The organism is Paenibacillus campinasensis, assembly GCF_002272015.1.
In the GTDB taxonomy this organism is placed as follows: domain Bacteria; phylum Bacillota; class Bacilli; order Paenibacillales; family Paenibacillaceae; genus Paenibacillus_AQ; species Paenibacillus_AQ campinasensis.
Genome location: NZ_NPBY01000098.1, coordinates 1 through 43,880 on the forward strand (window position 1 = coordinate 1; position 43,880 = coordinate 43,880).

General features: G+C 51.7%; 43 protein-coding genes, 2 tRNA genes and 1 riboswitch. Of the genes, 43 read left to right on the plus strand and 2 right to left on the minus strand.

All coding sequences use genetic code 11. From position 1 onward, the window contains the following. The first annotated feature begins 53 nt into the window (after positions 1–53). The 18 genes from CHH67_RS24110 to CHH67_RS24200 all read left to right on the plus strand — a co-directional run bounded on the left by CHH67_RS24110 (position 54) and on the right by CHH67_RS24200 (position 17,177). A tRNA-Pro gene (locus CHH67_RS24110) sits at positions 54–127 on the plus strand. An 11-nt stretch (positions 128–138) separates the two neighbouring features. Then, positions 139–212 (plus strand) — tRNA-Gly (locus CHH67_RS24115). Positions 213–479: 267 nt separating this feature from the next. After that, positions 480–3,263 (plus strand): phosphoenolpyruvate carboxylase, encoded by a 2,784-nt coding sequence (ppc, locus tag CHH67_RS24120; protein ID WP_095267913.1) that lies wholly within the window; start codon positions 480–482, stop codon positions 3,261–3,263. 250 nt (positions 3,264–3,513) lie between these two features. Next, positions 3,514–4,083, plus strand: a complete 570-nt coding sequence (gene sigW / locus CHH67_RS24125; RefSeq protein WP_095267914.1) for an RNA polymerase sigma factor SigW — start codon at positions 3,514–3,516, stop codon at positions 4,081–4,083. Between the two features lie 131 nt (positions 4,084–4,214). Further along, positions 4,215–4,829, plus strand: a complete 615-nt coding sequence (locus CHH67_RS24130) for a zf-HC2 domain-containing protein (protein WP_095267915.1) — start codon at positions 4,215–4,217, stop codon at positions 4,827–4,829. Between the two features lie 202 nt (positions 4,830–5,031). Continuing rightward, entirely contained in the window at positions 5,032–5,865 is an 834-nt protein-coding gene (gene cdaA / locus CHH67_RS24135) for a diadenylate cyclase CdaA (RefSeq protein ID WP_095267916.1), read from the plus strand. Next, positions 5,858–7,312, plus strand: coding sequence for a CdaR family protein (locus tag CHH67_RS24140; RefSeq protein WP_095267917.1), 1,455 nt, complete (start codon positions 5,858–5,860; stop codon positions 7,310–7,312). The genes cdaA and CHH67_RS24140 overlap by 8 nt, the downstream gene beginning before the upstream one ends. A 51-nt stretch (positions 7,313–7,363) precedes the next feature. Continuing rightward, on the plus strand, positions 7,364–8,704 hold the full coding sequence (glmM, locus tag CHH67_RS24145) for a phosphoglucosamine mutase (RefSeq protein WP_095267918.1): 1,341 nt from the start codon (positions 7,364–7,366) through the stop codon (positions 8,702–8,704). 348 nt (positions 8,705–9,052) lie between these two features. After that, positions 9,053–9,247, plus strand: coding sequence for a hypothetical protein (locus CHH67_RS26615; RefSeq protein ID WP_218832083.1), 195 nt, complete (start codon positions 9,053–9,055; stop codon positions 9,245–9,247). Positions 9,248–9,458: 211 nt separating this feature from the next. After that, the gene (gene glmS / locus CHH67_RS24155) at positions 9,459–11,291 is read left to right on the plus strand and encodes a glutamine--fructose-6-phosphate transaminase (isomerizing) (protein ID WP_095267920.1); all 1,833 of its coding nucleotides are present in this window, start codon (positions 9,459–9,461) and stop codon (positions 11,289–11,291) included. 326 nt (positions 11,292–11,617) lie between these two features. Then, a complete protein-coding gene (locus CHH67_RS24160) occupies positions 11,618–12,421 on the plus strand; it encodes an alpha/beta fold hydrolase (protein ID WP_095398659.1) in 804 nt (267 codons plus the stop codon). A gap of 30 nt (positions 12,422–12,451) precedes the next feature. Beyond that, positions 12,452–12,925, plus strand: a complete 474-nt coding sequence (locus CHH67_RS24165) for a GbsR/MarR family transcriptional regulator (protein ID WP_095267921.1) — start codon at positions 12,452–12,454, stop codon at positions 12,923–12,925. Positions 12,926–13,121: 196 nt separating this feature from the next. Beyond that, the gene (locus tag CHH67_RS24170; protein WP_095267922.1) at positions 13,122–13,763 is read left to right on the plus strand and encodes a hypothetical protein; all 642 of its coding nucleotides are present in this window, start codon (positions 13,122–13,124) and stop codon (positions 13,761–13,763) included. Between the two features lie 568 nt (positions 13,764–14,331). Continuing rightward, on the plus strand, positions 14,332–14,637 hold the full coding sequence (locus tag CHH67_RS24180; protein ID WP_095267924.1) for a YfzA family protein: 306 nt from the start codon (positions 14,332–14,334) through the stop codon (positions 14,635–14,637). 15 nt (positions 14,638–14,652) lie between these two features. Continuing rightward, positions 14,653–15,024, plus strand: a complete 372-nt coding sequence (locus CHH67_RS24185; RefSeq protein ID WP_095267925.1) for a GntR family transcriptional regulator — start codon at positions 14,653–14,655, stop codon at positions 15,022–15,024. A gap of 6 nt (positions 15,025–15,030) precedes the next feature. Beyond that, the gene (locus CHH67_RS24190) at positions 15,031–15,897 is read left to right on the plus strand and encodes an ABC transporter ATP-binding protein (RefSeq protein WP_095267926.1); all 867 of its coding nucleotides are present in this window, start codon (positions 15,031–15,033) and stop codon (positions 15,895–15,897) included. Continuing rightward, positions 15,890–16,495, plus strand: a complete 606-nt coding sequence (locus tag CHH67_RS24195) for an ABC-2 transporter permease (RefSeq protein WP_095267927.1) — start codon at positions 15,890–15,892, stop codon at positions 16,493–16,495. The genes CHH67_RS24190 and CHH67_RS24195 overlap by 8 nt, the downstream gene beginning before the upstream one ends. Positions 16,496–16,625: 130 nt before the next feature. Next, positions 16,626–17,177 (plus strand): NADPH-dependent FMN reductase, encoded by a 552-nt coding sequence (locus CHH67_RS24200; protein WP_095267928.1) that lies wholly within the window; start codon positions 16,626–16,628, stop codon positions 17,175–17,177. Positions 17,178–17,320: 143 nt separating this feature from the next. Here CHH67_RS24200 and CHH67_RS24205 read toward each other — a convergent pair whose 3' ends face one another. Together CHH67_RS24205 and cls are read right to left on the minus strand one after the other, a co-directional pair. Continuing rightward, on the minus strand, positions 17,321–18,217 hold the full coding sequence (locus CHH67_RS24205) for a glycine betaine ABC transporter substrate-binding protein (RefSeq protein ID WP_095267954.1): 897 nt from the start codon (positions 18,215–18,217) through the stop codon (positions 17,321–17,323). Positions 18,218–18,671: 454 nt separating this feature from the next. After that, positions 18,672–20,120, minus strand: coding sequence for a cardiolipin synthase (gene cls / locus CHH67_RS24210; RefSeq protein WP_095267929.1), 1,449 nt, complete (start codon positions 20,118–20,120; stop codon positions 18,672–18,674). A gap of 219 nt (positions 20,121–20,339) precedes the next feature. Here cls and CHH67_RS24215 point away from each other — a divergent pair, with 219 nt between their 5' ends. From CHH67_RS24215 to CHH67_RS24330, 25 genes are all read left to right on the plus strand, one after another. Further along, positions 20,340–21,419 carry an AI-2E family transporter gene (locus CHH67_RS24215; RefSeq protein ID WP_095267930.1) on the plus strand — a complete coding sequence of 360 codons (1,080 nt, stop codon included), beginning with the start codon at positions 20,340–20,342 and terminating at the stop codon, positions 21,417–21,419. A 126-nt stretch (positions 21,420–21,545) separates the two neighbouring features. Beyond that, a riboswitch (cyclic di-AMP (ydaO/yuaA leader) is annotated at positions 21,546–21,691 on the plus strand. Between the two features lie 373 nt (positions 21,692–22,064). Beyond that, positions 22,065–22,919, plus strand: a complete 855-nt coding sequence (gene ehuB, locus CHH67_RS24220) for an ectoine/hydroxyectoine ABC transporter substrate-binding protein EhuB (RefSeq protein ID WP_230875734.1) — start codon at positions 22,065–22,067, stop codon at positions 22,917–22,919. A gap of 1 nt (position 22,920) precedes the next feature. Further along, positions 22,921–23,574 carry an ectoine/hydroxyectoine ABC transporter permease subunit EhuC gene (gene ehuC, locus CHH67_RS24225; RefSeq protein ID WP_095267932.1) on the plus strand — a complete coding sequence of 218 codons (654 nt, stop codon included), beginning with the start codon at positions 22,921–22,923 and terminating at the stop codon, positions 23,572–23,574. 2 nt (positions 23,575–23,576) lie between these two features. After that, positions 23,577–24,239: an ectoine/hydroxyectoine ABC transporter permease subunit EhuD gene (ehuD, locus tag CHH67_RS24230; RefSeq protein WP_095267933.1), complete on the plus strand. Its 663-nt coding sequence runs from the start codon at positions 23,577–23,579 to the stop codon at positions 24,237–24,239. Positions 24,240–24,250: 11 nt separating this feature from the next. After that, a complete protein-coding gene (ehuA, locus tag CHH67_RS24235; RefSeq protein ID WP_095267934.1) occupies positions 24,251–25,105 on the plus strand; it encodes an ectoine/hydroxyectoine ABC transporter ATP-binding protein EhuA in 855 nt (284 codons plus the stop codon). 25 nt (positions 25,106–25,130) lie between these two features. Continuing rightward, positions 25,131–25,643, plus strand: coding sequence for a diaminobutyrate acetyltransferase (gene ectA, locus CHH67_RS24240; protein ID WP_095267935.1), 513 nt, complete (start codon positions 25,131–25,133; stop codon positions 25,641–25,643). 22 nt (positions 25,644–25,665) lie between these two features. Beyond that, a complete protein-coding gene (ectB, locus tag CHH67_RS24245) occupies positions 25,666–26,958 on the plus strand; it encodes a diaminobutyrate--2-oxoglutarate transaminase (protein ID WP_095267936.1) in 1,293 nt (430 codons plus the stop codon). After that, positions 26,955–27,347: an ectoine synthase gene (locus CHH67_RS24250; RefSeq protein ID WP_095267937.1), complete on the plus strand. Its 393-nt coding sequence runs from the start codon at positions 26,955–26,957 to the stop codon at positions 27,345–27,347. Before ectB ends, CHH67_RS24250 begins: the two co-directional genes overlap by 4 nt. A gap of 136 nt (positions 27,348–27,483) precedes the next feature. Beyond that, entirely contained in the window at positions 27,484–28,395 is a 912-nt protein-coding gene (gene thpD, locus CHH67_RS24255; RefSeq protein WP_095267938.1) for an ectoine hydroxylase, read from the plus strand. Then, the gene (locus tag CHH67_RS24260) at positions 28,392–28,922 is read left to right on the plus strand and encodes a DUF2179 domain-containing protein (RefSeq protein WP_095267939.1); all 531 of its coding nucleotides are present in this window, start codon (positions 28,392–28,394) and stop codon (positions 28,920–28,922) included. The genes thpD and CHH67_RS24260 overlap by 4 nt, the downstream gene beginning before the upstream one ends. Before the next feature lie 58 nt (positions 28,923–28,980). Further along, positions 28,981–29,268, plus strand: a complete 288-nt coding sequence (locus CHH67_RS26620; protein WP_144029318.1) for a hypothetical protein — start codon at positions 28,981–28,983, stop codon at positions 29,266–29,268. 49 nt (positions 29,269–29,317) lie between these two features. Next, positions 29,318–30,010 (plus strand): ribonuclease H, encoded by a 693-nt coding sequence (gene rnhA, locus CHH67_RS24265; RefSeq protein ID WP_095267940.1) that lies wholly within the window; start codon positions 29,318–29,320, stop codon positions 30,008–30,010. A 120-nt stretch (positions 30,011–30,130) separates the two neighbouring features. Continuing rightward, positions 30,131–31,075, plus strand: coding sequence for a DNA-binding transcriptional repressor DeoR (locus tag CHH67_RS24270; protein ID WP_095267941.1), 945 nt, complete (start codon positions 30,131–30,133; stop codon positions 31,073–31,075). A 291-nt stretch (positions 31,076–31,366) separates the two neighbouring features. Next, the gene (deoC, locus tag CHH67_RS24275) at positions 31,367–32,032 is read left to right on the plus strand and encodes a deoxyribose-phosphate aldolase (protein ID WP_095267942.1); all 666 of its coding nucleotides are present in this window, start codon (positions 31,367–31,369) and stop codon (positions 32,030–32,032) included. 94 nt (positions 32,033–32,126) lie between these two features. Next, entirely contained in the window at positions 32,127–33,305 is a 1,179-nt protein-coding gene (locus CHH67_RS24280; protein ID WP_095267943.1) for a NupC/NupG family nucleoside CNT transporter, read from the plus strand. A gap of 47 nt (positions 33,306–33,352) precedes the next feature. After that, positions 33,353–34,531 (plus strand): phosphopentomutase, encoded by a 1,179-nt coding sequence (gene deoB, locus CHH67_RS24285; RefSeq protein WP_095267944.1) that lies wholly within the window; start codon positions 33,353–33,355, stop codon positions 34,529–34,531. 21 nt (positions 34,532–34,552) lie between these two features. Then, the gene (gene deoD / locus CHH67_RS24290) at positions 34,553–35,260 is read left to right on the plus strand and encodes a purine-nucleoside phosphorylase (RefSeq protein WP_095267945.1); all 708 of its coding nucleotides are present in this window, start codon (positions 34,553–34,555) and stop codon (positions 35,258–35,260) included. A gap of 58 nt (positions 35,261–35,318) precedes the next feature. Next, the gene (locus CHH67_RS24295) at positions 35,319–36,620 is read left to right on the plus strand and encodes a pyrimidine-nucleoside phosphorylase (RefSeq protein ID WP_095267946.1); all 1,302 of its coding nucleotides are present in this window, start codon (positions 35,319–35,321) and stop codon (positions 36,618–36,620) included. Between the two features lie 393 nt (positions 36,621–37,013). Next, complete coding sequence (locus CHH67_RS24300; RefSeq protein WP_095267947.1) at positions 37,014–37,979, plus strand: MraY family glycosyltransferase; 966 nt, start codon at positions 37,014–37,016, stop codon at positions 37,977–37,979. Positions 37,980–38,102: 123 nt separating this feature from the next. Then, positions 38,103–38,966, plus strand: a complete 864-nt coding sequence (locus CHH67_RS24305; protein WP_095267955.1) for an SDR family oxidoreductase — start codon at positions 38,103–38,105, stop codon at positions 38,964–38,966. Positions 38,967–39,098: 132 nt separating this feature from the next. Further along, the gene (locus CHH67_RS24310) at positions 39,099–39,755 is read left to right on the plus strand and encodes a hypothetical protein (RefSeq protein ID WP_095267948.1); all 657 of its coding nucleotides are present in this window, start codon (positions 39,099–39,101) and stop codon (positions 39,753–39,755) included. Between the two features lie 486 nt (positions 39,756–40,241). Further along, complete coding sequence (locus CHH67_RS24315) at positions 40,242–41,030, plus strand: TerC family protein (RefSeq protein WP_095267949.1); 789 nt, start codon at positions 40,242–40,244, stop codon at positions 41,028–41,030. A 244-nt stretch (positions 41,031–41,274) separates the two neighbouring features. Next, the gene (map, locus tag CHH67_RS24320; RefSeq protein ID WP_095267950.1) at positions 41,275–42,021 is read left to right on the plus strand and encodes a type I methionyl aminopeptidase; all 747 of its coding nucleotides are present in this window, start codon (positions 41,275–41,277) and stop codon (positions 42,019–42,021) included. A gap of 99 nt (positions 42,022–42,120) precedes the next feature. Continuing rightward, positions 42,121–42,924, plus strand: a complete 804-nt coding sequence (locus CHH67_RS24325) for a bifunctional hydroxymethylpyrimidine kinase/phosphomethylpyrimidine kinase (RefSeq protein WP_095267951.1) — start codon at positions 42,121–42,123, stop codon at positions 42,922–42,924. A 241-nt stretch (positions 42,925–43,165) separates the two neighbouring features. Then, positions 43,166–43,846, plus strand: a complete 681-nt coding sequence (locus tag CHH67_RS24330) for a YqaA family protein (RefSeq protein WP_095267952.1) — start codon at positions 43,166–43,168, stop codon at positions 43,844–43,846. The last annotated feature ends 34 nt before the right edge of the window (positions 43,847–43,880 follow it).

Consider the following 43,880-nt stretch of genomic DNA (forward strand, 5'->3'; position numbering starts at 1 on the left):
TTTATGCTTCGAACATGAGCTGAATGGATCAAGGTTTTCAAGTTTATATTTATCGGGATGTAGCTCAGCTTGGTAGAGCACCTGGTTTGGGACCAGGGGGTCGCATGTTCAAATCGTGTCATCCCGATCTTTACATCTGCGGGTGTAGTTCAATGGTAGAACTCCAGCCTTCCAAGCTGGTAGCGTGGGTTCGATTCCCATCACCCGCTCCATACATAGACAGACATCACTTTACCGTGGTGTTTTTTTTACATCTTGATGCCATTGTTCTGCAAAGTATTAATGTAATAAAGGAAGGCCCGTCGTATAAGGGCTGAAGGCGCAACTTGATGAGGCTTTTGTGGTGTTTTGGTTAATTTTTCGCGGGGAAATCGCGGGAAAAATGGAGATTTTCGTCCGTTTTTATTGTATGATGTTAGGAAGGCGTTAAGTCTGGATTCTACAGATAAACTGATTCGGGTTTAGATGGGAGGAGAAGTATGACTGAACTCACAGTAACCGCAAAGAGCAATTCCAACAACCTACTGCGGCGAGATGTACGGTTTCTGGGGAACATTCTCGGGGAGGTTCTTGTCCATCAAGGGGGCAATGAGCTGTTAGATATCGTGGAGAAAATACGTGAGACGAGTAAATCGTTACGATCGGTCTTCTTGCCTGAATTGTTTGCTGATTTCAAGAACATGATCAGCACGCTGGAGCCGGATATCCGCCACCAGGTGATTCGGGCCTTCGCTATATACTTTCAGCTTGTCAACATTGCGGAGCAGAACCACCGTATTCGCCGGAAACGGGATTATGAACGTTCAGCGGGCGAAAGCGTGCAACCAGGCTCAATTGAAAGTGCTGTGCAGGACCTGAAGGAACGCAACATTCCTTATGAAGAGGTTCAAGAAATTCTCGAAGGGCTGTCTCTGGAGTTGGTAATGACAGCTCACCCGACCGAAGCGATGCGTCGAGCGATTCTGGATATCCACAAACGGATTGCAGAAGATGTGATGCTGCTCGACAATCCGACACTCACATTCCGTGAAAGAGAACAGCTTCGGGAAAAACTGCTGAATGAAGTGATCACGCTATGGCAAACCGACGAGCTGCGCGACCGCAAGCCGACGGTTTTGGATGAAGTACGAAACGGAATGTATTATTTTCACGAAACACTGTTTCACGTTTTGCCAGAGGTTTATCAAGAACTGGAGCGCTGTTTGAACAAATACTACCCAGGGCACCGTTGGCATGTTCCTACGTACCTACGTTTTGGCTCCTGGATCGGAGGGGACCGCGACGGCAACCCTTCGGTTACGGCTGACGTTACGTGGAAGACGCTTGAAATGCAGCGTAAGCTGGCCATCCGGGAGTATCAGCGCATTCTGGTAGAGCTGATGAAGTATCTCAGCTTCAGCTCATCGATGGTCTCCGTATCTGACGAACTGCTTCAATCGATCGAGAAGGATCGCAGTCAGGTGACCCTGAAGAAGATGGAAATCTGGCACAACGAGAAAGAGCCGTATCGGATTAAACTTACTTATATGCTGGCCAAAATGATGCATATTCTCGACGAGAATATGACCGGCACCGAATGTTATCAGAGTCCGGAAGAGTTTATCGAGGACCTGAAAGTCATCGACCGAAGCTTGCGCTTCCACTTTGCTGACTATGTCGCAGATACTTATATTCAAAAGCTGATTCGCCAGGTAGAGTTGTTTGGCTTCCATACCGCCACCCTGGACATCAGGCAGCATAGCCAGGAGCATGAGAATGCCATGGCTGAAATTTTGCAGAAAATGAACGTGGTGCAGGACTACGCCTCCCTTACGGAGGATGAGAAGGTGGAACTGCTGAATAACCTGCTGAATGATCCGCGTCCTTTGACAACGCCTTATCAGGAGTACAGCGACAGTACAGAGGAATGCCTTGAGGTATATCGGACGGTGTTCCGTGCACAGCAGGAGTTTGGCCGCAACTGTATCTCGAGCTATCTCATCAGTATGTCCGAAGGAGCAAGCGATATTCTGGAGGTTATGGTATTTGCCAAGGAGGTTGGCCTCTTCCGTAAAGATCCGGACGGTCATGTCACCGCTACCCTGCAGGCAGCTCCTCTGTTTGAGACGATTGAGGATTTGCATGCTGCGCCTGACATTATGCGCAGGCTGTTCAACCTTCCGATTTACCGGGAAGCTGTTCTGGCCATGGGGGATCTGCAGGAGATTATGCTTGGCTACTCCGACAGCAACAAGGATGGCGGAGCCGTCACAGCGAACTGGGAGCTGCAGGTGGCGCTCAAGGAAATTACCGCGGTTGCCAATGATTTTGGCATCAAGGTGAAATATTTCCACGGCCGCGGCGGATCGCTCGGTCGCGGAGGAATGCCGCTTAACCGCAGCATTATGGCGCAGCCGCCTTCAACGATTGCCGGTGGCATCAAGATTACGGAGCAAGGCGAAGTCATCTCTTCTCGTTATTCCCTGAAAGGGATTGCTTACCGCAGTCTGGAGCAGGCAACATCGGCCTTGATTACGGCTTCGGTGCAGGCCCGCTATCCGCAGGCTGAAACGAATGAGGAGTGGTTGCGAATCTCTGCTAGCATCTCGGAAGTGGCTCAGAAGAAATATCAGGACCTCATCTTCCGTGATCCGGATTTCCTGAGTTTCTTCAAAGAATCAACGCCACTGCCTGAGGTCGGCGAACTCAATATCGGTTCACGTCCTTCCAAGCGCAAGAACAGTGACCGTTTTGAGGACCTGCGTGCCATTCCTTGGGTGTTTGCATGGACGCAGAGCCGTTACCTCCTTCCTGCATGGTATGCGGCCGGTACAGGCCTGCAGAGCTTCTATCAGGGCAAGGAAGAGAATCTGAAGGTGCTTCAGCAGATGTATAAGAACTTTCCGTTCTTCACATCGCTGATCGACACGCTGCAGATGGCGATGGCCAAGGCGGATCTGATCATTGCCAAAGAATATTCGAACATGGTGAAAAACACGGACGCGCGTGAGCGCATCTTTGGACAAATTCAGGAAGAGTTTAACCTGACCAAAGATCTTGTCCTCAAAATTACGGGCCAACAGGAGATTCTAGATAATCAGCCTGTTCTGCAGGAATCCATTCGTCTGCGCAATCCGTACGTGGACCCGCTCAGTTACTTGCAGGTGCAGCTGCTGAATGAGCTTCGCACGCTCAGGGAACAGAGTCAGGACGATCCTGAACTGCTGCGAGAAGTATTGCTGACCATTAACGGAATCGCTGCAGGTCTTCGGAATACGGGCTAATCGCTTTCCTGCTTGATTAGGATCATGCAAGATGAAGTGAACCACTTCCGGTTAATTACAGGCGGGACTCCTCATATGTAGGGGTCTCGCTTTTTATTTATCATATCGTTGCGATGAAGGTTGATGTAGGATGTATCTCGATCACACAGGATGATGGATTTTGAAAATTTGTTGCATTTTAGAAACAGTTGAATTACCATTTTGAATGATGCTTGTTATACGTTACCCATCAGACCATTCTGGGGGAGTTATGGTGGACAATTTAGATGTTAGATTGGCAAAGCTCGCCCGGAAAGGGGATCAAAGAGCGTTTGCCGAGATCGTGGAGTTATATAAGGATAAAATATTTCATTTGGCTTATCGAATGCTGAGCAATCGGCATGAGGCCGAGGACGTGGTACAGGAGACTTTCCTGCGAGTCTACAAAAATCTCGACCGCTACGACGATAATCAGAAGTTCTCGACGTGGATTTACCGGATTGGCACCAACCTTAGCATTGATAGGCTGCGCAAGCGCAAGCCTTCCTTTTCTTTGGACGCCGAGGTGAGCGACAACGAAGGGACCGACGGATACGCCTTTATACCTAGCGATAACCGCACGCCGGAGAGCGAGACGCTTCTGTCGGAGACCCAGCGGATTATTCACCAGGCGATTGATGGACTGCCTGCCAAGTACAAGACGATCATGATTCTGAGATACATACAGGACATGTCGTTGCAGGAGATCAGTGAGGTTATGGACTTGCCGGTGACAACGATCAAAACAAGAGTGCATCGTGGTCGGGAATTTTTACGTAAGAAACTGGAATACAAATTGTAAGTAATTAGAATTATTGGATAGAAAAAAGATGAAACATCCTCGATTCCGGCGCGTATGAACATTAAGCAAGTCTTATGCCCTTACGAGGGAGTAGACCCAGCAAAGAGATTTAATGAAAGGATTGGCTCATAATGGAATGCAAATTAGCCGTCTCTTTGATGCATGATTATCTGGATAATGACTTGTCCGAGCCGCAGCAGCTGGAATTGAAGAAACATTTGTTGGAATGTGCTGACTGTCGGAATTATTTTGAGAAGCTCCAGCAGACGGATATGCTGCTGTTTTCTTTAACACATCATGATACGAGGCCGTCCGATGATTTAACCGATCGGATTATGGCTATGATTCCAAAGCCGAAGACGCAGAAGCGATGGGTCAACTGGGTGAGGAATCATCCTGCAATTACAGCGGCCGCTTTGTTCCTGCTTGTCATGTTCTGCAGCACGCTTAGCCTGTGGAATCAAGGCAATCAGCTGGTTGTGAAGACCGATGAGCTGGAGAAGCTGGTGATCGAAGGTAAAACAGTGATTATACCCGAGGGTCAGACGATTACCGGCGACATTACGATCGAGAACGGAAAAACCAAAGTATACGGTCAGGTGGACGGCAATCTGACGGTTATCGATGGTGAGCTTTTCCAGGCATCGACGGCTCATATATCAGGTCAAGTTAAAGATATTGATAAGGCAATGGATTGGATATGGTACAAAATCACCAGTCTGTTCACGGATGTCGCTTACCGCTAACGAATCGTAAGATTCCTAATGATGAACGGCGCCTCTTTTCAATGAAAAGACGGCGCTTGTTTTGTTGTTTAATGGCAGGAATCGGCCGTTGACAGGGGCATTCGCTTGCATCGTGAGGTCTAACGTTATAACCTAGATAGTATAGAGTACATACTATATATATGTTTGCCAGCACGACTAAAGGAATGACGGGGGTTGCTGTATGGGGTATTTTGCGGATATGACGTGGAAAGAATCCATTAAAGATATCATCGATATACTTATCGTTACCTATATTATATATCAGTTGATTTTACTCGTTCGGGGTACCAGGGCAGTTCAGCTGTTGAAAGGTATCCTTGTACTGGTTGTAATCTGGGCTTTAAGTACATGGTTTGATTTGTACACGCTGAAATGGCTGATGAATCAAATCTTTACCTTTGGTGTGCTTGCGATCTTCATTATATTCCAGCCGGAGCTCAGACGAGGTCTGGAGCAGCTGGGAAGAGGAAAGATGTTCGGCCGGACGGCGGACATGGATGAGGAAACGAATAAAGTAATCAGCGAAACGATTAAGGCTGTAAACTATTTATCCCGTCGAAAAATTGGCGCATTAATTGTGTTCGAGCGAAAGACGGGTTTGAATGAATATGTGGAGTCTGGAATCCAGATGCGTTCGATCATCAGCTCAGAGCTGCTGATCAATATTTTCATTCCGAATACGCCCCTTCATGATGGCGCGGTGATTATTCAGGGCGGACAGATTGCAGCAGCAGGCTGCTATCTGCCGCTGTCAGAGAACCCGTTCATCAGCAAGGAGCTGGGAACCCGCCACCGGGCGGCTATCGGGATTAGTGAGACCGGCGATGCGATATCGGTCGTAGTATCCGAGGAAACCGGACAAATCTCCCTTGCGCTTAACGGGCAGGTGGTGCGCGATATCAAGGAGGAATCGCTTATTTCCAAACTGTATGAGGAACTGAAGCCGGCAGCCTCGATTAAAGAAAAGCGTTCGTTTTTCTTCTGGAAACGGAAGGGGGAAGACCGCAATGGATAAATGGATCAATAACAACAACGTCAGCAAACTGATCGCGCTGGCAGTCAGTGTATTGTTATGGGCCATGGTTCATATGGATAACGGGACCCCCGCGCCGCCGACAACTTTCATTGATACGCGCCTCATAGAGGGCGTCCAGATTCAGACGTTCGGTTTTGATGACAGCCACTATGCGCTCACAGGCATCGACAAGGATCGTGTGGATCTTGAGGTGAGAGGAAAGCTGTCGCAAATCCGGCTGGTGAAGGACGAATACAAAGTCAGACTTGACCTCAGCGGGGTCAAAGAGCCGGGAACGCATACGTTGCCTCTCACGTACTCCGTCCCGAGCGGGGTAGAGCTGGTCTCGATGGAGCCGTCACAGGTGACGGTGACTGTCGAGAAGCGGGTCACGCGCTCGGTAACGGTAAGTATTGGCACGACAGGGGAGCCTGCGAAGGACTATCGGGCCGGAACGCCTATGCTCATAGAACCACGCCAGGTCACGGTCACCTTGCCTGAATCGGAGATGGAGCAGCTTGGTGAAGTGAAAGGATTCATCAACCTGGACGGGGCCGACGAGACGGTGACGGAGAAACGAATCCGACTAACGGCATATGATAAACTAGGCAACCCAATGGAGGACGCGGTCATTGAGCCATCCACCGTTGCGGCGGAAGTGCCCGTTGAACCAGCATTTGTATCGGTTCCGCTGGATGTGGATTACACTGGCCGGCTGCCGGACCATCTCGTATTGTCGAAAGTGGAGAGCAAGGTGAAAGAGGTTCGTCTCTTCGGCAATCAGGAGGCGCTGGCAGGAGCGGAGGACTACTTCCGGGTCACGATCGATTTGGGGAAAATCACCAATTCGGGAACAACAGTGCTTACGACTGACTTGACGCCGCCTGTAGGTTTTGAGAAAATCGAGCCGAGCTCTGTCGATGTCGAAGTGACCGTTGTCGCTCATGAAGAAAAAGTCATAGACGGCATTCCGATCGTATTAAACGGCGTACCGGCTGGCCTGGAGGCTGCCATTCGGGAGCCCAGGAGTCAATCGATATCGCTGGAGGTTGCCGGAGCTCCGGATATTTTAAGGGGACTCGGGCCTGCGGACATTCAGGCTGAAGCCGATTTATCCGGCATGAGCGCAGGGGTTCATGAGGTGCCCCTGCAAATTTCACTTCCAGATTTTGTTATGCGAACCGATCAGGAGCGGGTCACGGTTCAGGTCGAGCTCAAGGAGAAATCGACACCCGCGTCAACCAAGCCCGATCAACAGGGGGCCGAAGCGGATCAAACCGAGGCAGAGAAGCAGGACCCGCCGGCCGTGCCGGAAGGGCCGCCGCAGGCACCTCCGGCTGACAGCGGTGAAGGCAGCGGTTCAGATGAGGGAACCGTCCGGCCACCGGCAGAAGGCACTGAGGAGCCAGAGACGAAGCCTGGCGACGGCACGGGCGAAGGACAATAACTGAACAGATAACAAAGATATATAACCGTTAAGGGACAAAGGAGTATACAAATGGGGAAATATTTTGGTACAGACGGAGTTAGAGGCATTGCCAACAAGGAGCTTACCGCGGAGCTTGCATACAGCATCGGCCGCTGCGGCGGATATGTGCTGACTGGAGATAAGGAGAAACCGACGGTTGTGATCGGTATGGACACCCGGGTATCGGGTGCCATGCTGGAATCCGCACTGATCGCAGGCCTGCTGTCGATCGGTGCGCATGTGATCCGCCTCGGTGTTGTAACGACACCGGCGGTTGCTTATATTACAAGATTGCTGAAGGCGGACGCCGGAGTGATGATCTCAGCCTCGCATAATCCGGTGGAGGATAACGGCATTAAGTTTTTTGGCGGGGATGGCTTCAAGCTGTCCGATGAAACCGAGCTGAAGATCGAGGAACTGATGGATGCCGAGACCGATACGCTTCCTCGCCCAATTGGCGGCGAGCTGGGCGAGCTTCGGGTCGATAATGAATCGAAATTTAAATACCTTGATTATTTAAAAACGACGATTGCGAACCGTTTCGACGGGTTGAAAATCGTGCTGGATTGCGCGAACGGCGCAGCCTATGAACTGGCACCTAAATTGTTCCGTGAGCTGGGCGCCGAGGTCATTGCGATTGGTGCAGAGCCTAACGGGCTGAACATTAACGACAACTGCGGGTCGACTCATCCCGAGAAGCTCGTTGAAGCGGTGCTGGCACATGGTGCAGATGTTGGGCTTGCCTTTGACGGTGATGCAGACCGGCTGATTGCGATCGACCATAAGGGTGAAGAAGTCGATGGCGACTATATTCTGTGCATTTGCGGAGAGGCGATGAACCGGGCCGGCAAGCTGAAGGAAGGCACAATTGTCTCAACGGTCATGAGCAATATCGGCTTTTACAAGGCGTGTGACAGTCTGAAACTGAAAACCGCCAAGACCGCTGTAGGTGATCGTTATGTCATGGAAGAGATGCGTCGCGGCGGGTATAATCTGGGTGGCGAGCAGTCTGGCCATGTCATTTTCCTAGATTACAATACGACAGGGGACGGCATTCTGACAGGCATTCAGCTGGTGGATACCATCGTGGCATCCGGGAAGAAGCTTCATGAGCTGAAAGGAAGCATGCGCAAATATCCGCAGGTTCTCGTTAACGTGCGTGTCGGGGACAAGAGCAAGTATCAAGGCAATGCCGTGATCGAAGCGGCCATTTCGGAAGTCGAGCAGAAGCTTGGCGATAATGGCCGGGTACTCGTGCGGCCGTCTGGGACCGAGTCTTTGATTCGGGTGATGGCAGAAGGACCGGATAAGGACGAACTGGACCGTTATGTGACCCAGATCGCTGATGTTGTGAAGCGGGAGCTTGCCTGATTCCTGAGTCGTGTTTTTTCAGGGGGCGGGTGTTGGAACACAGGGTCGGTGGAGCTACAGCTGCTTGCTTCATCGGCTCTGCGTTCGGGTATAGATAGGAAGGATCTGAGGAGGCAAACCGCATAGCTGCTAGCGCCGTAGGCGTGTGGCAGGGGATTGCCCGACAGAACTAGTTAATCTCTGTTTGAAATCGTACGGCGAGTGGACTCGTGTCGGGATAAGTCGAACGCGAGTTGCCAAACGAGATCCATGTGAATATAATATAGAATGTCATTCAGGAATGGAAAGCGAGGGTAGTGAGGTAGATCACGAGTTATACAAGCGCCAGAGCTTGACGACCGCAGGTGCTTGGCATATCGTTTCTTGATCATCGGTTCAGGATGCGAAGACGGCCAGGGGGCGGATCAGCAAGCTGACGAGGTGGAGGTGTTCGGAATGTTCGGCGGGGACCTCCCGGTATTGCACCATAGCCGTAAGTCGGATACGGAAAATGAATGGGCGACCGTTCACACAATGTTCCGGCAGGGTGCCAATCAATCATAAAACCATGGGTGTACGAACCAGAGCATGCGTAAAGACGGTGAAAGAAGAGTGCATTCATGTATATTCAATAACTGACTGAGCCCGAGGGGTTTGGATTGTACGTTGACAATTGAATAATTCATCATTCTTCTTTCGACATACCGCACTTGGCGTCATGTTCAGGGGATCCACACCTCATCATATACGGAAACCCGAACGGAGGAATTATACAATGTGTGGTATTGTTGGATATATTGGAACGCAGAAAACGCAATCGGTGTTGCTTGAAGGTCTGAAGAAGCTGGAGTATCGTGGTTATGACTCTGCCGGAATTGCAGTCTTTACGAGTGAAGGGCTTCGTATTGCCAAGGCGAAGGGACGTCTGGCGAACCTAGAGCAAAGACTGGAAGAGGCGCCGCTGGTCGGAACAGCTGGAATTGGTCATACGCGCTGGGCTACGCATGGCAAGCCATCGGACGTTAACTCTCACCCGCATACGGACGAAAGTCAGAAGTTTTCGGTCGTTCATAACGGCATTATTGAAAATTATCTGGAGCTCAAGGAAGAGTTGATTAGCCAGGGGCATGAGTTTGTGTCCGAGACGGATACTGAAGTGATCTCTCACCTGATCGCTAGAGAATACGATGGAGACATTGTAAAAGCGGTTCAGAAGGCGATTACCCATATGAGAGGGGCTTTTGCGCTTGGTGTGCTGACAGAGTACGAGCCGGACAGACTGGTGGCTGTTCGACAAGCGAGCCCGCTTATTATCGGTATTGGCGAAGGGGAGAACTTTATCGGTTCCGATATCCCGGCCATTCTGAAATATACGCGCAATGTCTACATTCTGAACGATGGCGAGATGGCCTTGCTGACAGCCGATGCTGTCGAACTGATGACGATCGAGGGGAATTTTATTTCTCGGGAAATGATCCGTGTCGATTGGGATGCCGTCACAGCGGAAAAAGGCGGTTTCGATCACTTCATGCTTAAGGAAATCCACGAACAGCCGAAGGCTTATCGGGATACGATGCTCGGACGCATTGATGCCAGCGGCAAAAAAGTAGTATTGCCGGAGCTGAAGCTGACGGAGGACCAGATCAAGAACATTCGCAACATCCAGATTGTCGCCTGTGGTACAGCGTACCATGCAGGGCTAGTGGGCCGCACGATCATCGAGCAGCTGGTTCGCATTCCGGTGGAGACGGATGTAGCTTCCGAGTATCGCTATCGTTCGCCGATCGTGAACAAGGATACACTCGTGATCGTAGTCAGCCAATCCGGTGAGACAGCAGATACGCTGGCCGCTCTCCGTGAAGCTCAGGCCAACGGCGCACACGTGCTGGCCATCACCAACGTGGTGGGAAGCTCCATTGCCCGTGATGCAGACGATGTGATCGCGACGCTGGCGGGTCCTGAAATCGCGGTAGCCTCGACCAAAGCGTATACTTCCCAGCTCATTGCTTTCAACCTGCTGGGCTTGTATCTGGCTCAGGTGCGCGGCACCCAGACACCGGAGCAGATCGCACACACGATCGCAGCGATGCAGGCGCTGCCGGAGCAGGTCGAATCGATGCTGAAGCAGGCGGACGCCATCAAGAATTATGCCGAGCAGATCTCCAAGCATGAGCATCTGTTCTTCATCGGTCGTGGCCTGGATTATGCTGTGGCTCAGGAGGGCTCTCTGAAGCTGAAGGAGATTTCCTATATTCATTCCGAAGCATATGCTGCGGGTGAGCTGAAGCATGGTACCTTGGCGCTGATTGAGGACGGCATTCCGGTCATTGCCCTGGCGACACAGGAAAGTGTGCTGGAGAAGACCGTTAGCAACATCAAGGAAGTGAAGGCACGCGGTGCTGACGTACTGGCCATCACGTATGAAGAGCATGTTGCAAGCCTGCTGAAGTCTGTCGACCAAGCGTTTGCGATTCCGAAAACATTGCCGCTGCTCAGCCCGGCCTTGTCGGTTGTTGTACTGCAGCTGCTGGCTTACTACGCTTCCTTGGCGCTCGGCCACGACGTGGATAAACCACGAAATCTGGCGAAGAGCGTGACGGTGGAGTAAGTAGGGGTTACGGGGTACGAAGGGGTTTGTCTTCATTAACGACTCCTGCATAGATAAAGTTAAGGTTCTTAAATAAAAAATCCGAAGGTTTTTCCGGTACTTTTCCGGGAGGCCTTCGGTTTTTTTATTGTCAAAAACGGAAACAATCCTAGCGATCCGTACCAGTGCACTCACAAATTCAATGAGAAATATCCATACGATGAGAGGTACTAAAGGAATGTTATAATGCTTCATCCGTTTCAGCAGTTTCAGTATTTACTAAAATAATTAAAAAGGGTAACATGGACTTGTAAGCGATCGGAGTTTCATAAAGGGAGGGAATCTCTGTGAATAATGATTTGTTAGAAAAAGTAATGAGTAAGGACGGCTGTAATATCCATTATTGGATTTCAAATCAGGGGAAAGATTCATGGCTAATATGGTTACATGGTGCCGGTGCTGATCACAAGATGTTTAATGAACAAATACCCGTGGTTGATAAGGCGTTCAATCTTTTGCTTTGGGATGCGAGGGGGCACGGTTTATCCAGACCCATGGGTGATAAATTTAGCATAAAATTATTGATGGAAGATCTAATAGAGATCATGAAGATAGAAGGAATAGAGAAGGCGACGTTTGTAGGTCAATCGATGGGTGGCAATACAGCACAAGAGATGGCATTTTATCATCCCCACAAAGTAGAGAAACTTGTACTGATTGATTGTACCTGCAATACAATGAAATTGACCGCGATGGAGAGGTTTTATTTATATTTAACACCGCTTATAACTCGGATGTATCCATGGAGCAACTTGGTTCATGCAAGTGTGAAGGCCAGTGCGTTACAACCGCATGTACAGGATTATTTACAGCAGACATTTAATCTTATAGGAAAAAAGGATTTTGTTAAAATATTTTTAGCCACTGCAGCCTGTCTTCATTACGAAGAGGGATATACAATAAATAAGCCTATTTTGCTTGTTTATGGCGAACATGATCAAACAGGGAATATTAAAAAAATTGCCCCTTCCTGGGCATCTAGCGAACCCAATTGTAGGCTGGTTGAAATAGCCAATGCAAGTCATTGTGCGAATCAGGATAATCCTTCGCAATTTAATACGAGCTTATGGGAATTTTTGAATGATCAATAGATAAGTGTAGACAGGGAGGCAGATTCAGTCATGGACGTTAAAGAACTGGAGTATGATGAAGAAAAACGAGCCTTTGTCGAAAAGCTGGGTGTTTATTATGAGGACCATGGGATTCCACGAATTGGTGGAAGAATTTTAGGATTATTATTAGTTTCGAATCAGCCTGTATCTGCGGAGCAAATGGCTAATCTTTTAAAGGTAAGCAGAGGGAGTGTATCGACTAACGTGAGACTCCTCGTCTCTATGGGGCTGTTAGAGAAAGTATCCGTTGTAGGTGATCGAACAGACTATTATTCCGTCAGTGAATCCATATGGGATAATGCCATAAGAACGAGGATTGACGGTTTTAAAAACTTGCGAAAGATTGTAGAACAAGGTTTAAAGGCAGTCGAAGGGCAATCTAATGCGAATAAGAATTTTGCTGAAATGCTCCTTTGGGTCGATGGTATGATCTCTAGTCATGAAAAGTTGCTGTTTGTGTGGAGGCAGGAAATCAAGGATTGAAGTAGGTAATAGGTTTACAATTAACCCCAATACCTTCGGTATTTTTGCTTTTTTATGCTTTAGTCCGTAACCCTTTATCATTTCTGTGCGTTTAGTTATATAGGTAACATGGAGAGCTGGTGCCCAGGAGTTACGTGGCGTTAATGTCCCGATAGTCCAGTCTGGGCTTACACCCTGGTAATGGAGGCATAAACCAATGAAAAAAACGATGGTTGCTTTAGGACTTTTACTGACAGGAGCTCTTACATTTGGTGTAGTATCGTCTTCTGCAATTGATCCACTTACATCAGAACTGAGCCGTATCAAAAGCAATACAGACCGTAATGAAAAGGTGGAGAAGAAGGTACTGGTCCAAGTCGGCCCCAAAGAAATTACCAATACGGATGTATTAAACTACAAGGAGCTCAATAGTATTTCCCAATCAGTATCAAACGTTACCGACTCTGACATTCTTAAACATATGATTAAAGAAGAGTTATTCTTACAATTAGCCGAACAAGAAGGTGTATCCGCAACGTTAGAGGAAGGCAGACAAGAAGCAAACAAAATGAGGGACTTATTAAGTGAACAGCCCAAAGAAGTACAGGATACACACAAAATGTTAATTGAAGCATCGGGAGTCACCGAGGAAGAGCATTGGGAGAAAATTGCCCCAGGCCAGTATCAGAAGATCTTATCGAGTCAAAATTTAGCTGAAAAGATATGGAATGAACATGCTTCTGCTCAAAAGGAACCAGCCGATCCCGCTACAGTTCTTCAAGAATTTAAAGACCAACTGTTACAATCTTCAATTTCCAACGGTACCGTTAAATTTATTGACAAAAGCATCAGCCTTTAACGATGTAGAAGAATAAGAGTTTATACGGCGATTTGTTTCCGGAGTCTATCGGGAATAAATCGCCTATTTTGTTTTCAGGTTGTGCTGATCCACAATCCCTTTCCGGGTGCTTAGCGCCATGATCCCTTTTAATCAGGGAACTCAGAAACATGCTTTGACCCGTCCCTTGTTCCTCTTCCTCTAATCGCTCGCTAATCGCTCGTGAACCGCCCGCGAATGGCCCGCGAAATCGCTTGCTCATGTCGCACTCTCCGCTGGCTTTGCCTCCTGAACGAAAGGGATAATCATGCAAGGAGGACAGGGGCCCTTCGATACGAACTTGCACTTATCAGACGATATATGCATACTGTTCGGCCGACTGAACGGATATGCTCCCTTACAATTGACAGTGAAATAATTAAGCCTGGTGCTTTATGAGGAGTTTTATTTTCGTTATCATCAACAAAAATGGTTGCACATCGCCTTTCACTGTGTATATAATGTGTATATAGTATATATACATTATATAAGATCGAAAAGAAGGATATTCTAACATCATGAAAGTGAAAGGTGAGGGGAGAGCGAGCCAATGTCAGGAACAGAACAATCCGTTCAAGCCAGTCAAGTGAAGAAATGGCTGAGCATCATCGCTGTATTTATCGTTTTTCAACTGATCTTTTTTGCCGTGGATGGTACATTCCTGGAGCCAAGGATCAATGATAGCAACAATTGGTTTGCCCAGTTGGGGCGGTGGATTCTGGACTCAAAACTGTTCACAGAATGGATTACGCCTTATAGCTATCCGTTTTTTAATATGTTCATGACCGTGCAAGTGATATCGATACTGGTTGTGGCTGTGCAGGACATAAAATCCGCTTGGATTTCCAAAACTTAAAGAAGAGGGATGGGCATGCAAATTGTTATATCGAACAGTTCCAAGGAGCCGATCTATGAGCAGATTACGAATCAGATGAAGGCGCTCATTCTGGGAGGCGAATTGCAGGAAGGGACAGCCTTGCCCTCCATACGCCAGCTCGCGAAAGACTTGCAGATCAGTGTGATCACAACCAAACGGGCCTATGAGGAATTGGAGAAGGCAGGCTTCATCTACTCCATTGTCGGAAAGGGTTCCTTTGTCGCTGAACAGAACCTGGAGGTGATCCGGGAGAAGAAGCTGAAGGTTATTGAGGAGCAGCTGAGCGCGGTGATCACGAACAGCAGGGAGATCGGCTTGTCTCTGGATGAGCTGCAGCAATTATTGAAGCTTTTATATGAGGAGTGAGACGGGATGGAGCATGTTATTGAATTGATCAATGTAAGCAAAACGTTTAAAGGATTTTCCGTTCATAATATGAATCTCGAAGTGAAGCAAGGGTATGTGACGGGATTTATCGGAGCCAATGGCGCCGGCAAATCGACCACGATCAAAATGATCATGAACCTGCTCAGGCCTGATGCTGGAGAGATCCGGATATTCGGTCTGGACTACAAGACGCATGAGAAGGCGATCAAGGAGCGCATCGGGTTTGTATATGATGGCAATGTATTTTTTGAAGGGCTGAACTTGAAAGATATCAAGCGGATCGTGGGCCCTGCGTACAAGCGCTGGGACGATACGCTCTTCGAACGCTATGTGGAACAATTCGAATTGCCGCTGGGCAAAGCGATCAAGACCTTCTCCAAAGGGATGCAAATGAAGGCGTCGCTTGCGATCGCGTTGTCCCATCATGCGGAGCTGATCATTATGGATGAGCCGACAGCAGGGCTTGACCCCATTTTTCGCCGGGAACTGCTCGACTTGTTGCAAGAATTAATGCTGGATGGCAACCGAACGATCTTCTTTTCGACGCATATTACAACAGATCTGGATCGGATTGCGGATTACATCGCTTTGATCCAGAAGGGGAAGCTTGTCTTCAATCAAACGATTCACGACGTTGCTGAGAACTATGCGCTCGTGAAAGGAACAACGGATCTGCTGGACAAGGATACGGAGCGGGCGTTTGTTCACATACATCGTGCGCCGACAGGCTTTGTGGCATTAACGGATAACGTTAAGGAAGTGGAGCATATTTTCGGGGGAGCGGTTGTGACGGAACGGGCGTCTTTGGAGGACATTATGTACTATATGAAAGGAAGAGAAAGCTATGTTTAATTTGATTCGGCGCGATGTGATTTTGCAGAAGAGGCATCTTTTAATCTTCTTACCTTTTATTATCTTTTTTATCCTTATGAGCAAGGACCCCTTCTTCATTTTTCTCGTTGCCAGCGTCTTCATTCCCTTTAATACGTATGCCTATGATGAAAGGGCAGAGACGAATATCCTGCTGAATTCCTTGCCTTACACCCGCACGGAAATTATCGCAGCGCGTTATCTGGGTGCGATTGTGTATATGCTGCTTTCCATCGTTCTGACCAGCTTGGCATTATTCATATTCAACAAACCGTTTACACTGACGGATATCGCGATTGGCGCAGGGCTGTTTATCGTGTTTGCGGCCTTTACCTTCCCGCTGTTCTATATCTTTAAACCGGGGCATATTACATCGGCGGTTCTTATTGGTTTTATCGTTCTGGTAGGGGTGGGCCCTTATGTTGCAAACCTTATCGCCGAGCATGTAACGGCGGTCACTGATTTTCTCCTTAGCTTGTCTATGCCGGCTTTATATACGGGAGCGACGATCGTGATCATCGGCATTTATGCCGTATCTTGGGCCATTACGACGACGATTTACCAGCGAAAAGCATTCTAAGAACGATGCTGTTTTTCCTTAATCTTAATATTGAGATTTTTAAGACTTTAAGGTATGATAGAAGTAGCAGTTGGAATGGACTATATTTTGGACGAGTTGGTAAGTAATATAGAAAAGGGAGGAAAGTACAATGGCAAATGAGAAATTGAACGTAGGCATTATTCTAGGGAGCACAAGACAAGGACGGGTAAGTCCGCAAGTAGGCGAGTGGGTTAAGGGGATTGCAGATCAGCGTGGCGACGCCAATTATGAGATTGTGGATATTGCAGACTACAATTTGCCGCTGCTTGGCACGACAGACGGATCCGAGCCGGGTATCGCAGCTTGGAATGAAAAGCTGAACAGCCTGGACGGTTTTGTGTTCATCGTGCAAGAATACAACCACAGCATTACCGGAGCCTTGAAAAATGCGCTTGACTTAGCTCGTGAACCTTGGAATAACAAGGCAGCAGGCATTGTCAGCTATGGTTCGACCGGAGGCGCACGCGCCGCTGAGCATTTGCGCGGTATTCTCGGCGAATTGATGATTGCAGATGTACGGGTTCATCCGACATTGTCATTGTTCACGGACTTTGAGAATTTCGCAACCTTTAAACCGGCTGAATTGCATCTGGACAATGTCAATGCCATGCTCGACCAAGTGGTTGCTTGGAGCGGGGCGCTAAAGACGCTGCGAGTTTAAAGTATCGTTCAAATAAAGGCATAGATAACGCGAATATCAGATACGGCTTACAGGCCGTGTCTGATTTCTTTTTAAATAGCTAGAAAAGGAAGGCCCCCATGATAAATCCTAAAGGTGCCTTCCCACATCGTGTACAATTCAGTTTAGGACTTCAAATCTTCGATGGAATTTACGTCTTCCATATAGGCCGGAACAGCCAATCCGGATTTCACATTTACCATGTTAGCTCCAAGATCGTCGAGCTGGTCGGCATATCGCTCCCAATAATCCGCATGAGTCACCGGCAGCCAGGCAGCTACCATGGCGTCTACGTCACCGTTGGCAACACCAATCCACATCGGTCCGATCTCCACCTGCAAGGCCTCCGCCTTGTAACCGAGCTTCTCTTCAAGCACATAGCGGACAACGCTGGTGCTCGCAAGCTCGGAATCCCACATGACAAAACTGAGGGTGAACGGATCGCCGTTTACGGGCTCCAAGCCTTCGATCCATTCCTGAACTTTAGCCTCGTTCTCCTCCACCCATTTGGAAGCAGCGGATTCCGCATCCATTCCGTTCTGGATATCAATCATCACTTCACCCATATCGTCGGCCGTCCAGTGAAAGCGGTCCAGAAATTCATAGGCTACCGGATGATCATCCTTCAGTCCAAGACGGGCAATCGTGTGAATCTCTTCAGGCTCTCCGTAAGTCAGTTTGGGATCATCGAGATATTTCAGATCATAGGTGTTAAACATCCAGTGCGGGGACCAGGCTACAAAAACAATCGGCTGTTTATTGTTATAAGCTGCATCGAGCTGGGCGGTCATGCCCGCTGCCGAACTTTCCGTCAAGGTCCAATTCGACAAATCATAATCTTCCATGGCTTGGGCTGTCAGCCTCATAAGGCCTGAGCCTGGATCCGTACCCGTAATCGTATATTTAACCTGCTCTCCGGCGGTCACTTGTTCCGCACCCGAGGCAGAATTGGAAGAACAGGCTCCTAATATGAGTACCATAGCTAAACTAAGAAACATCATCCATTTCCGTGTATTCTTCATCATGCGTTTCCCCCATCTGTAATCGTCGTTTCTATGCCGGCGTTACATTCTGCAGAAGTAGACAACGTTTGACGAATTGCGACAGTCGCTTGTCGTAACAACACCGTCATGATAACAAACAATGAAATTTTTCACAAATGAAAACGGCTGTTTATTAAGAATATACAGAAAAAACTGTATAAACCGAACGTGAGTATAATGCCGATTACGCTTGGATGCTCGCTATTTCTCAAAAATCATCGCCGTATACATTTCGTATAAAAAAATATTATTTTTTTTTTGTGGATGAGTAGGATTTCAGGGGAAACACACCGAGTTAGCAACAGGAATATTTATGCTCGTTTCATTCGTAAGCCAATAAAAATCACCCCACTCAAGACAATGTCTGAATGAGGTGATTCATTGGCTTTGCTTCCTCGGCGGTCGAAACTGCCGGCTTTCTGTCACTTCGACCCTACAGAATCGGCGACAGCAATCGGGAAATCGACTCCTTGGTCCGAATCCAGCGCGACCGCTTCTCATAATCCTCCAGCGTGAGCAGCCGCGATACCCGCATATCCTGATGGAATGTCTCGGTCAGAGACCTTGAGATGAAATCGTCGTACAGGAAGGCGTTGACCTCGAAGTTCAGCTTGAAGCTGCGAACATCGATGTTGGCCGTTCCGACAGAGGCGATCTCTTCATCGACAATGATCGTTTTGGCATGGATGAAGCCATTGTTGTACAGGTACACGCTCGCTCCCGTCTTCAGCATCTCCCCGATATAGGAGAGGGTGGCCCAGTACACAAAGAGATGATCCGGCTTGTCCGGAATCATGATGTGTACCTTCACGCCGGAGAGCGAAGCGATCCGAAGCGCATCGAGCAGGCTGGCGTCCGGGATAAAGTAAGGTGTCTGAATGTAAATGGATTTTTTGGCCGCCGAGATCATTTTGATATACCCGTTTTTGATATGCTCATACTCCGAGTCGGGACCGCTCGTCACGATCTGGATGCCCACATTGCCGGGCGAATTGATCTTGGGAAACAAGTTCGGCTCATAGGAGATGTCATGATGATGGGACGCCTGATTCCAGTCCAGAATGAACCGGACCTGCATCGCATATACCGCTTGTCCCTGGATTCTTAGGTGAGTATCCCGCCAGTAGCCGAATTTGGAGTTGAGTCCGAGATACTCGTCTCCGACGTTGAAGCCTCCGACATACCCGATGTCGCCGTCGATGATGACCAGCTTGCGGTGATTCCGATAGTTCAGACGCAGATTGACAAAGCGCAGTTTGGACGGAAAGAACGCCTCGGCCTCTCCGCCAGCTTCCCGGAACTTTTTGAAAAAGCCTTTGGTCAGCTTTCTGGAGCCCAGCTCGTCGTACAGCACGCGGACTTTCACGCCTTCCTTGGCCTTGCGGGTCAGGGCGGCGATTAGTTGCTTGCCCAGCTGGTCTCTACGAATGATGTAATATTGGAGATGAATATACTCTTTGGCTTCCTCAATGTCCTGGAACAACCGATCGAATTTCTCTTTACCGTCGGTGAAAATCTCCACATGGTTATCATCGGTCAGGATCGCCTGATTCTCGTTGATGTGCATATGGATCAAATCGCTGTTGCAGGCCGCAACCCGGTTGCGGAACGAAAACTGCCCGCTGTTAATGTCGCTCATCTGGGCAAGCAGCACCTTCTCAATACCGGTCTTCTGGAGATCATCCCAGTGGAACAGGCGGATATGCCGCAAATTCTGAGCAAACAGCAGGTACAGCACGAATCCGAGTACCGGAATGAAGAATAGAACGAGCAGCCAGGCCCATGTCGAGCCGACATCCCGCCTCTCCTGAAACACAACGATCACGGCCAATGCGATATTAAGGACGAAGATGAAGCTAATGATGATGGACGTAACATCCATGAAAAAAGTTCCCCCTACCTTTCAGCCTTGTCCGGATAACGCTTCATATTATACTGGAGCTGTTACAAGAAGTATATATCCGGCACCCAAATGGGCCGTGAGATTGAGCGTCAATTGAGGCGGCAAGAAGGATGTGTATCCCGCTTCTTCGCTGCCGTTTGAAAAGCCGGTCTTCTGCATGATACGATAATTGAAACATAAGGAGATGGGGAGTCGCTATTGCTGAAGATGAACAAGTTTTTTAAGTTCTGTTTTGCCGTTATTCTCGTTCTGATTATCATTTACCTTTGCTCGTTAGTCAGCTTCATATTCAACCCTCTATTATCCTTTATTTCGGTGATCATCGTTCCGCTGATGCTGAGTGGTTTTTTCTATTATCTGCTGAGACCGCTGGTGGCTCTAATGGAGAGGAAGAAGATGAACCGGACGCTGGCGATTCTGCTGCTTTACGTTGTGTTTGGGGGGATCCTGGTCGGCTTTCTCATCGGGGTCTGGCCCTCTCTTAAAGCGCAGATCATTGCCCTGGTGGACAATGCGCCGGCGATTTTCGCGGCCTTGAACAAGAAGATGCTGGAGCTGGAGCAAAGCGGCTTCCTGGAAGGTGTGTTTCCGGAAGGCTTCAATCCGTTAACGACGCTGACAGAATATTTGAACCGAGGCTTTACGTTCCTGACGGAATATGTCGTGAATTTGGTGGGAATTATATCGGAATTTGCGATCATTATGTTCATCTTCCCGATCCTGCTGTACTACATGCTGAAGGAGGGCGGCAAATTCGGCGAGCTGATCGTCCGCTTTCTGCCGAACCGTTTCAAGGAAGTCGGCACGTCGGTGCTTGGTGAAATCGACAGTGCGCTCAAAGGCTTCATCGTAGGTAGGGTGATTGTCAATTTTGCACTGGGAATCTTGATGTATGTGGGCTTCATCATTATTGGGCTTCCGTATGCGCTGCTGCTGACGGTCGTTGCAGTCATTGCGAACTTCATCCCGTTTATCGGGGCTATCGTGTCCTCGATCCCGATCATTATCATTGGTTTGATCCAGTCGCCATCCACCGCGATCTGGTCGCTTGTCATTATTTTGGCGGCTCAGCAGATCCAAGACAATCTGATCGGCCCGTATATTTTTGGCAAGCAGCTGGACATTCATCCAATCACCATCATTGTGCTTGTCCTGGTCGGACAGGACCTGGCTGGCATTATCGGAGTCTTGCTGGTCGTTCCGGTTTACATGATTCTCAAAATTCTGATCAGCCGGATTTACGAGCTGTTCTTCAAGGAGAGATGGGAGCAGTTATAGGGGGGATGAACACCCCGTCAATGAATTCTTTAAGTTTGCGGAATGCCTTGTGTGATGCGGTTTTCAGCCGATCCTTCACCGCTTAAAGGGCTGGATCGGTTTGACATTTCCTAGCATTCCCTGTATTATGAACACACGCTTAGTTTCCGGTTGCTTAAGTCCGGAAAGCGGGGGAACCAGTTTTTTAGGGGCGAGTCACTTGATTGTCAAGTGTAGGGTACCATCTTACCCGAGTCCGTCAGCTAACCTCGTCAGCAGTGGATGGGTCTTATTACATAATTGAGATTGATACCAAGGCCCTTAATTCTATGGAACAGGGGCCTTTTCTCTTTTCATTGACCCCATGCTGGCGGAGCTATGTTCGGATCCCCCTGCAAGAGGTCTTTTTTCGTTGGTTAAGAAGAGGAGGTGGCAATCCAACCGGGCGTAGAGTAAGCGCCAAGCAAGTCCATATGCATATCCACAGGCGGTACAAGTGACGTGGAGTATAAGGAAAAGTCGATTATTAACGCTGGATAATGGGAGCGTTGAAACGGATTTTGACCCTATGAAAACCTAGTTAAAATATGAGTTTACTAGGTTTATTTATTCATGCCCAAAACAGGCATTCACAGATTTCAAGAAAGGTTGTGGGAAGGTTTGAAATTGCAAAAAGTGGCTCTGTTGTTGCTTAGTTTGGTGCTGGTTAGCGTGCTTGCAGCATGCGGGGATCAAGGCAGCACGCTGGAGAAGGCGATCGAGAGAGGGTATGTTACGGTCGGCTTCGCGAACGAGAAGCCTTACGCCTATCAGACGGCCGATGGCGAGCTGACAGGGGAGGCGGTCGAGATCGCCCGAGTCATTCTCGAGCGGCTTGGCGTTGGGGAAATGCGGGGGGAGCTTACCGAATTCGGCTCGCTGATCGCCGGGCTGCAGGCGAACCGCTTTGACATGATCACGGCCGGGATGTTCATCACGCCCGACCGCTGCTCGGCTGTCCTGTTCGCTGATCCGGAGTACAGCATCGGCGAAGCGCTGGCCGTGAAGCAGGGGAACCCGCTGAACCTTGGCAGCTACGAGGATATCGCTGCGAACGAGGAAGCGAGGGTTGCCGTCATGACCGGTGCTGTGGAGATCGGCTACATGGAGAAATCGGGGATTCCATCCGAGCGCATCATCCAGGTTCCGGACCAGGCGTCCGCGATCAGCGCACTGCAGGCCGACCGGGTTCAAGCGATTACGATGACGGGTCCATCGCTGCAGGCGATGCTGGATTCGGCTAGTGATGATCAGATTGAGCGGGTCGCCGATTTCGAGCAGCCGGTCATCGACGGGGAGAGCGTACGCGGATACGGTGCCACGGCATTCCGTCAGGCCGACACGGAATTCCAACAGGCTTACAATGCGGAGCTGCAGAAGATGAAGGAGTCTGGCGAGCTGCTGGAGATTTTGCAGGAATTCGGATTTACCGAGGATGAGCTTCCTGGCGATATGACGGCAGTCGCAGCGTGCGGGGAATAAGATGCCATCGTCTTGGATTGAATTTTTGCCTACCCTGCTGAAGGGCGCGGAGATCACCGTCATCGTGGCGCTGCTATCCGCGGTGCTGGCGATTGTCGCAGCCTTTATTGCCGGTCTGGGGCGCCTGTCCAAACTGTGGATCGTGCGGACGGTGATGGCGGTGTACGTGGAAGTATTCCGGGGAACGTCGCTGCTGGTGCAGCTGTTCTGGCTGTACTTTGCATTGCCGTTTATCGGGATCGAGCTGCCGAAGATGGCAGCGGCCGTGCTGGCGATCGGACTCAACTTCGGCGCTTACGGCTCCGAGATTGTCCGCAGTGCGATTCTTGCGGTGCCGAAGGGACAGTGGGAGGCGGCGGTGGCGCTCAATATGAAGCCGTGGCAGCGAATGTGGAACATCATACTTCCCCAAGCCTCCCTGCGCATGCTGCCGCCATTTGGCAATCAGCTGGTGGAGCTGATCAAGTCGACGTCGCTGGTGTATTTCATCACGATGGCAGATCTTACGTACCAGGCGATGGTGCTCCGCAACAACTACATCTCCTGGACGACGGAAATATTGGTTTTGCTGCTGCTGATGTATTTTGTCATGGCAACACTGGTCTCCGTGGGTGTGAAGCTGCTTGAGCGGAAATTGACAGCGGGGAGGCTATAGAGATGTGGGATTGGAATTATGTGCTTGATGTGCTGCCGCAGCTGTTAAGCGCGCTGAAAATGACCGTGTGGATCACACTGTGCTCATTTGTCGTATCGCTGATCGTCGGTTTGCTGCTGGCGCTTGCGGCAAGAAGCCGATTCAAGCCGCTGGCTTATGTCACCAAAGGCATTATTGAATTTATTCGAAATACGCCGCTGCTCGTTCAGGTGTTCTTCTTGTATTACAGCCTGCCGCTATTGATGGGCGTTTCCATCCCGGCCTTCTATGCCGGGGTCATCGGTCTGGGTCTTCATTACAGCACGTATCTGTCCGAGGTGTACCGCTCAGGCATTGAGGCTGTGCCGAAAGGGCAATGGGAGGCGGCAACGGCACTGAACTATACGAAGGGGCAGACCTGGCGGATCGTGATTCTGCCGCAGGCGATCCCGCCGATCATCCCGGTGCTCGGCAATTATCTGATTGTGATGTTCAAGGAGACGCCGATTCTGTCTGCGATTACGCTGGTGGAGATGATGCTGACGGCCAAAAATGTGGTGTCCCAGTCGTTCCGGGCATTCGAGCCGTATACGCTGGTCGGGATTCTGTTCCTGGCGATCAGCTACATCGCTTCCCTGCTGGTGCAGAGACTGGAGAAACGCATGAATCTGTTAAGAGGAAAGTAGGAGGGGATACGATGTCGACAACCGTCATTGAGAGTGGAGAGGAAGCATCCAGGGAAAATGCATCCCTGCGGGATAAGCCGGGCACAGGCAATACGCCGATTGTCAGATATCAAGGCGTGACCAAATCGTTCGGGGATGTGCAGGTGCTCAAAGGCATTGATTTGGAGATGATGCCAGGGGAGAAGGTGGCGGTCATCGGCCCAAGCGGCTCCGGCAAAACGACGATGGGGCGCATGCTCATGACGCTGGAGGAGCCGACGGAGGGCACAATTGAGCTTGACGGCGAGCTGCTGTGGCATATGCGGGTCAAGGACCGGCTCGTGCGCGCCGACGAGAAGCATCTGCACCGGATGCGAGGCCATGTTGGCATGGTGTTTCAGCATTTCAATCTGTTTCCGCACATGAATGTGCTGCGCAACGTAACCGAAGCGCCGCGCAAAGTGCTGGGCCTGTCCAAGGAGGAGGCCGAGGAGAGGGCCGTGTCCATGCTCGGGAAGGTGGGGCTGGCCGACAAGCTGAAGATGTACCCGTCCCATCTGTCCGGCGGACAGAAGCAGCGGGTGGCCATCGCCCGCGCCCTTGTCATGAAGCCGAAGGTGATGGTGTTTGACGAGGTGACCTCGGCGCTCGACCCCGAGCTGGTGGGCGAGGTACTGGAGGTGATTCGGGAGATTGCCGAGGAAGGCGAGATGGCCATGATGCTGATTACGCATGAGATGGACTTTGCGAAGGAGATCGCTGACCGGGTGATTTTCGGCGCGGATGGAAGAATCGTGGAACAGGGGACGCCGGAGGAGATCTTCGAGAACCCGCAGAGCGAGCGGCTGCAAAGCTTCTTGCAGCGTTTCCGCGCACAAGGAATTTGATCTGCCGAGAGGAGCGAACACGAGGATGAGTATCGAGACAAAGCAAGCGATCAAATACCGCAAGCCGTCGGCGGAAGACGGCTCGCGTATATGGAAGCTTGTGCAGGACACCGGGTCGCTGGACCTGAATTCACCTTATTGCTATATGCTGCTGGGACATTATTTTAACGACACCTGCCTGGTAGCGGAGGACAGGGGCCGAATGATCGGCTTCATCTCCGGCTTTCGGCCGCCCCGGAATCCGGAGACGCTGTTTGTGTGGCAGATCGCAGTCGCCCGGTCGCACCGGCGGCGAGGCATCGCGAAGGCGATGCTGACCGAGCTGCTGGCTCAGGATGGCTGCCGCGGCGTCCGGTTTATCGAGACGACGGTATCGCCTAGCAACATCGCCTCCCGGCGGCTGTTTCTCGGCTTCGCCGAGGAGAAATCCATCCCGAGCACCGTAACGGTGGGATATGGGGCGGATATGTTTCCTGAGGAGACTCCCCATGATGATGAGCCTTTGTTTGTGATCGGCCCGTTTTTTAATGACATTTAAAAACGAATATATGGAGGGAATTATGAACAACCAAGTAATGGAAAAGCCGAAGCTGGACGTATTTGACCAACTGGAATCAGAAGTCAGAAGTTACTGCAGGAGCTTTAAGACGGTTTTTCATAAAGCCCGAAATGCCAAGCTGTGGGATACGCGCGGCAATGAGTACATCGACTTTTTTGCCGGGGCGGGCGCGCTCAACTATGGCCATAACAATGCGAAAATCCGCAAGAAGCTGGTCGATTATTTGCTGGAGGACGGCGTGACCCACAGTCTCGACATGGCCACCGAAGCGAAGGAGACATTCCTGACCCGCTTTCGGGAGGTGATCCTGAAGCCGCGCGGCTGGGATCACAAGGTCATGTTCCCCGGTCCGACCGGGACCAACGCGGTGGAAGCGGCGCTGAAAATTGCGCGCAAGGCGACGGGGCGCACCTCGATCCTCTGCTTCACGAATGCCTTTCATGGCATGTCGCTCGGATCCTTGTCTGTGACGGGCAATGCCTTTAAACGCAAGGGCGCGGGCGTGGAGCTCAGCCACTCTGTATTTATGCCGTATGATGGTTACTTTGGCGATAACGTGGATACGATGGCATATATAGAGAAGCTGCTGGATGACCCGGGCAGCGGGGTGCCGCTGCCGGCGGCTGTCATCGTCGAAGCCGTTCAAGGCGAAGGCGGGTTGAACGCGGCCAGCCGCAAATGGCTGCGCCGGCTGGAGCGGCTGTGCCGAAGCAAGGGCATGCTGCTGATCCTGGATGATATCCAGATGGGCTGCGGCCGCACCGGATCGTTCTTCAGCTTCGATGATGCGGGGATTGAACCGGACATTATCTGTTTGTCTAAATCGATCGGAGGCTACGGGCTGCCGATGGCGCTGACGCTGCTGAAGCCGGGGATCGACATCTGGGAGCCGGGTGAGCATAACGGCACTTTCCGCGGCAACAACCTCGGATTCATCGCGGCCACCGAAGCGCTCGCTTATTGGGAGAACGATCAGTTCCGCCGGGATATTCACAGCCGTGAGCGGCGGATGCGGCTCACGCTGGAGCGGGTCAGCGAAAAGTACGGCTCCATGTGCGGCGAGGTTCGCGGCCGCGGCATGATCCAAGGGATCGCCTTCAGGAAGCCGGAGCTTGCGGGCCGGCTGTCCGAACTGGCTTTTGAGTCGGGCCTCATTCTGGAAACGTCAGGCCCCCGCGGCGAGGTTGCCAAATTGATGCCGCCGCTCACCATCGAGATGAACACACTAGAGCAGGGATTGGTGATATTCGAGAACAGTGTTGATAAACTGGCGGCAGAGGAGGTCAAATCATGATTGTAAAACATCTGGAAGACATCGTCCATACGAAGGACGACATCGATACCGAGACTTGGAACTCGCGCAGATTGCTGCTGGAGAAGGACGGGATGGGCTTCTCCCTGCATGATACGCTGATTAAGGCGGGAACGGAGACGCTGATCTGGTATCAGAACCATGTTGAGGCCGTGTACTGTATCGAAGGCGAGGGAGAGATTGAGATCGTCGGTGGTGAGACGTATCATATTCGCCCGGGAATGATGTACGCCCTGGACGGCCATGAGAAGCACTACCTGCGCGCCCGCTCGCAAATGCGAATGGTGTGCGTGTTCAATCCGCCGCTGACCGGGGCGGAGGTCCATGACGAGCATGGAACCTATCCGCTGCTGGCCAAATCCAAGTCATAAGCCTCTTAAACTGAAATTGAATATGCGAGTGTGAAAGTGCGCCATTGCCCACAGTTACAGTTTGAATGCCAAAGGTCCAAAGTCGAAGGTCACAGTGTCAGTGGAACCTAAACTCACGATAAGGAGATGGTGATCAATGAGCCGGAATATCGCAATGATCGGGAGAGAACAGGGAGCAGATGTATATCCGTCGAGAGTATACGCCGAGGCGCGCATACTGGAGAGGAAAGATCCTGTCGTCTATTCGCAGTGGACGGCGGAGTCGCCGCTGAGCAAGGCTCAATCCGAGTTCTATGACCGGAACGGCTATCTGTTTCTTGATAATTTCTTTGACTTCGATGAGTTGTCCCGATACCAGACCGAAGCGCGGAAATTGCAAAGAGAGGCTGCGTCCAGCGAGGGGGATGAAATTATCCGGGAGCCGGGAGGTAACGAGGTTCGCTCGGTATTCGCCGTTCATCGCAGCCACCCGGAGTTCCAGGAACTGTCCCGTCACCCGAGGCTGCTGGCGATCGTTGAATATTTGCTCGGGAGCGAAACCTACATTCATCAGTCACGCATCAATTACAAGCCGGGCTTTTCCGGCAAAGAGTTCTACTGGCATTCGGATTTCGAGACCTGGCATGTGGAGGACGGGATGCCGAGAATGCGGGCGCTGAGCTGCTCTATCGCGCTGGAAGACAACTATGCTTTCAACGGTCCGCTGATGCTTGTCCCAGGCTCCCATAAGGAGTTTGTCTCCTGCATCGGCCAGACGCCGGAGAACCACTTCAAGGACTCGCTGCGCAAGCAGGAGTACGGGGTCCCTGACCCGGACAGCCTGACGCGGCTGGTGGAGAAGGGCGGGATCGACACGCCTGTAGGAAAGGCCGGCTCGGTGGTCCTTTTCGATTGCAACATTATGCACGGCTCGAACAGCAATATTACGCCAATGCCGCGCAGCAATATTTTTATGGTGTACAACAGCATCGAGAACCGGGTAGGCAGCCCCTATTCGGGACAAGAGCCGAGGCCTGAATATATTGCGACGCGCAAGCAGCTCCCATGATTAGCTGGTCGCTCGTCGGTTCGATTATCGGAATCAACGTTGTCTATGTTTCGATTTTCACCCTGAGGCTGATTCTGATGATCAAGGGCAGAAGAGGAGTTGCCTCCCTGCTGGCCATGTTGGAGGTGTTTGTCTATTTGCTGGGGCTGAATCTTGTGCTTCAGAATCTCGACAATCCGTTTAATATGGCGGCTTACTGTCTCGGATTCGGGCTGGGCGTCTATATAGGGAGCCGGATTGAGGAGTATCTGGCACTGGGCTATATCGTCGTGCAGGTCATCGTCAATTCACTGGAGATGGATCTGGCCGTGAAGCTGAGGGAGAAAGGGTATGGTGTCACCTCTTGGCCTGCCGACGGGAAGGATGGCAAGCGGCTGGTGCTTCAGGTGCTTGTGAAGCGCAAGAATGAAGGACGCCTGCTGGATACGCTAGGCAAGCTGTCACCGCATGCTTTCATCATCTCCCATGAGCCGAAATATTTCAAAGGCGGCTTCTGGGTGAGGTTGACCGAAAGGCAAAGGCCGTAACCGGAGCGAGCACAGGATAAGAATCTGCAAGCCTGCCTGCGAATGGGCTACATTCGCGATGGCAGGCTTGTTGCTGCGTGTGGGCGCCGCTTTGATCCGCTGGCTGAAGCGAAGAGTCGCCGCAGGTAGGGTTGGGCGTGGTAGCAGCACTGCAGCAATTCTGAATTTCGGAGTTGCAGGATTGAGGATTTGCGGAATTTCTATTGTAGTATTGCGGAATTTCTTATTACGGAATATCGGAAGCAGTATTTCAGTATTCGGTATTTCGAAAATCAGGATCGAGGTATTGAGTATTGTGGTATTCACCATGCGTACCAGCCCGGACCGCTTTTTCGTTTTCGGTTAAGGATATGATATAGTACGCTAGAGAGGATATGCCGGATGGAGGTACAAGCGTGGCAAAGCAAAAGTATTACGTCGTATGGGTCGGGAAAGTACCCGGCATCTATACAAGCTGGGATGAATGCCAGCAGCAGGTGAATCAGTATACAGGCGCCAAATTCAAGGCTTTCGAGTCGAAGGCTGAGGCGGAGAAGGCTTATGCCGCAGGCTATAAAGCATACTGGGGCTCGCAATCGGGCAGCAGCGGCCGGTCGTCTGGGAGCAAGGCGGCTAGCCAGGCTGCCGGAGGCGCAGGAGCACGGGCGAGCCAGGGCAGCGCCTGGGAAGCCGGAGACGATGCCATCGATTATGACAGCATCTCGGTGGATGTCGGTACACGCGGCAATCCCGGACCGGTGGAATACAAGGGCGTTGACACCCAGACCGGCGACGTTCTGTTCTCGGTCGGGCCGATTCAGAAGGGGACCAACAACCTCGGGGAGTTCCTTGCGATCGTTCACGCCCTGGCCTATTTGAAAAAAATCGGGAGCCGCAAAACGGTGTACAGCGATTCGATGAATGCCATCAAATGGGTGAAGCAGAAGAAGGTATCAACGACTCTGCCGCGCGACGCCTCGACCGAAGAAATATGGAGGCTGGTGGATCGGGCCGAGGAATGGCTGCGCACCAACAGCTACCCGAACAAGGTGCTGAAATGGCAGACGAAGAGCTGGGGTGAGATCAAAGCCGACTATGGCCGCAAGTAAGGCTACTGACTTTGGGGCCAGTGAGGCCATAGCAGCAGCGAAGCCATTTCGGGCCCTTGAACATCGAACCATGAAGATAACCGGGTCCAGATAATTTATCTAAAAGCGGGTTGAGCCATCATGGATTATGATAAACAACGCTTGTGCATCGAAGCGGCCAGGCTGTACTATCTGTCGGATTTCAGCCAGCAGGACATCGCCGACAGACTGGGGGTGTCCAGGCCGACCGTTTCCAGGCTGCTTCAGCATGCCAAAGAACAGGGTTATGTTCGCATACAGATCGTAGACCCCCAGGATGACCTGGACGCCTTGGGCGAGCGCGTTCGCAAGAAGTATGCGCTGGATCAGGTGCTGATCAGCTACTCCCCCGTGAACGAGTACCGGGAAATTCAGAAGCATATCGGCAAGAAGGCCGCCGATTATATTCATGATATTGTGAAGGACAACGACATTATCGGGGTGACGTGGGGGACGACCATGCATGCGGTAGCTACGCAGCTTCAGCACAAAGCCGTTCGCGGCGTCGAGGTCGTTCAGTTGAAAGGCGGGGTCAGCCATTCGCATGTGAATACATACGCGGCCGACATCGTGAACCGGTTCGCCGAAGCGTTTCACACCGCTGCCCGCTATTTGCCGCTGCCGGTCATATTCGACCGGGTGGAATTGAAGCGGATGGTGGATGAAGATCGCCATATTCAGCGGATTCTTGAACTGGGCAGGCAAGCGAACATCGCCGTATTTACGGTGGGCACCGTCAAGGAAGATGCACTGCTGTTCCGGCTCGGGTACTTAACGAAGGAGGAGCAGCACCTGCTCCAGGAAATAGGGGCCGGGGATATCTGCTCCCGTTTCTTTGATGCACAGGGCCGGATTTGCAGCGAAGATATTAACAACCGCACCGTCGGCATGGAGCTGGAAGAGCTCAGGCAGAAGGAGACGTCAATGCTGGTGGCGGGCGGCCAGCGCAAGCTTATTGCCATCAAGGCCGCGCTTGTCGGCGGATATGCCAACACCCTCGTGACCGATCAGTATACAGCCGAGGCGCTGCTGCAGGAAGATGCCTAGCCTAGGCAAGCAAGCCGGCGAGCCGCAGGCTGTGCCAGCCAGGGAATGAACAAGCCTGTTATCGACCTTCGATAACGGGCTTTCCGCAGTCTTGTCGCGGAATATTATTCCTGAATGACAGGCCGCAAGACAGCAAACAATGATAGAAGATTTTGTTACCATAAACCGGAATGAACATAATTTCTAATCATTTTTACATATGTTCAGGCGTGTGATATGATGAATTCCGGCTACAGGAATTTCACGTTATGATGAGGTATACCCAATAAAATTCAAGGAGTGCTTAAACAGATGAATATAGCAGGAATGATCGACCACACTTTATTGAAGCCGGACGCCGTCGAGGCCGATATTACCAAGCTGGCGGAGGAGGCGAAGACGTATCACTTTGCTTCCGTCTGTGTGAATCCGGCATGGGTCAAGCGATGTGCCGAGCTGCTGGCAGGAACCGATGTGAAGGTGTGCACGGTCATCGGCTTCCCTCTTGGCGCTACAACCTCTTCCGTGAAGGCATTTGAAACGAAGGATGCGATTGGCAATGGCGCAACGGAAGTGGATATGGTCATTAACATCGGTGCGCTTAAGGATGGCAATGATGAGCTGGTGCTGAAGGACATTCAAGCGGTGGTGGACGCAGCTGAAGGGAAGGCGCTGGTGAAAGTCATCATTGAGACCTGCCTGCTGACCGACGAGGAGAAGGTGCGGGCTTGTAAACTGGCAGTCCAGGCAGGCGCTGACTTTGTTAAAACGTCCACCGGATTTTCCACTGGCGGAGCGACTCCGGAGGATGTTGCGTTAATGCGGACCACGGTTGGTGACAACGTGGGCGTGAAGGCATCCGGCGGCGTTCGCAGCCTGGAGGATCTGGAGCGCATGGTTCAGGCTGGAGCGAACCGGATCGGAGCCAGCTCGGGCGTGAAAATTATGCAGGGCGGTCAATCTACAGCTTCATACTAAGCAGACGCGTGACGGTAAACGGATAGAAACAGCATAGTCTTCCCACAGTCATCTTGGCATTTTAACTTACATCTAATGGGGGGAACCAACTACAATGAAGATTATCATTGCGATCCTGGGTCTGCTGGTTGTACTGGGGCTTGCGCTTATCATCAGCAATGACAGAAAGCATGTACGCTATCGGCCGCTGGCGGTCATGGTACTGCTGCAGCTTGTCCTGGGTTATATCCTGCTCAATACGGGATTTGGAGAATATTTGGTGCGGGGCGTGGCCGGCGTCTTTGATGCGCTGCTCGGGTATGCCGGAGCCGGCATTGAATTTGTGTTTGGCGGGATGGCGAATGAAGGCGCAGGGCCGTTCTTCCTAAACGTGCTGCTGCCAATCGTGTTTATTTCCGCCCTGATTGGCATACTTCAGTATATCAAGGTTCTGCCGATTCTCGTTCACTATATCGGGCTCGTGCTGAGCAAGGTGAACGGCATGGGAAAGCTGGAGTCCTACAATGCGGTGGCTTCCGCGATTTTGGGCCAGTCTGAAGTGTTTATCTCTATTAAAAGGCAGATCAAGCTCATTCCGAAGCATCGGATGTACACGCTGTGCGCATCGGCCATGTCCACCGTCTCGATGTCGATCGTCGGCGCGTATATGACCATGATCGAGTCGCGTTATGTGGTGGCCGCGATTGTGCTCAATCTGTTCGGCGGATTCATGATCGCATCGATTGTCAATCCATACACGGTCAAGCCGGAAGAAGATATTCTGGAAGTGCAGGAAGAGGAGAAACAGTCGTTTTTTGAGATGCTTGGCGAGTACATTATGGACGGCTTCAAGGTCGCGATAACGGTCGCGGCGATGCTGCTGGGCTTTGTCGCTCTGATCGCAATGATTAACGGGATATTCAATACCATCATCGGCATCAGCTTCCAGGAACTGCTCGGCTACTTGTTTGCACCGTTCGCTTTTGTGATGGGGATTCCCTGGGCGGAGGCTGTGGATGCGGGGAGCATCATGGCAACGAAGATCGTATCCAACGAATTTGTCGCCATGCTGGAGCTTACCAACTTCCCGGCGCTGTCCGAGCGGACGGTGGGCATCGTGTCGGTCTTCCTTGTGTCCTTCGCCAACTTTTCATCCATCGGCATTATTGCCGGGGCGGTGAAAGGGCTGGATGAGAAGCAGGGGAATACGGTGGCGCGATTTGGGCTCAAGCTGCTGTACGGGGCTACGCTGGTCAGTGTCCTGTCGGCGACGATTGCCGGCCTGTTTTTGTAAAATAGCATCAAAGCACGTATCAATGTATCATGAAGGGGAGTACGAATATGGAACGGTTTAAACGAATCCATCTGATAGTGCTGGACTCCGTAGGAATCGGAGAGGCGCCGGATGCGGACAAATTTGACGACGTTGGCTCGGATACGCTGGGCCATATCGCTCGGGAACGCGGCGGGCTTCACATGCCGAACATGGCCAAGCTCGGCCTCTCCAACATCCGGGAGATTCAGGGCGTGCCGGCTGCCGAGAAGCCGCAGGCGTATTATACGAAGATGCAGGAGGCCTCCAATGGCAAAGATACGATGACCGGCCATTGGGAGATTATGGGCCTGTACATTGATACGCCGTTCCGGGTATTTCCGGATGGCTTTCCGCAGGAGCTGATTGAGCGGATCGAGCAGAAGACCGGGCGCAAGGTGATCGGGAACAAGCCTGCGAGCGGCACGGAAATTATCGAGGAGCTTGGCGAAGAACATGTGAACACCGGGGCGCTTATCGTCTATACTTCGGCAGATTCGGTGCTCCAGATTGCCGCTCATGAGGACGTTGTTCCGCTGAAGGAGCTGTACGAAATTTGCGAGTTCTGCCGCGAGATTACACTGGATGACCCGTATATGCTGGGCCGCATTATCGCCCGCCCGTTTGTCGGGGAGCGGGGCAGCTTCAAGCGCACAGCCAACCGCCATGATTATGCGCTCAAGCCGTTTGGCAGAACGACGATGAACGAGCTGAAGGACGCGGGTCTGGATGTGATCGCGCTTGGGAAAATTTCCGATATCTATGACGGCGAGGGCATTACGAAAGCGGTCAGAACGGTGTCCAACATGGACGGCATGGACCAAATTGTGAAGACGCTGGATGAACCTTTTACCGGTCTCAGCTTCTTGAATCTGGTGGATTTTGATGCGGTGTACGGGCATCGCCGCGATCCGCAAGGCTACGGCCAGGCATTGGAGGAGTTCGATCAGCGCCTGCCGGAGGTGCTGGATAAACTGAGCGATGATGATCTACTCATCATTACAGCGGACCACGGGAATGACCCGACCTACAAGGGAACCGATCATACGCGCGAATATGTGCCGCTGCTCGTCTATTCGCCGCGGTTTGACGAAGGCAAGGAGCTCCCGCTGCGCAGAACGTTTGCCGACATCGGGGCTACGGTGGCCGACAATTTTGGCGTGAAGCTGCCGGAGCACGGCACCAGCTTTTTGCAGGACTTGAAATAATCATTAGTGGAGGAATGGGACATGAGTACACATATTGGGGCTAAGCCAGGCGATATCGCGGAGACGATTCTGCTTCCAGGAGATCCGCTGCGGGCGAAATTCATTGCGGAGACGTATCTTGAAGACGTGAGCTGTTATAACGAGGTGCGGGGAATGCTCGGATATACAGGCACTTACAAGGGCAAGCGCGTATCCGTTCAGGGCACAGGCATGGGCGTGCCTTCGATTGCCATCTATGTCAATGAGCTGATTCGGGAATATGGCGTGAAAAATCTGTTCCGCGTCGGCACCTGCGGCGCGATGCAGGAGCATGTCCGCGTTCGGGACGTCATTCTGGCCCAGGCGGCTTGCTCGGATTCCGGCATGAACCGCCATCACTTCGGCGGTTATGATTTCTCGCCGATTGCCAGCTTCCCGCTGCTGCTGGGCGCGTATGAGCGCGGCAAGGAGAAGGGGCTGAACATGCATGTGGGCAACGTGTTCACCTCCGATGTATTCTATCGTGAAGACAAATCGGTGGTCGAGAAGCTGATGCAGCACGGGGTGCTTGGGGTAGAGATGGAGACGACGGCGCTGTATACAATCGCAGCCCGTTACGGTGTCAATGCGATGACGATACTGACAGTGAGCGATCACTTGCTGACAGGGGAAGAGACGAGCGCGGAAGAGCGGCAGACTACGTTTAACGACATGATGGAAGTAGCGCTGGACACGGCGATATCGCTATAAATCTGAAGACTCAATGCTAGCATGAACATCCATCCGCACACAGTGAGGAGAATAGACGATGAGAATGGTTGATTTGATTGCTAAGAAACGTGATGGCAAGGAGCTGACCACCGACGAAATCCGCTTCTTTATCGAAGGATATACCGCAGGCGACATTCCGGATTATCAGGTCAGCGCACTGGCGATGGCTATCTATTTCCAGGACATGACAGATCGGGAACGGGCGGATCTGACGATGGCGATGGTGAACTCGGGAGATACGATCGACCTGTCCGCCATTGAAGGGATCAAGGTGGATAAGCACTCCACTGGCGGCGTGGGCGATACGACCACGCTGGTGCTTGCCCCGCTCGTAGCAGCGCTCGATATTCCGGTGGCCAAAATGTCCGGCCGCGGTCTTGGTCATACCGGAGGCACGATTGACAAGCTCGAGTCGATAGCAGGCTTCCATGTCGAAATCGACAAGGATGAATTCGTCCATCTGGTCAACACACATAAAATCGCCGTGATCGGTCAGTCAGGAAACCTCACGCCAGCGGACAAGAAGCTCTATGCGCTGCGGGATGTTACCGCCACGGTCAACTCCATTCCTCTGATTGCAAGCTCCATTATGAGCAAGAAGATTGCGGCAGGCTCCGATGCCATCGTTCTTGATGTGAAGACCGGGGCAGGCGCGTTCATGAAAACGGTGGATGACGCCAAGGAGCTCGCGCATGCGATGGTGCGCATCGGCAACAATGTCGGGCGCAAGACGATGGCCGTCATCTCCGATATGAGTCAGCCGCTCGGCGCAGCGATCGGCAATGCGCTGGAAGTCCGCGAGGCGATCGATACGCTTCGCGGCCAGGGGCCGAAGGATCTCGAGGAGCTGTGCCTCGCGCTGGGAAGCCAGATGGTATATCTGGCGGGCAAGGCATGCTCCCTGGAGGAAGCGGAAGAGAAGCTGCGCGAAGTGATGCGCAATGGACAGGCGCTGGAGAAATTTAAGGCGTTCATTGCGAATCAGGGAGGAGATGCTTCGGTTGTCGATCATCCGGAGCGTTTGCCGGAGGCACGCTTCAAGATCGAGCTGCCTGCGCGGGAAGATGGCGTGGTGGCCGAGCTGGTCGCCGATGAGATTGGAACCGCGGCGATGCTGCTCGGTGCGGGCCGGGCGACGAAGGAGTCCGAGATCGATCTGGCCGTGGGGCTTGTGCTGAACAAGAAAATCGGCGACCCGGTCCGTGAAGGTGAATCCCTGATTACGATTCATGCGAACCGGGAGGATATCGACGATGTGAAGGAGAAGCTGTACGCCAGCATCCGAATTTCCGATCAGGCCGAGCCGCCGGTGCTCGTACACGGAATCGTAACCGAATAACCGGCCTGCCTGGCCGGTGTAAGTCAAGTGATCTAGTCATAATCGGAAAGGCCCCCGCATAGTCTGGTAATGGGGAAAGTAAGGCCGATCAGAACAGACGGGAGAGGATGGACGTCCGGAGAAGAGCCAACCTTACAGGCAAGGGAGGCTATCCGATATGACCATCGATCAGCTGATCGCTTTGCTGGCACTTATCGTCATGATTATCGGACTTGCGGTGAACAGGAAGCAGTCCTGAGGAGCAGGCCGAGAGGCTGCCGCACGGTACATTATCGTACCGTGCGGCAGTCTTTTTTATAGTGGATTGGCATTGATAGGTTGATAGAGTCGCCTGAAAGTCATATACTGAGGTTGCAATGTTCTCCATACTTCATCATTCCACAGGAGGAAATTATGCTTTATCTCGCAGCATTTGTCGTATCGTTAGCGCTCGTGCTTGTGCTCATTCCGCCTTTTCGGAGGCTTGCAATCAAGCTTGATTTTGTAGACAAGCCACGGCCTGACAGTGAAAGAAAGATTCATCGGGAACCTATCCCGCTTACGGCGGGCGTCGCGATTTTCATCGGATTTTTTATAACCTATTTTCTATTCTCAGGTGCATTGACGAGAGAAGCGGTTGGCATATTCATCGGGAGCGTGCTGATTCTGGGCATCGGCTTGGTAGATGACTGGTACAAGTCCCAAGGCAAGGAGCTTGCCTCTCTGCCGAAGCTGATTGTGCAGGTCAGTGCGGCTGTCGTTGTATACAGCTATGGCATCCAATTTGAAGGCTTCAACAACCCGCTGACGGGGCAATACATCAATCTGCCGGAATGGCTGCAGCTTATTCTGACCATCCTGTGGATATTCGGCGTCACCACCGTGATCAATTTCTCGGATGGCATCGACGGTCTGGCAGGCGGACTCTCCGCTATTTCCGGCGGCACGCTGTTTGTCGTCGCGTTAACGATGGGCCGAGGGGAATCGGCGCTGCTGGCTGTAATCCTCGTCGGTGCAGCGCTTGCTTATTTGCAGTACAACAAACCGCCAGCCCGGGTCTTTATGGGGGATGCAGGTGCGACGTTCCTCGGCTTCATTCTCGGCATCATCGCCCTGGACGGGGCCTTCAAGGGAGCGACCCTGGCATCGCTGTTCGTACCGATCTTCGCGCTGGGTGTTCCGATCTTCGATAACATTATCGTCGTTATTCGGAGAATACTGCAATCCAAGCCGATTTACCAGGCAGATGCCTCCCAGGCGCATTACCGTCTGCTGGCGACAGGGCTGAACCAGAAGCAGACGCTGATCTTCCTGTGCTTGCTGAACCTGTGCTTCGGCTTGACCGCGATCATTCTTGCCCTTAATGCAAGCGGCGCGTAGGCGCCGACTTGCAGTCTCGAATCATAGATGTGAACAGCATGAAATCTCGTCTTCTGGCATCCGGTTGGCGGGATTTTTCTGTCTAGTGCTAATTTCGAAAGGAGGCTCTCGCAAGTGACGGATATGACAGGGAAAATCGTAATGGTAACAGGCGCGAGTGCCGGTATGGGGCTCGCCACCGCAACGGAACTGGCCCGCAGAGGAGCCCGGGTCATCTTGGTCTGCCGGAGCCAGACGCGGGGAGAAGCGGCGCTAAGGATCGCCAGGGAGGAGAGCGGAATCCCGGAGCCGGAGCTGGAGCTGATGACCTGTGATCTCGGCTCGCTGGAGAGTATTCAGCGTTTTGTATCCGATTGCAAAGCAAAGCTAGACCGGCTGGATGTGCTGATTAACAATGCCGGGATTATTACACTCAAACGCGAGACAACGGCGGATGGCTTCGAGGCGATGCTCGGCGTGAATCATCTGGGCCACTTCATGCTGACCAATGAGCTGCTGGAACTGCTTCAGGCCGGACAGCGTGCCCGGATCGTGAACGTATCCTCAGGCGCGCATAAAATAGGCTCGATCCATTGGGATGATCCCCACCTGAGCCGCGGCTTCCATGTCATGAAGGGGTATGCGCAATCGAAGCTGGCGAACATTCTGTTCACCAAGGAGCTGGCCCACAGGCTGAAGCATACAGGCATGACGGTCAATGCCCTGCATCCGGGGGCCGTGAGCACCAGCCTTGGGGTCAATCGGGACACCGGATTCGGAAGAGGTGTGTACAAGCTGCTGACACCGTTCTTTCTGACACCGCTCGAGGGGGCAGGAACAGCCATTTATTTGGCTTCCAGTCCGGAAGTGGAAGGGATTACCGGCGAATATTATGTCAAATGCAAACCGGCAAGAACCGCTCGGAAAGCGCAGGATCCCGAGCTTGCGGCTCGGCTTTGGTCATGGAGCGAAGAGCAGGTCGGACGTACGTATGGATTGCAGCCATGATCCACCATCGGCCGCTTCTCCGCGCTGGCGTGTCAGCATCTGATGATCAAGAAGGCTGAAGGCGGCCTCTGGTTGTTTTTAACAGAGAATGGAACCTTTTAGAAGTCCGCGGCGTCTGGAGATGTAGAGGTGATGATGATGGAGAGATCGTTTCAGGTACGCGGCGCGCGAGGTTGGGGGCGCAAGCTGCTGATACCGTTGTTGGCCGTAGTATGGATGCTTGTGGGGCTGTACTCGGAGAAACCGGATGAGGCGCTGGCCTGCAGCTGTATAGGACCGCTGCCCTTGTCCGAAGCAATGACGCATAAAACTGCTGTATTTGCGGGCAAAGTAACAGATATCGTTCCTCCGGAGTCCAAGCCGGTGATGTCTTCTGCCGAACCGGTTCTGGTGACTCTGGAGGTGTCGAGAGTCTGGAAAGGGCAGGTGCCGCCTGAAGTTCAGCTTACGACCGCGATGTCTTCGGCAAGCTGTGGATATGACGGGTTCCATGTGGGCGGTGAATTTCTGGTGCTGGCTCATGGCGAAGAGCAGCCGCTGCAGACAGGCTTGTGCGATGGCACTCAGCCTCTGGCAGCAGCTGAACCGGAGCTGAGCGAACTGGGTGCCGGATATGAGCCGCTGGCTAAGCCGTCCGTGGCGGAGCAGCCACAGGGACCGACGAGCGAAGGTGCAGAAGGCATGAATGAAGGCAAGAGTGTGTCCTCATACTGGATTCCCGCAGGCATAACCCTTGTTGTTTTGGCAGGTCTGCTGTTGTTTATATTAAATAAGAAAAGAAGTGCTTGACATCATACGGGCTAAATCAGTGAAGGGGAAGTGGGAGACTGGAGAAGCCAAGCGTTTGCCTTTCCTCCTAGTTCAACCGCTGCAGCGGTGAATGAAGTGAAGCGGGGCAGGATCGATCGCAAGACCCTTTATTCCCCGCAGCGGGACACCTGCTGGAGTTTTAGGAAATGATTTCTGAAATAAGCCTAAAGGAACGTTTAAAGTTCTAATTTCCTATTGGCGAGTGAGTAAAGTCATGCTATAATGCCGATAGTCAAGTAAAGGGGAGTAGCTCCACAACAAAGTCGTCAATTCGTGACACGCCCGTGTCTCCGGCTTTGTTGGCAACGTTACGTTGTTAGCGAGACCTTTGCCTAATCGGTAAAGGTATCTATTCCTGTAATATTGTGAATGTTACCTTTATCACCGGTTGTTCTGGGGTAAAGGTTTTTTGTTATTCCCGGCCCTGGACAATCATACTTAACCGATGGAAGGGAGATCATTGTTTTGGACACAGCACTATTACTCGAGTATGGTTGGGTCTTGATTGTATTGATTGGCCTGGAGGGCATCCTTGCCGCCGACAATGCGCTGGTCATGTCAATCATGGTAAAGCATTTGCCGGAGGATAAGCGGAAGAAAGCGTTGTTCTACGGATTGGCCGGTGCATTCGTATTCCGGTTCGGCTCACTGTTTATCATTTCATACCTGGCCGATGTCTGGTACGTGCAGGCGCTTGGTGCGGCTTACTTGCTCTACATTAGCATAAACCATATCGTGAAGCAGTACTTTGTGAAGAAGAAGGTTCACATGGAGAAGGCGGCCAAAAAAGAAGAGAACTTCTGGATTACCGTGCTCAAGGTGGAGCTCGCAGACATCGCGTTTGCGGTGGATGCGATTCTGGCAGCCGTTGCGCTTGCGCTGACATTGCCGGCTACCGGATTGCCGAAGATCGGCGGCATGGACGGAGGACAATTCCTCGTTATTCTGACGGGCGGAATTATCGGTCTTGTCATTATGCGGTTTGCGGCCTCCTATTTTGTCAAGCTGCTGGCGAGAAGACCAGGGCTTGAAACGGCAGCATTTCTCATTGTCGGCTGGGTCGGCATTAAGCTGGCCATCTATACGCTGGCTCACCCTGAGATTGGTGTTATCGCGGAGGGCTTCCCGAAGAGCACCGGCTGGAAAGTGATCTTCTGGGGCGTACTGATCCTGATCGCTGTGCTGGGCTGGTTCCTGTCCAAGGATAAGGGCGAGCTGACGGATAAGGAGAAGAAACAGCTGGAAGTGGGATAAGGGAGCACCTGCAATAAGGAATACAAGGCGCGCGGGAACTGAAGTTCCGGGCGACCATCCCCTGAGCAGCATGGCTGAATGAAATTCGGCTGTGCTGCTTTGCATTTGGTCGGCCATCCGCATTGGCCTGGGCTTATTGAGGTTGCAGATGGAGAAGAGTAGAATAGGAGCATGTGTAAGCCGGAGCGCGTTAGCGATCTCGGGCTAGCTAGCAGCAGGATATCGAACAAGAGGAGTGCCAGAGATGATCATACTGAAGACGAAAGAACAAATCGACAAAATGAGCAAGGCCGGAGAGCTCCTTGCCGAGTGTCACCGCCATATCGCTGAAATGATCAAGCCGGGTGTTACGACCCGGGAAATCGACCAGTTCGTAGAACGGTTTCTGAGCAAACACGGTGCCTATCCGGAACAGAAGGGATACCGAGGATATCCGTATGCGACATGCGCTTCTGTCAACGATGTCATCTGTCACGGATTTCCGGGCAGCGAGCCGCTGAAGGATGGGGATATTGTCACGATCGATATGGTCGTTAATCTGGACGGATGGCTCGCCGACTCGGCCTGGTCTTACCCGGTAGGGAACCTCTCTGAGGAGGCGCAGCATTTGCTGGATGTGACCAAAAAATCGCTGTATCTCGGCATTGAGCAGGCGGTCATTGGCAATCGGGTCGGCGATATTTCGCATGCGATTCAGTCTTATGCGGAGGCGCAGAACCTGTCGGTGGTGCGCCAATTTGTAGGCCATGCGATCGGCCAGAGCATTCATGAAGAGCCGCAGATTCCTCATTATGGTCCGCCGAATCGCGGGCCGAGGCTGAAGGAGGGCATGGTGATCACCATCGAACCGATGCTGAACCTCGGAACATTCCAGTGCAAGGTTGACGCGGACGGCTGGACGGCTCGAACCGCAGACGGCAAATGGTCTGCCCAGTACGAGCATACGATTGCCATTACGAAGGACGGCCCTCGGATCTTGACTGAACAATAAGCCGAGAAACCGCGGGGCTGCTCATTATTTGGGTATGGATTCTGTCACACAACTTTTTTATAATAGAAGAATCATTTTACATGTGAAGGGAATAGGGTCATGACAATCAAAAAAGCACTAACGGTAGCCGGTTCGGATACGAGCGGAGGCGCTGGTATTCAAGCCGATTTGAAAACATTTCAGGAATTTGACGTTTACGGGATGACTGCTCTCACGACCATCGTTTGCATGGAGCCGTCTACCTGGGATCATCAGGTGTTTCCGGTTGCGACAGATATTGTGGAAACCCAGCTGAAGACCGTGCTCGAAGGGATCGGCATCGATGCCATGAAGACAGGAATGCTCGGTTCAGTTGATATCATTGAGCTGGTGGCACGGTATATCGACCGATACAAGCTGCAGCGTGTCGTTATTGATCCGGTGATGGTATGCAAAGGCACGGATGAGGTGCTGCAGCCGGAGAATACCGAGGCGATGCTGCAATTCCTGTTGCCTCGCGCAGACCTGGTAACACCGAACCTGTTCGAAGCTTCCCAGCTTGCCAAGACAGGCCCGATTACCAGCCTGGAGCAAATGCAGGAAGCGGCCAAGATCATTCATGAGCGCGGCGCGAAGAACGTTCTCATTAAAGACCGAGGCAAGCTGCAGGAAGGCAAAGCGATAGATCTCCTCTATGACGGAACCACGTTTGAATGGTTTGAGGCTGACGCCATTGTGACCCAGTATACGCACGGTGCGGGCTGCACATCGTCTGCGTCGATTACGGCAGGACTCGCCAAGGGGCTGACGGTTCGCGAGGCGATCCAGCAGGCGAAGGCGTTCATTACGCAGGCTATTGCCGGCGGCTTCCCGCTGAATCAATTTGTAGGTCCAACTCGTCATTCTGCTCATCGCAGCAGTTAATTAGCTGGCCAGACCGGCTATTTCAGAGGTCGAAGACCCCCGGGAGCTGAGGCTCCGGGAAGGTGCTTCGGCCTTTCGCATTTGGAGCGAGAGGTGCTGCAACCGGTCCTATGGGTGTGCCTTAGCGGATTTTAGAGGGAATCGTCCGGCTGGGGCGATTTCGGGTATAGGAATGTGCTATAATTTATAAGAGGGTCTTATAAATAGGATAGTGAGACAGAAATTAAATAGGGGTTGAGACATGTTTCAGGACATACTGGATTTTTTAATGAAGTTTGGTCCATGGGGATTGTTTATTCATGCGTTTGCAGATGCCGTTATTTTTCCGATTCCGGCCTTTTTTCTGCAAGTATCTTTAAGTATGTTGAACCCCTCAAACGCACTATGGCTGGCAACGGCCGGTTTTATCGGATGTTTGCTGGGCACGCCGCTCGGATATCTGATCGGCAAGGTGCTGGGGAAGTCCGTGTTGTATAAGCTTCTAAAGACAAAGTGGATTGATGCGGCAACCAATATGTTTAACAAGAACGGGGAAGCCGCCATTATGATTGGTTCATTCACACCCATTCCGTTTAAGGTGTTTACCATTCTCTCCGGTTGTCTGAATTTTCCTTTATGGCGTCTTATGGTGTATGCTGCTTTGGGCAGAGCCACCAAGTTTTATGTTGTCGGTATTTTATTCTATTTATATGGAAGATCTGCGGAGGGCATGGTGAAGGATGTATCCATGTATATCGCCCTTATCGCTGTTCCGATTATTTCCGCCGTTATTTATTTCAACCGCAGACGCAAGCGGAAGCGCAGTCTTGCGCTTGAGCAGCAGGAAGATGCTGTCGAGCCATCAGCTGCTCCATCAGCGGGACAACCGCCAGTGAAGCAGAAAGGCTTGGAACAAACCTCAGATCAGACCCCGTCCGTATAAATTAATATTTGCGCTAGGTGTAATTATAGAGAAA

What these genes read in the sequence shown, in the direction of transcription:
- ppc (WP_095267913.1), top strand. Translation starts at nt 480, where the DNA reads ATGACTGAACTCACAGTAACCGCAAAGAGCAATTCCAACAACCTACTG.
- sigW (WP_095267914.1), top strand. Translation starts at nt 3,514, where the DNA reads ATGGTGGACAATTTAGATGTTAGATTGGCAAAGCTCGCCCGGAAAGGG.
- CHH67_RS24130 (WP_095267915.1), top strand. Translation starts at nt 4,215, where the DNA reads ATGGAATGCAAATTAGCCGTCTCTTTGATGCATGATTATCTGGATAAT.
- cdaA (WP_095267916.1), top strand. Translation starts at nt 5,032, where the DNA reads ATGGGGTATTTTGCGGATATGACGTGGAAAGAATCCATTAAAGATATC.
- CHH67_RS24140 (WP_095267917.1), top strand. Translation starts at nt 5,858, where the DNA reads ATGGATAAATGGATCAATAACAACAACGTCAGCAAACTGATCGCGCTG.
- glmM (WP_095267918.1), top strand. Translation starts at nt 7,364, where the DNA reads ATGGGGAAATATTTTGGTACAGACGGAGTTAGAGGCATTGCCAACAAG.
- glmS (WP_095267920.1), top strand. Translation starts at nt 9,459, where the DNA reads ATGTGTGGTATTGTTGGATATATTGGAACGCAGAAAACGCAATCGGTG.
- CHH67_RS24165 (WP_095267921.1), top strand. Translation starts at nt 12,452, where the DNA reads ATGGACGTTAAAGAACTGGAGTATGATGAAGAAAAACGAGCCTTTGTC.
- CHH67_RS24170 (WP_095267922.1), top strand. Translation starts at nt 13,122, where the DNA reads ATGAAAAAAACGATGGTTGCTTTAGGACTTTTACTGACAGGAGCTCTT.
- CHH67_RS24180 (WP_095267924.1), top strand. Translation starts at nt 14,332, where the DNA reads ATGTCAGGAACAGAACAATCCGTTCAAGCCAGTCAAGTGAAGAAATGG.
- CHH67_RS24185 (WP_095267925.1), top strand. Translation starts at nt 14,653, where the DNA reads ATGCAAATTGTTATATCGAACAGTTCCAAGGAGCCGATCTATGAGCAG.
- CHH67_RS24190 (WP_095267926.1), top strand. Translation starts at nt 15,031, where the DNA reads ATGGAGCATGTTATTGAATTGATCAATGTAAGCAAAACGTTTAAAGGA.
- CHH67_RS24195 (WP_095267927.1), top strand. Translation starts at nt 15,890, where the DNA reads ATGTTTAATTTGATTCGGCGCGATGTGATTTTGCAGAAGAGGCATCTT.
- CHH67_RS24200 (WP_095267928.1), top strand. Translation starts at nt 16,626, where the DNA reads ATGGCAAATGAGAAATTGAACGTAGGCATTATTCTAGGGAGCACAAGA.
- CHH67_RS24205 (WP_095267954.1), bottom strand. Translation starts at nt 18,217, where the DNA reads ATGAAGAATACACGGAAATGGATGATGTTTCTTAGTTTAGCTATGGTA.
- cls (WP_095267929.1), bottom strand. Translation starts at nt 20,120, where the DNA reads ATGGATGTTACGTCCATCATCATTAGCTTCATCTTCGTCCTTAATATC.
- ehuC (WP_095267932.1), top strand. Translation starts at nt 22,921, where the DNA reads ATGCCATCGTCTTGGATTGAATTTTTGCCTACCCTGCTGAAGGGCGCG.
- ehuD (WP_095267933.1), top strand. Translation starts at nt 23,577, where the DNA reads ATGTGGGATTGGAATTATGTGCTTGATGTGCTGCCGCAGCTGTTAAGC.
- ehuA (WP_095267934.1), top strand. Translation starts at nt 24,251, where the DNA reads ATGTCGACAACCGTCATTGAGAGTGGAGAGGAAGCATCCAGGGAAAAT.
- ectA (WP_095267935.1), top strand. Translation starts at nt 25,131, where the DNA reads ATGAGTATCGAGACAAAGCAAGCGATCAAATACCGCAAGCCGTCGGCG.
- ectB (WP_095267936.1), top strand. Translation starts at nt 25,666, where the DNA reads ATGAACAACCAAGTAATGGAAAAGCCGAAGCTGGACGTATTTGACCAA.
- CHH67_RS24250 (WP_095267937.1), top strand. Translation starts at nt 26,955, where the DNA reads ATGATTGTAAAACATCTGGAAGACATCGTCCATACGAAGGACGACATC.
- thpD (WP_095267938.1), top strand. Translation starts at nt 27,484, where the DNA reads ATGAGCCGGAATATCGCAATGATCGGGAGAGAACAGGGAGCAGATGTA.
- CHH67_RS24260 (WP_095267939.1), top strand. Translation starts at nt 28,392, where the DNA reads ATGATTAGCTGGTCGCTCGTCGGTTCGATTATCGGAATCAACGTTGTC.
- CHH67_RS26620 (WP_144029318.1), top strand. Translation starts at nt 28,981, where the DNA reads ATGGCAGGCTTGTTGCTGCGTGTGGGCGCCGCTTTGATCCGCTGGCTG.
- CHH67_RS24270 (WP_095267941.1), top strand. Translation starts at nt 30,131, where the DNA reads ATGGATTATGATAAACAACGCTTGTGCATCGAAGCGGCCAGGCTGTAC.
- deoC (WP_095267942.1), top strand. Translation starts at nt 31,367, where the DNA reads ATGAATATAGCAGGAATGATCGACCACACTTTATTGAAGCCGGACGCC.
- CHH67_RS24280 (WP_095267943.1), top strand. Translation starts at nt 32,127, where the DNA reads ATGAAGATTATCATTGCGATCCTGGGTCTGCTGGTTGTACTGGGGCTT.
- deoB (WP_095267944.1), top strand. Translation starts at nt 33,353, where the DNA reads ATGGAACGGTTTAAACGAATCCATCTGATAGTGCTGGACTCCGTAGGA.
- deoD (WP_095267945.1), top strand. Translation starts at nt 34,553, where the DNA reads ATGAGTACACATATTGGGGCTAAGCCAGGCGATATCGCGGAGACGATT.
- CHH67_RS24295 (WP_095267946.1), top strand. Translation starts at nt 35,319, where the DNA reads ATGAGAATGGTTGATTTGATTGCTAAGAAACGTGATGGCAAGGAGCTG.
- CHH67_RS24300 (WP_095267947.1), top strand. Translation starts at nt 37,014, where the DNA reads ATGCTTTATCTCGCAGCATTTGTCGTATCGTTAGCGCTCGTGCTTGTG.
- CHH67_RS24305 (WP_095267955.1), top strand. Translation starts at nt 38,103, where the DNA reads ATGACAGGGAAAATCGTAATGGTAACAGGCGCGAGTGCCGGTATGGGG.
- CHH67_RS24310 (WP_095267948.1), top strand. Translation starts at nt 39,099, where the DNA reads ATGATGATGGAGAGATCGTTTCAGGTACGCGGCGCGCGAGGTTGGGGG.
- map (WP_095267950.1), top strand. Translation starts at nt 41,275, where the DNA reads ATGATCATACTGAAGACGAAAGAACAAATCGACAAAATGAGCAAGGCC.
- CHH67_RS24325 (WP_095267951.1), top strand. Translation starts at nt 42,121, where the DNA reads ATGACAATCAAAAAAGCACTAACGGTAGCCGGTTCGGATACGAGCGGA.
- CHH67_RS24330 (WP_095267952.1), top strand. Translation starts at nt 43,166, where the DNA reads ATGTTTCAGGACATACTGGATTTTTTAATGAAGTTTGGTCCATGGGGA.